We start from the raw sequence: 56,478 nt of genomic DNA on the forward strand, positions 1-56,478 counted from the left end.
CGTTGTCGAAGCCGGTGAACTTGCCGTCCTTGAGGTACACGTTCGGCGGGGCGTCGGTCAGCGTGCCGGCGCGCAGCACACCCGCCTGGGCCAGGCCGTACGGGTTGGCGGTGGCGTCGGACGAGCTGTCGTCGCCGCAGGCGGTGAGGGCGGTGGCGGCCAGGATCGTGGCCGCGCCCAGGGCGACGGCACGGGTCAGGGCAGGAAGAAATCGCACTGGTGTCTCCGAAGGGTGGTGTCTCGGCGCGCACGGACGTGCGCCACCGACGGCGCGCCCGATGGGCGGACCGGTGGGAAAGGAGCTCGGGAAGGGGGTGCTAGAGCGCGGTGCCGCGACGACAGGCGGCGCTGCACATTCGCATCATGTCCACGTGCCGTCGCCGGGTCAGTGCGGGCGAGGGTCGACCGGTGCGGGAGTCCGCGACGTCGGTCGGTGGGGTGGTGCTGAGGATGCTCATGGTTCTCCCGGGTCTGTGCTGACCTGGGTGCCAGGCCACGCTTGCACCGACGTCGTGCCGGTGCCTGGTCTTCACCCGGGGCACCCCACCGCGGAGGAGGGTTGCCGGCCAGCGAGCCGGGGCTTCGCGCTGGCACTCATGACCTGCGCCGAGGCTAGCAGCAGGAACCTGTGGATCGTCCAGTCGTTATGACCACGCTCACCGTGCGCGACGGGCCGTCGGCTCGCGGGTCAGCCGGCGTGCACGTGCGGTCGACGGTGCGGGTCGGGCTCCTGGCGGCGCAGGATCTCCCGGGTCACCGAGGCGATCGCACCCTGTCCGAACGCCAGGTAGCGCAGGAAGTTGCGAGTCGGACCGCCCTCGGACCACTCGAAGTAGATGTGGGGGCGCCGACGGCTGCGGTCGCGGATCTCCAGCAGCAGGGCGGCGAGCGCGGTGGGCACCGACGAACTGGCCAGGCTGAGCACCGAGAAGCGGCCGTCGACCACCCCGCCGCGGACCAGCAGCTCCGTCTCGAAGTCGGACGGGTCGGTGACGGTGACCTCGACGAAGATGACGTCGCTGTCGTCCGGAAAGTCGTTGTCCGCCATGGTCTGCGCCAGCTTGGCGCGGTACTCCGCCTCGTCGCGCCGGTCGGGTTCGTGCGCGATCAGGCGGATCCGCCGTCCGGCGCGCTCGTCGATCATCCCGGCGGCCGTCCGGTCCAGCTCGACGTGGTCGACGCGCAGCTCGTAGGCCCGCATCACCCGGGACAGCACCGACACCAGGATGATCCCGCCGATGAAACAGGCCGCGATCTTGACGCCGTCCGGGCGCTCCACCACGTTCGCCAGTGTGGTGTAGACGAAGATCACCGCGATGACTCCGAACGCGATGGTGCGGCCGCGCTGACGCTGCCGGAGCGCCGCGAGGGTCACCGCCGTCGCGGCCGAGGTGATCAACACCAGGACCCCGGTGGCGTACGCGCCGCCCTGCGCGTCCACGCTGGCCTCGAAGACGATCGTGATCAGGAACGCCACTGCCGTGAAGACCAGCACCAGCGGCCGGACGGCTCGCGCCCAGGTCGGCGCCATGCCGTAGCGGGGCAGGTAGCGCGGCACGAGGTTGAGCAGGCCAGCCATCGCCGATGCCCCGGCGAACCAGAGGATGCCGATGGTGGACAGGTCGTAGATGGTGCCGAACACCTCGCCGAGGTGGGCGTGCGCCAGGTAGGCCAACGCGCGCCCGTTCGCCGGCCCTCCCGGCTGGAAGGCCTCCGGCGGAATGAGCACGGTGGTCGTCACGCTACTCGTGATCAGGAAGACGCTCATGATCACCGCTGCGGTGGTGAGCAGCCGGCGGGCGCCGCGGATCCGGCCCAGCGGTCGTGCCTCCGAGTCCTGCGGGTCACCCCGTACGCTCGGCATGACCGCCACCCCGGTCTCGAAGCCGGACAGACCCAACGCCAGCTTCGGAAAGACGAGCAGCGACAGCCCGACCACCAGCCACGGGTCGCCGTGCCCGGTGGTCAGCATGGTGGTCCAGTCGCCGACAGCGCTCGGATGCGTCGCCACCCGCCACAGCGCGTCGGCCACCACCACCGCGTTCAGCGTCAGATAGACCGCGACCAGGACGACGGCGATCCCGATGGCCTCGGTGAATCCCTTGAGGAACACCGCGGCCAGCAGCGACACCAGCAGCAGCGTGACGAGCACCTCGTGACCCTTGAGCCCGCTTGGCCAGAACGGGTTCTCGTCAATGTGCGCCGTCGCGTCGGCGGCCGAGAGGGTGATGGTGATGATGAAGTCGGTGGCCGCGAAACCGAGCAGCACCAGCACCAGCAACTTGCCCGGCCAGTAGCTCAGCAGGCGTACCAGCATCGCGATGGAGCCCTCGCCGTGCGGGCTCTCCACCGCCACCCGCCGGTAGACCGGCAACGCCCCCAGCAAAGTCACCAGCACCAGCACCAGTGTCGCCACCGGCGAGAGCGCCCCGGCGGCCAGCGCCGCGATGCCCGGCTGGTAACCCAGTGTGGAGAAGTAGTCGACCCCGGTCAGGCACATCACCTTCCACCACGGGTGGTGCCGGTGTTCCGGCGGGCGCCCGTGCGGCCCCGGGTGCTGCACGGCCTGGTCCGAGCCGGCGTTGAGCAGCCACCCCCGCAACCGGCCGGCGCGTCTGTCGACAGTCACCGGCGCGTCCCCCGTCATCCCGCCCACGATCACCGTGAGTATCCGCCCGACGGGCCGCCCCCGTCCGCCGGTGCGCGGAACCCAGCCGACGCCACGGCGGGTTTCAGGGCCCAGGACAGGGGGAAGCAGCGCCCCGGGCTGGACGGGACGGCACCGGGGGAGGGGACAGGGCATGGTCGGCGGCCGTCGCTTCCGCCCGGGTGGTGGCTTCGGCCGCCAACTCGACGAGTACGAGACGAGGGTCGGTGTGCCCCCGTCCACGGAGCCGCCCGCCGCGTCCCACGGCGGCCTGGTCGACAGCGCCGTCTACATCCGGGGCCACCGGTTCGCCTCACCGTCCGGCCTCGCCGAGACGTACCGCTGCCTCCAGGAGCAGGACGGCGCGATGGCCTGGATCGGGTTGTACCGGCCCGACATCGAGCAGATCACCTCGCTGGCCCGGGAGTTTCGGCTGCACGACCTGGCGGTCGAGGACGCGATCAACGCCCACCAGCGGCCCAAGCTGGAGCGGTACGGGCACACCCTGTTCGTGGTGCTGCGCGCCGCCCGCTACGACGACCTGCGGGAGGAGGTCGAGTTCTCCGAGCTGCACCTGTTCATCGGCCCGGGCTTCGTGGTCACCGTCCGACACGGTGAGGCGCCCGACCTGGCCGCGGTGCGGCGGCGGCTGGAGACCGAGGCGCAGATGCTCGCCCGGGGGCCCGAGGCGGTCCTGTACGCGATCCTCGACCAGGTCGTCGACGGGTACGCGCCAGTGGTGGCCGGACTGGAGAACGACATCGACGAGATCGAGACCGAGGTGTTCGGCGGCGACCCGAACGCCAGCCGCCGCATCTACGGGCTCAGCCGCGAGGTCATCCAGTTCCAGCGGGCCGCCCGCCCCCTGCTCAGCGTGCTCGACGCGCTGGCCGACGGCGTCGGCAGCGCCAGCGCCGACGAGGAGCTGCGCCGCTACCTGCGCGACGTGACCGACCACCTGACCCAGGTGGTGGAGCGGGTGGACGGTTTCCGGCACCTGTTGCAGAACATCCTCACCGTCAACGCCACCCTCGTCTCGCAGCAGCAGAACGAGGAGATGCGCAGCCTCACCGCTGCGAGCTACAGCCAGAACGAGGAGCTGAAGAAGGTTTCCTCCTGGGCGGCGATCCTCTTTGCTCCCACGCTCATCGGCACCGTGTACGGCATGAACTTCGTCCACATGCCGGAGCTGAACTGGCGCTTCGGCTACCTCTTCGCGCTCCTGTTGATGCTGCTGGTCTGCGGCACCCTCTACGTGATCTTCAAGCGGCGCGGCTGGCTCTGAGCCGTGCGGCCGGGATTCACTCGATGCCGCGAAGAATGTGTCGTTCGTCCTCGACGTCGTCGTCGCCGGCACTGATCCGGCCGAGCAGTACGGCGGCCGCCCAGATCGTCAGTGGCGTGGCCGCCCCGGTCATTCCGCCGCCGGTCCGGTCGTCCCGGGTCTGGCTCCGCTCCGTGCGCGGTGGCCTGCGCTGAGCCTGCATGGGCCCTGCCTCTCCTCGTCGAAGCCGCCGTGGGTGGCGCGGGGTGACCCCGCGCCACACCGGCCGGGCGAACCGCCTGCGAGCAGCTCACCACCGGTACGACAGCCACTCGAACCTTCCCACGCCCGGCCGCATCCGCACCGCTTGTTTTCGGGTTTCCGACTGTCGCCCGCCAAACCGGACATTACGCCTCGACGGTCGAGGCGCGGTCAAGGCAGCGGGTGGGCGATGCCGCGGGCGTGGTCGGTGAGCGCCGCGCCGACCACTGTCGCGGCCAGCGGCAACACCTCCAGACAGCGGCGCACCGCCGCGGCCATCAGCGTGTTCGGCACCCGCATGGACAGCGTGCAGTGCGGCACCCACCGCCCCGGCTGGTAGTGCTCGGCGAGGGGGATGCCGGCGGCGGCGAGCCGGTCGTGCACCAGCCGGTGGTGCGCCAGCAACTCCGCGGTGGGCGCCGGGCCGAGCCAGAGCACCCGACCGACGAACTGGCCGGCGTGCTGGAAGTCGAGCCGCAGCGGGGCGGCCACCACCGTCCCCTGTAACGCCTCGGCGACCTGCTCCCTGTCGAAACGGGGCGCCACCATGAGCGAGACGTGCGGACGGTGGCGCTGCTCCAGCAGCGAGCGCATGCTCTGCACGCCCTCGGCCTCCAGCGCGTCCCAGAGCACCCGGATCCGGCGGGTGGCGTCCGGGTCCAGGTACAACTCCACCGCGGCGACCATTTGATCACCGTAGCGGCCGAGGTTTGCGCGCCCGGGTCCGGCGGTACCTGTTCGGAAACCGACCAGGAAGGCGTACCCGTGGATGTGAGTGACCTGCTGACCGAGGCGTACGACCGGCTGCCCGACCTCGTCCACGCGGCCGTCGACGGCCTCAGCCCCGAACAACTGCGCCAGCAGCCCGGGCTGGGCGCCAACTCGGTCGGCTGGCTGGTCTGGCACCTCACCCGGGTGCAGGACCACCACGTCGCCGACCTGCTCGACGCCGAGCAGATCTGGGTGAGCGGCGACTGGGCCAGTCGGTTCGGGCTCGCCGCCGACCCCGACGACACCGGCTACGGGCACTCACCCGCTCAGGTCGCGGCGGTGCGACCGGAGAGCGCGCAGGCGCTGATCGACTACTACCAGGCGGTCGCGGCGCGTACCGGAAGCTTCCTGGCCGGCCTGGTCCCGGCGGACCTGGACCGCGTGGTCGACCAGGCGTGGGACCCGCCGGTCACCCTCGGCGTCCGGTTGGTCAGCGTCGCCGACGACGACCTGCAACACGTGGGCCAGGCCGCCTACGTGCGCGGCCTGATCGAGGCCGGCTGACCGGCCTGTTACCAACTGGGGACCAAGGTTGGCTGGATCAGCGCTAATGGGTGCTATTTTATGGGGGGCGGCCCCGTTTAGCTGAGGGATGGAGGTGCTGGTGACCGAAGCCATCACCAGGCGGCCGTTGCGCGCCGACGCCCGGCGCAACTATCTGCGCATTTTGACTGCCGCCGAGAGCGTCTTCGCAGAGCAGGGCGCGGAAGCCTCCCTCGAGGAGATTGCCCGGCGGGCCGGCGTCGGCTCAGCGACACTGCACCGGCGCTTCTCCTCACGTCGCGCACTGCTTCTCGCGGTTTTTGCGGACGGGATCGAGGCACTGTGCGAGCGGGCGCAAGCTTTGGCCGAGGAAGCCGAACCGGGGCCGGCGCTCACCACGTGGCTACGCGCCCTCGCCGCCTACACCGCGACCCATCGTGGACTGGCTGTGTCACTCCTGCCGGCCGGTGCCGGGCTTGAACCGTCAGAACCGGACAACACGTGCCACTCGATGCTGAACGCAGCCGGCGGCCAACTGTTGGCAAGGGCGCAAGACGCCGGGGCCGTGCGGCCGGAAGTCTCCCTCGCCGACCTGCTCACCCTCGTTAACGCCATCGCCTTCGCTACCGAAGGCGCCGGCGACCCAGGCGATGTGGACCGCCTACTCGTCTTGGCGCTCAACGGGATCCAACCCAGGCCGTAGAGCACGATCCGGCCGACGCCGGGGTCTTTCCCTGCGGGCTGGACGCGTGGGCCGATCGACAGGCAGCCGCATCCGATCCGGGGTGGTGTCGCCGCTGCGTGTGCGCCTGGACCCAGGCAGGGGCTGGGCGAGGCGGTTCCACGCTCACTCATCCTCTGCTGCCGCACGTTCTGTCAATGGGACACCCGAGCTGCTACCCGCAGGCTCGCAGGACACCTGTTGCCCGTCGCTCTCGGTGCGGTTGCGGTGGGTGGCGGGCCCGGGAGCGTGATCGAAGCGACGGCTCTCGACCGGTCCCCGCGGCGATCGTGCGCGGCAGTCCGTCCTGGCCGCTCACTTGACAAGTGGGGTGGCACCCCATATAAATGACAGTAAGCGGGGTGCCACCCCGGATTGCAGTCGAAGGGGAATCGTGATGAGCGACGTGATCGTGAACGAGCGGCGAGTGGTGCTCGTCACCGGAGCCAGCACCGGCTTCGGTCGACTGATGGTCGAGGCGCTGGCTCGGCGCGGCCACCACGTCTTTGCCGCGCTGCGCGACCTGAGCGGGCGCAATGCGCAGGCTGCGGCTGAGCTCGCGACCCTGGCCTCGACGGAGGCGCTTGACCTGCAGGTCGTCGAGCTGGACGTCACCGACCAGTCGTCCGCCGATCGGGCGATCGAGGTGGTAATGGCCAGCAAGGGCCGGATCGACGTCGTGGTGAACAACGCCGGGATGATCTTCCCGGGACCGGTCGAGGCCTTCACCGCGGAGGAGGCGCACCGACAGTTCGACGTCAATGTGCTCGGCGCGCTGCGTGTGAACCGAGCCGCTCTGCCGCACCTGCGTCGGCAGGGTCGCGGAGCACTGATCCAGATCGGTTCCCTGTCGGGCCGGGTCACGCTTCCGTTCGGTGGCTTGTACGCGGCGAGCAAGGCTGCGCTCGGGAGCCTCACTGAGGCGTGGCACCACGAGCTGGCGCCGTTCGGGGTCGAGTCGGTGATCGTTGACGCCGCGTCGTACCCGACGAACATCGGGGTCAACGCCGCCCTGCCGACGGACATGGCGAGGATGGCGGCCTATGGGGACAGCTTCAGCGGCTACGTCACGGCGATCGGTGAGCGGGCCGCGAAGCTCGGCGGCGATCCGCGTGTCGTGTCAGATGCCGTCGTCGACCTCGTCGAGGCCGCCGAAGGCCATCGGCGGCTCTGGACGATCGTGGCGCCCGCCGATCAGTACGAGGCAGTCGACCGACTTGCTCGGCGGAAGGCGGAAGCCGCCCGAACCGTCGCTGTCGAGATGGGCGTGGACTCTTTCATGGCGAGCGATGAGTAGCGAGCCCTCTGACCGAGCTTGCCGGCGGCAGCGGTCGCCGATCCCGTCGAATGGCGCCTCCACGGGCAGCCCCACCGCGCTAGCAGGGGATGAGGAGACGGACGGCATGGGCAGGATTGTGCGGGTCGAGGTGTGGACGGACGTGCAATGCGTGTGGTGCTACGTCGGCGATGCTCGCTGGAGGCGGGCGATATCGATGTTCGGCGGAACGGTCGACGTCGTGCACCGCTCGTTCGAGTTGCAGCCGGGGTTCCCGGTGGATTTCGACGCGCAGGAATATCTCCAGGCGCAACGCGGCCTGAATGCGGCAGAACAGGCGCGGGTCTTCGAATCAATGACACGGGTCGCGGCCGAGGAAGGGCTGGCCTACGCGCCGGAGCGGATCCGGCCGACCAACTCGCATCTGGCGATGGAGGTGTTGCACCACGCGGAAACGGTGGGGCGGGGCGACGAGGTTCGCGATCGGCTGTATGCGGCGTACTTCGTCGAAGGCCGGCACATCGGCACGACCGAGTCATTGCTCGAGCTGGCCACGGAAGCGGGGCTCGACCCGGACCGGGTGCGCGCCGAGCTGGACGCGGGCACCTACCGCGCGGCCGTGAACGAGGATTCGGCTGCCGCGCGCGTTCTCGGGGTGCAGGGCGTTCCGTTTGCCGTGATCGACAACGTGTACCCGATCTCGGGTGCGCAGCGTACCGAGGCACTCGTCGAAGCGTTGCAGCGGGCGAGCGCAGCCCCGTCACCCCGTCCGGGTGAGCCCTCCTCACCCCGACGCGGGTGATCCTGCGGGAAACCGTGGGGAGGGGACCCGATGGGCGCGACGGCGGAGCAGTACCTGCGACAGCTGGACACCGGTCGGCGGCCCGACCTGCCGGAGACCACAGCGGGGACGCTGCGGCTGGATGTCCGCGACGACGGCAGCACCGATCACTGGTACCTGACCATCGCCGACCAACAGGTCCGGGTGACCCGCTCGGCCGACGACGCCGAGCTGGTGGTGCGGGCCGACCGGGCGGTCTTCGACCGGATGGCCCGCGGTGAACTGCACCCGGGCGCGGGCCTGTTGCGCAACGAGCTGACAGTGCACGGCAACATGCAACTGCTGATGCTGCTGCGGCGGATCTTCTCCGGGCCGGACGGCGCCCGTCACCCGCATGAGCTGGGCCGGGCCGCGCTGGCTGGCCGGGCCGCGACTACCGCTGGGAATGAGCGGTCGTGAAGCAGGAACTGGTGCACGTCATCGCCGGCAACCTCTTCGCGATCAGCGACGCCCAGGGCGACATCGAGGCCGACCCGCAGGCCCCGCTCGGACTCTTCGCGTACGACACCCGGTTCCTGTCGCACTGGGTGCTCAGGATCGACGGCGAACGGATCAACGCGCTCTCCCGCGACGACCTCACCTACTTCGAGACCCGGTTCTTCCTGGTCCCCGGTGCGGCGAGCCACTACGTCGACGCGGACGTGTCGATCATCCGGCACCGCTCGGTGCACGACTGCCTCCACGAGAACATCACTGTGCTCAACCACTCGTCGCAGCCCGCCGAGTTCACCGTCCGGGTGGAGATGGCCAGCGACTTCACCGACATCATCGAGGTCGGGCAGCTCCGGCAGCGGGCCGTCGAGATCAGCGCCGACCCGGCGAGCCAGCGGCTCGTGCTGCGCTACCAGCGGGACCGGTTCGTCCGCGAGACCACGGTGCGCAGCACCGTCCCCGCAGAGGTCGACGAGCAGGGGATGACGTTCCGGATCCGGATCGAACCCGACGGGAAGTGGGAGACCGACCTGCACGTCAGCGCGACAATGGGCGGCGAGGACGGCCGGGATCTCCGCGCCGACCTACAGTCGCACCAGCAGACCGAACGCAGGGGGATGCGCGAGGACCTGGCGCAGTGGCTGAACCGGGCGCCGCAGCTGGTGGCCGAACGCAGGGGCCTGGAGGAGCTCTACCGGGGCAGCCTCGCGGACCTGGCGGCACTGCGCTACAAGCCGCTGTCGTACCGCGAGCGGGTGCCGATCGGTGGTCTGCCGTGGTCGATGGGGTTGTGTGGACGGGACGCCATCATCACCTGCCTCCAGACGATGGCCTTCACCCCCGAACTTGCTCCGGCGACGCTACGGATGCTGGCGCTCATGCAGGGCGGCCAGCTCGACGACGCGCTGGACGAGGAGCCCGGCAAGATCCTGGCCCAGCTCCGGTACGGCGAAACGGGGGCATTCAGCGACCGGGCGAGCGCGCTGTACTACGGCGCGGCGGACACCACCCCGCTCTTCGTCGTGCTGCTCGACGAGTACGAGCGCTGGTCCGGTGACGCCGACCTGGTCCGCGAGCTGCGCCACCCGGCCCGGATGGCGCTGGACTGGATCGACGAGTACGGCGACCTGACCGGGGACGGCTACCTGCGCTACCAGCGCCGCAACGAGCGCGACGGCACGATCAACCAGTGCTGGAAGGACTCCCCGGACGCCATCGTCGACTCCCGCGGTCGGCAACCCGCCTTCCCCCGCGCCACCTGTGAGTTGCAGGGCTACGCGTACGACGCGAAGCGGCGCGGCGCCCGGCTGGCCCGGGAGTTCTGGGGTGACCCCGCGTACGCCGACCGGTTGGAACGGGAGGCGGCAGCGCTGAAGGAGCGCTTCAACAGGGACTTCTGGCTGCCGCACCGGGAGTACTACGCGTTGGCGCTCGACCCGTACGGCGAACCGGTCGACGCGTTGGCCTCCAACATCGGGCACCTGCTCTGGAGCGGGATCGTCGCGGACGACCGCGCGGAAGCGGTCGCCGAGCACCTGGTCGGGCCGCGACTGTTCAGCGGGTGGGGGGTGCGCACGCTGGCCACCGGGCAGCGCACGTACAACCCGGTGGGCGCACACCTGGGCGCGGTGTGGCCGTCGGACAACGCACTGATCGCCGCCGGGTTGCGCCGCTACCGCCTCGACGCGCAGGCGGCCCGGATCGCTGACGGTATCTTCGACATGGCGCAGACGCTCGGCGGCGCGCCGCCGGAGATGATCGCCGGCTACGAGCGCAGCCTGACGACCTACCCCGTCCAGTTGGCGACGAGCTGCCGCCCGCAGGCGTGGTCGTCGGGAGCGTTGCTGATGCTGCTCGGCACCATGCTGGGCCTGCGACCCACCGGCGACAACCTGCTGGTGAACCCGGCGGTGCCGGAGGGGTTCGGGCGGCTGGAACTGCTGGACATCCCGGGCCGTTGGGGTCACTCCGACGCCTACGCGCGAGACCGGACCACCGAACGCCGGCACCGCCTGCGGTGAGGCGGTGGAACAGCGCTCGGCCCGGCGACGGTGGGCGTCGGGGTCAGCCCATGGTCTTGGCGCCGTCGATCGACTCCCGCAGGATGTCGGCGTGCCCGGCGTGCTGGGCCGTCTCGGCGATCAGGTGCAGCAGCACCCGGCGGACCGTCCAACTCGCCCCCGACTCGAACCAGGGCGCCTGCGGCAGCGGGTGCGCCGCGTCCAGGTCGAGGGTGGCGGTCAACTCGTCGGTCCGGGCGGCCACCTGCTGGAAGCGCTCGACCAGCCCGGCGAGGGTCTCGCCCGGCAGCATCTGGAACTGACCGACCCAGTCGATGTCCTCGCGGCCCATCGCCTCCGCACCGTCGACGGCGAAGAGCATCCACCGGTGCTCGACGCCGGCCACGTGCTTGATCAGGCCACCGAGGCAGAGGCCACTGACTGTGGGGCGGCTGGCCGCCTGCTCGTCGGTGAGCCCGTCGACCGTCTGCAAGAGGAAACCGCGGTGCCTGCGGAGCGCCTGCAGGAGATCGGCGCGCTCGCCGGTGAGCTGCTCAGTGCTGGTCATGCCGCCACCCTTCGTTGATGTCCACCCGGTGTCACCGTAGGGCGAGGCACCGACACTTTCCGGGCACGACACCTCCTCGACCCAAGACCCGCCAGCGGTTGCCGATCCGCGCCGGTGGCGGTCCACTGAATGACATGGGTGTGATTAAGGTCGGCACATCGTCCTGGGCGGACCAGTCCCTGCTGCGCTCCGGGTGGTACCCACGCTCGGCCAGCACGCCGGCCCGTCGACTGGGCTTCTACGCCAGCCGGTTCCCGATGGTCGAGGTGGACACGTCCTACTACGCCATCCCGGTGCCCGAGACGACCCAGGGCTGGGTGGACGCCACACCTGACGACTTCACCTTCGACATCAAGGCGTTCAGCCTCTTCACCGGTCACCCGACACCGGTCGCCGTGCTGCCCCGGGACCTGCGACCGGCCAGCGGCCCGACCCGGATCCGCCGCCGTGACCTGCCGGAGCCGGCGTACGACGAGCTGTGGGCCCGGTTCCGTGCTGCCCTCGACCCGATCGCGGCGGCCGGCAAGCTCGGTGTGGTGATGTTGCAGTTCCCGCCGTGGCTGGTGCGCAGCCCCGCGGCCGAACGCCGGATCGTCGAGCTGGCGCAGCGCTGCCGGCCGTGGCGGGTCGCTGTGGAGCTGCGGCACGCCTCCTGGTTGGACGACGACGCCGCGGCGGACACCCTGGACCTGCTACGCGCCCACGACCTGTCAGTGGTCTGCGTCGACATGCCACAGGGGCACCCGTCGTCGGTGCCGCCGATCCTGACCGTGACGGCGGAGCCGGCGATCGTCCGGTTCCACGGTCACAGCGACGCCTGGGGTGAGGGCGACAAGCAGGAGAAGTTCCGGTACGCGTACGCCGAGGACGAGCTGCGGCAGTGGGCCGGGCTGCTGGCCGAGTTCGCCGATCTCTCCGACGAGCTGCACGTGCTGTTCAACAACTGCTGCGCCGGGCAGGCCCAGCGCGACGCGACCCGGCTGGCGCAACTGCTCGCCGAGACGATGGTCGTCGAGCAGGCCGTCCCGGCGACCGGCTGACCGTCGCACGGGCCGCCCGGCCGGGCGCCGGCCCGGTCAGGACCGCCGTCCCCGGCTGCGCAGGGCGTCCTGGGTCGACTCGCCGATGTCGGCGTCGTCGGGGAAGCTCCGGCCGCTGGGGGCGGGATCGGGTGGGGCACCCGGTCCGGCCATCGTCGTACGGGTCGGCTCGACCGAGCCGAAGCCGTGTCGTCCCGCCGGGTCGGACCGGCCCGCCGGGGCACCCGCGCGTCGCTCTCCGCGCCGTCCCTCGGGCACCGCGGTCTCCTCGCTGCCCTCGTCCATCGGTGAGTCGTCGCCAGTGCCCCAGGGCGCGTCGGCGTCGAAACCGTCGCCGGTGCCCCACGGCTTTGTCGCTTCCGGCTCCAGCCGGTCGTTGTCACCGCTGCGTCCCTTGTGTGCCGTCATGGCCACCCCGCTCGTCGGTCCGCCGTTAGCGGCGGACGATGTGCCCTCCTCGGGCCGGGACTGCCCGCCCGAGCGCGGCGCACGACATGTCGCCGGCACGCCGCCCGCGCGCGGGCTCCGTCGTCGCTCCGGTGCCCGCGCAGGGCCGGCCAGCGCCCCGCCGTCGAGGTGGCGGCGGGACGCCGGTCGGCCTGACGTTCAGCGTCCGGCCATCGCCATCGGCCGCTTGCCGTTGCTCATTCCCGCCATCTTGATCATGCTCTTCATTCCGCCGCCTCGGCCGAGCATCCCGCGGAACACCTGGCCGGGCTTCTGCTGCTCACCCATGTACGCGGTGACCACCACCAGGGTCCCGGTCAGCGCCGGAATGGCCCACTGGAGCAGCTTCATCTGCCGCTGCGACGAGGCCACGCTGGACGGCGTCTGATGGTTCGGCTCGGTGGCCCCGCTTACCGACGGACCGCCGGCCTTCTCCAGCCGCATGCCGATCAACCGGCTGTAGCCGGTGACCGCCAGCGCGCCGATGGTCAACGCGGTCTTGATGGCGCTGGCCCGGCCCACGCCGGACTGGGCCGCCACCCGTGGGCTCTCGGTCACCAACTCGCCGACGGCGCCGGCCAGGTGGGCGCCGATCGCGGCCGCGTTGACCGGTGTCCACTTGGACCATCCGGCCGAGGCGACCGGGAGTCGCTGGGTCGAGTCGCTGATTTTCGCAGCTGCGCCGTTGACGCCGAAGGCACCCATGAGGGAGCCGCCAAACCAGGCCGCCAGGCCCAGATCGTGCATCGAGCGCAGTGCGGTATGCCGTTCGGACATGTGATCCCCTTCCGCCGTGTCGGGCGGTGCGGCTTACCCGCCGGTCGGGCAGCTAACCCCGCCCCGGGCGGGCCGATCCGCGCCGTGGCGGGCCGCTACCGGACATCCGTGGCGTCGGCGGGTCGACCTGCCCCGAGCAGGAGTCGTTGGCCCGGTGGCGGGTAGATCCCGAGCGACGCCGACGAGAGGGGAACGCGATGTCGCAGCCGGACGAGAGCCGGGAGAAGACCCCCAAAACAGACGCGGTGCTCATGCACCCCGACAACGACCCACACCGGAACACCTCCGAGGTCGCGCCCCGCAAGGAGCACGCCGAGATCCAGGTGGAGCGGGACGGTGAACTGGTGCCACTGGACCAGGACGAGTGAGCTGACCGGCCGGTACGGCTCAGCGGGGCGGCAGGTCGCCGACGAAACCGGCGATCCGCCGCGCCAGCGGAACGCTGGCGCGGACCCAGGTGAAGTGGTCCAACGTCGTACCGGCCTGCGCCACTGTGTACCGCTCCCGGGTCACCGGCGCGTCGGCGAGCTTCGCGCAGAGGTGGTCCATGGTCTCGTGCGGGGTGAACTGGTCGTCGTCCACACTGACGGCCAGCACCGGGGTCCGCACCGCGCGGACCGCGGCCTCGGTGTCCGTACCGTCGAGCCGGGGGAATCGGCCGGTCCGTGCGGTGTGGGCCCAGTCGCGGATCACGCCGCGCGCCTGCCGACCGCCGAAGCCCCAGCCTGGCCAGACCCCGAGCAGCGCCGCAGTGGCGGCGATCCCCTGGGTGTAGGGCAGTACGCCGAGGCCGCGCCGGCCCGGGTAGCTCCGCCAGTACGGGATGCCGACCGCTACCAGCGCCAACCCGTCCACCTCGTCGCCTCCGTGCAGGGCGAGGTGCAGCAGCGCGGCCTGCCCGCCGAGCGAGTGCCCGAGGAGCAGTCGGGTGCGTCCGTCCAGTCGCGGCTTGAGGGCGGCCAGGACGGCGCCGACGTCGTCGGCCAGGTCGGCGTAACCGTGCCGGTCCGCCCGACTCGGCGCGGGCGTGCTCGCCCCGGTGCCGCGCAGGTCGGCCACGACCACTGCCAGCCCGGCGGCGCGCAGCGCGGCGGCGAAGGGCCGGTAGTACCGGGCCCGGACCCCCATCGCGGGCCAGATCACGACCACCGGCGCGCCCGGCGCTCCGGCCGGCTCCGGATAGACCTGCACACCCAGCCGGCCACCGTCGACCTCGACGAACTCCTGCGCGTACTCCGGATCCCCGTTCACCGGCCCAGCCTACGACCAGACGTTACCGGCGGGTAGCAGCAGGCTGTCGGGTCGACGACGGCGCTGTGCGGACGTGCCGCACGCTCGACGGACGCGACGAAGGGCCCCGCCGGATGGCGGAGCCCTTCGAAGGACGCTGCGGTCAGGAGACCGAGATCGCCCCGTTGCTGGCCCGCACGCAGGCCACCGCACGGGCGCTGGTGGAGGCCGCGCCGCTCAGGCACTGGCCGAGCACCTGGTGCCCGGTGGCGTTCGGGTGCCACGACTCCTGGCAGGTCTGGAAGTAGGTGACGCAGGTGTTGGCGATCCGCTGAATGGCGATCTTGTCCTTGCCGGCGAGGCTGGTGACGAAGGTGCCGCTCGCGCCGTCCTGAAGCCGGATCGGAGTGGCCAGCGCGCCGCTCGGGCTGCTGGTCTGCTCGCAGAGCCGGGCACCGTTGAAGGCCTGCTGCACGTTCAGGTACACCAGGTCGTCGGCGGGGAACTCGGCGGCCAGAGTGTCCCGGGTGGACTTCACGATGCTGCCCAGACCCTGGGAGAAGCGGTGCCCCGGCGCCAGGCTGGCCCGGTGGATCGGGCAACCGGCCGCGTACCGCTCGGCACCGAGGTCACGGAACTTGTCCCGGGTGTCGTCCCGGCTGTCCTCCTCGTGGAACTGCTGGTTCAGGTCCAGCGGCAGCGGGTTCGTGTAGTCCTGGAACACCACCCGGTGCTGCCCGTCCGCGTCCACCTGGTCGAGGGTGGTCAGGATCTGGCGTACGGCCGCTGTGGTCTCCGCGGTCGCGGCGCTGAGCTGCGCGGCGGTGGCCAGGTCGGCGTCGCTGCACGGCTTCTGCTCCACCGGCCCGTTCAGGTACGCCCAGAACTCCCACCAGCCGGTCCAGGCGTCGGCGATGAACCGGTTGGCGCACTTCTCCGCGACGCTGCCGAAGGTGAACGAGCTGTTGTTGGAGCCGAGGCCCACCAGCACCAGGTCGATGTCCTGGGTCTGCGCGACGGCGCGCAGCTGACTCAGCTGCGAGGCGACGGTACGACCGTTGGTCCGCGCCTGGGAGGCGTTGGCGATGTCGTGCGGCTGACCACCGGAGCAGGCCAGGTTGATCCGGTTCTGGATGCCCGGCAGGTTGGCCTGGTTGAGCGAGGCGTTCGCCGAGCGGTGGCAGAAGAACGCGTTGTTGTTCGCCGCGGTCCAACCGGGGAAGCCCTGGCTGACTCCGTTGACGTCGACGACAGGGGTGTACGCCCCGGCGCCCTCGCCACTGATGAAGCTGTCCCCGAGTGCCACCGCGGCGGTGGGCAACGCGGCGGACGCGGGTGCGGGCAGCGCGAAGGCGGTCGACAACGCGGCCATGGCGATCGTTAGTCCCGCGGCGAGCGCGGTACGCCGGAACCTGGGCATGGGGCCCCCAACCATCGAAAGATGAAAGATTCTCTGAGAGCGAGATCAGATCACCCCGGCGCGACGGGCGTCAATGGCCCGTAACAGATTCGTTCGACGAAAGACACGCGCCCGTAGGCAGGACGGGCTACCGCGTCGAGATTGGACCCGCGCTCCAGGTCGTCGACCCCGCCGACCCGCGCCCCTCGGCGCGCGGAGTCAGCTACCGGTCGGGCGGCCGCGCCGGTTCAACAGGGCCGCGCCCGCGGCGTTCAGACCGACACCCCAGATCAGGAGTACGCACAGCCACTGCACCCACCGCAGCGGTGTCATCTCTCCCGAGAGGAGGTTGCGCACGCTGCCGAACGGGGTGAGCCACGGCTGCGCCGGACGGAGCGCGTCCACGGCGCCCAGCAACGCGAACAGCCCCAGCGGCAGAATGATCGTGGCCAGGAACGCCACCACCACCGAGCGCGACAACAGGCCCAGCCCGGTGCCCACCAGGCCGGCGACGATGTGCACCAGCACACTGCCCAGCGCGACCGTCCCAGCGAACCGCCACGGCTCGCCGGCGACGTCGGCCGGGGTGAGGGCCAGCGTCGCGGCGCAGATCAGCACACCGACCACGCCGACGACCACCGCCGGCAGCCCCACCGCGAGCACGGTCGGCAGGACCGGAAGGCGGACAGGCGCCCGGCGCAGGTCGCGTACCAGCAGGATGCCGAAAAGAGGCGTCACGACCGACGTCAGGCCCTGGACCGTGCTCGAGAGCTCGGCGAAGGTCCGGTCGGCGGGATCCGCCGCCGCGACCAGCGCCACGGCGGCCAGCAGCCCCGCCACCAGGGTGCCCACCAGCAACCACCGCCGGGCCGGCGTACCGAGGGAGCGCCGCAGCGCGTCGCGAATCGTCCCGTCCACCTCGACCGCCTCCTGATCCCCTCGACCCGGACCGGCGCGCACCCCGCGCTCAACCGGCCGCGATCACGGGTGAGCGTACCGGTGGCGGTGTCTCTGCGTGGTCCCACGATCACCCGCAGCCTGTTCGTTGGCTCACGTCCGGCGGGCCGCGCGCGGCGGGTCGCGTAGGTCCTCCGGTAGTTGTCCTAGCCTCGGGCTAGGCTCGCTGCGGCGCGCCACGCCGGCTGATGTCGCCGGTGACCGGCAGCACACCGCCGAGACCGGGGAGTACGACCAGTTGACCGCAGAGCCTGACACCCTGTACGGGGCCGATGACCTCACCCACCTTGAGGGGCTGGACGCTGTCCGCAAGCGGCCCGGCATGTACATCGGTTCCACCGACAGCCGTGGCGTGGGTCACCTCGTCAACGAGATCCTCGACAACTCCACCGACGAGGGTGTCGCCGGTCACGCCAGCCACGTCGAGGTGATCCTGCACGCCGACGGCTCAGTGCAGGTCGACGACGACGGCCGGGGCATTCCCACCGACGTGCACGCCAAGTCCGGCATCTCCGGCGTCGAGCTGGTGCTGACCCGGCTGCACGCCGGCGGCAAGTTCGGCGGCTCCGGCTACAAGACCTCCGGCGGTCTGCACGGCGTCGGCGCGTCGGCGGTCAACGCGCTGTCCCACCGCTTCGACGTGACCGTCCGCCGGGCCGGCAAGATCCACGCGATGTCCTTCCGGCACGGCGTCCCCGGCATCTTCGACGGCGACGGGCCGGACGCCCCCTTCACCGCCGGCCCCGGACTCCAGGTCACCGGCGCCATGAAGCGCGGCCAACGCACCGGCACCTCGATCCGCTGGTGGCACGACGCCCGCTACTTCGAGACCGGGGCGGCGCTCGACGTCGACGCCGTCCGGATGAAGCTGCGCAACACCGCGTTCCTGGTCCCCGGCGTGACCTACCTGCTCCGCGACCTGACCGGTGAGACGCCCGCCGAGGAGCGGTTCCACTACCCCAACGGGCTCAGCGACATGGTGGAGTTCCTCGCCCCGGCCGGCGACCGGCCGGTCTCCGGCACCCTGCTGGTCAACGGCGAGGGCACCTACCGGGAGAACGCCGCCGACGCCAACGGCGTCATGCAGTCCAACGTGCAGCGGCGCGCCGAGGTCGAGGTGGCGTTCCGGTGGGGCACCGGTTACGAGCGCACCGTCGAGTGCTTCACCAACACCATCCGCAACGCGCACGGCGGCACCCACCGCAAGGGCTTCGAGCGAGCCCTCGTCCGCGCGCTCGCCGACGCGATCCGCAACACCCGCGGTCTGCTCAAGGCCAAGGAGGAGCCGCCCACACTGGACGACGTCCTGGAGGGGATGACAGCTGTGGTGCACGTGCGGATCCCCGAGCCGCAGTTCACCTCGCAGACCAAGGACGAGCTCTCCACCACCGGCATCACCAAGGTTCTCCAGTCCCTGGTCGACGCGCACATCAAGGCCTGGCTGGAGGATCGGCGCACCAAGGCCGAGGCGCGCACCGTCCTGCAGAAGATCGTCGACGCCGCCCGGGTGCGACTCACCCAGAAGCAACAGAAGGACGCCGCCCGGCGCAAGACCGCCCTGGAGGGCGCGTCCATGCCGCCGAAGCTGGTCGACTGCCGGGCCACCGGAATCGACCGCAGCGAGCTGTTCATCGTCGAGGGCGACAGCGCCCTGGGGACGAGCCGGATGGCCCGTTCCTCGGAATACCAGGCGTTGCTGCCGATCCGCGGCAAGATCCTCAACGTGCAGAAGGCCAACCTCCAGCAGGTTCTGGACAATGCCGAGTGCGCGGCCATCGTGCAGGTCCTCGGCGCCGGCTCGGGGCGCACCTTCGACCTCACCGCGCTGCGCTACGGCCGCGTGCTGATCATGGCCGACGCCGACGTGGACGGCGCCCACATCCGTACGCTGCTGATCACGCTGTTCGCCCGGTACATGCGGCCGCTGATCGAGGCTGGTCGGCTCTACGCCGCGATGCCGCCCCTGCACAAGATCACCACCAAGGGGCGCAGCCCGCAGACCGTCTACACCTACACCCAGGCCGAGATGGAGACGACGGTCCGCAAGCTGGAGAAGTCCGGCAAGCAGATCGTCACGCCCATCCCACGGTTCAAGGGTCTCGGTGAGATGGACGCCGACGAGTTGTGGGACACCACGATGAACCCGGCCACCCGCGCCGTCCGCCGGATCACCCTCGACGACGTCGACGCCGCCGAACGCATCCTCGAACTGCTGATGGGCGAGAAGGTCGAGCCGCGTCGCAACTGGCTCATCGACTCCGCCGACCGCGTCGACAGGGATGCGATCGACGCATGAGCGCCCGTTCCGTTCCAGTGGAGAGCTGAGTCATGGCACGCCGTAAGGAAAACAAGGTCGACCTCTCCTCGTTCGACCAGGCCGGCGCGCGGGTCTTCGACAACCCGCTGGTCACTGAGGTCTCCGACTCCTACCTGGAGTACGCGTTCTCGGTCATCCACTCCCGCGCCCTGCCCGATGCTCGCGACGGCCTCAAGCCCGTGCACCGGCGCATCCTCTGGTCGATGTACGAGCAGGGCTACCGCCCCGAGCGTGGGCACGTGAAGTCTGCCCGAATTGTCGGGGATACAATGGGAAAGTACCATCCGCACGGCGATACGGCGATCTATGACGCCATGGTCCGCCTCGCGCAGGACTTCTCCCTCAACGTGCCGCTCATCGATGGGCATGGAAATTTTGGGTCCCCAGACGACGGCCCGGCCGCCTCGCGTTACACCGAAGCGCGAATGTCCCGTGAGGCCATGCTGCTCGTCGGTGAGCTGGGCGAGGACACCGTCGATGTCGAGCCCAACTACGACGGGTCGCTGACCCAGCCGACGGTGCTGCCGGCGGCCTTCCCCAACCTGCTGGTCAACGGCGCGTCCGGGATCGCGGTCGGGATGGCCACCAACATGATCCCGCACAACCTGGCGGAGGTCGTCTCCGCGGCCCGTTGGCTGATCAACCACCCGGACGCCACTCTGGACAAACTCATGGAGTTCGTTCCCGGCCCCGACCTGCCCACCGGTGGGGTGCTGCTCGGCCTGGACGAGGTGCGCCGGGCGTACGAGACCGGGCGTGGTGTGGTGCGGATGCGCGGCAAGGTGGAGATCGGCCCGATCGAGGGCAGCCGGGGCCGTCAGGCGATCACAGTGGTCGAGCTGCCCTACGGCGTCGGTGCGGAGAAGGTCATCGCCGCGATCACCAACGAGGTCACCAAGACCAAGCGGCTGACCGGCATCGCCGACGTCAAGGACCTCACCGACCGGGAGAGCGGCACTCGGCTCGTCGTCGAGTGCAAGGTCGGGGTCAACCCGCAGGCGCTGCTCGCCGACCTCTACCGGCTGACCCCGCTGGAGCAGTCGTTTGGCGTCAACAACCTGGTCCTGGTCGACGGGCAGCCGCGCACGCTGGGCCTCAAGGCGCTGCTGGAGGTCTTCCTGGCCCACCGGTACGAGGTGGTCACCCGGCGCACCTCGTACCGTCGGCGCAAGCGTCAGGAGCGGCTGCACCTGGTCGACGGTCTGCTGATCGCGCTGCTGGACATCGACGAGGTGGTCCGGCTGATCCGGGGCAGCGACGACGCGCAGGCCGCGAAGGACGGGCTGATGAGCCGGTTCGGTCTCTCCGACATCCAGGCCACGTACATCCTGGACACTCCGTTGCGCCGGTTGACCAAGTTCGACCGGATCGAGCTGGAGGCCGAGCAGGAGCGGCTGCGCGCCGAGATCGCCGAGCTGAGCAAGATCCTCGACGACGAGCGGGTGCTCAAGAAGGTGGTCTCCGACGAGCTGGCCGCCGTGGTCAAGCAGTTCAGCACCGAACGTCGTACGACGCTTGTCGACGGTGACCTGAAGGAGGTGCTGGCCGCGTCCGCGCCGGCCGGTCCGCTGGAGGTCGCCGACGACCCGTGCCAGGTGATCCTCTCCGCGACCGGGCTGGTCGCCCGGACCGCGGCCGAGTCGGAGGAGAGCTCCGAGGGGCGCCGACGCAACGGCCGGGTCAAGCACGACACGGTACGCGCCATCGCGCACTCCACCGCCCGTGGTCGTGTGCTGCTGTTGACCAGCGCCGGCCGGGCGTTCAAGGTCGACGTCCTGCCGCTGCCGGTGCTGCCCGAGCAGGCGGGCACGGTGTCACTCCGGGGCGGTATGTCCGCGGCCGAGCTGGTGCCGTTGGCGGCGGGGGAGACCGTCGTCGGCCTGGCCCCGCTCGGCGGGCAGGCGGAGGGCTCACCGGGGCTGGCGTTGGGCACCCGGCAGGGCGCGGTGAAGATCTGCTCGCCGGAGTGGCCCGTGCGCTCCGACGAGTTCGAGGTGATCGGTCTGCGCGACGGTGACGAGGTGGTCGGGGCGACCTGGCTGACCGACGGCACCGAGACGCTGACCTTCGTCACCTCGGAGGCGTCGCTGTTGCGCTTCCCCGCCGGGTTGGTCCGGCCGCAGGGCCTCAAGGGCGGCGGTATGGCCGGCATCAACCTGCCGGCCGGGGCGCGCGTCGCGTTCTTCGGTGCTGTGCGCACCGACGACCCGGGGCATGGCGAGCCGATGGTGGTCACCTCCACCGGCGCGACGGTCAAGGTGACGCCGTTCAAGGCGTACCCGGCGAAGGGCCGGGCGACCGGCGGCGTGCGCGCGCACCGCTTCCTCAAGGGTGAGACGGACGTGGCCGTCGCCTGGGTGGGCCCGCGACCGGTCGGTGCGACCGCCACCGGCGACCCTGTGGAGCTGCCCACGGCGGACCCGCGCCGCGACGGCAGCGGCTTCGCGGTGATGCTCGGCCCAACGGTGGTGGGCCACCTGATCGAGCGCGACTGACCCATCCCGCGTTGTCGCGCCCGGCGCGCGCGGCCCGAAGATCGTGCTCGAACCAGGTTCGAGCACGATCTTGGGCAGTGGGGGCGTCCGTCAGCGCGGTATGGTGGGGTCCTCTGTTGTCGGTGAGGGTCTGGGTGCGCCGCTAAGCACCCCTCAACATGATGTCAACTCTGTCCGGCGGAGTCGCCGGCGCGGCGTGAGCGCCGCCATCCGGGTCCGGCCCAGGCGTGAGCTGCGCGCCGCCCGCCGTCCCCGGCCACACCGCTGCTGGGGTCACCTGATCGCCGCGCCACTCTGGCCAATGCACGGCGCGAATTTGGGCACCCTGTTACGTACGTGCGACGCGGTCGGCGCCTGCCTGGCCGTCCCCCCGTTCCGTTGGGTGGACGAGGCAGTGGCCCGGGGCAACACGCTGCGCCGGCCGGGCTGTGTCCACCGAGTCGGCAGTCCGCTGAGCTGGCTGGCCGCCGAACGGGCCGCCGGCACCCGGGTCCTCGGGGTGGAACTGGCCGACGAGGCCGTCCGGCTCGGTGATCTGCCCGCCGCGCGGGGCCGCACCGTGGTGCTGCTGGGGCACGAGGCGACCGGCATCCCGCCCGAGGCGCTCGACCAACTGGACGCGGCGGTGGAGATCCCCATGGTCGGCCACGGCCACAGCCTGAACGTCGCGGTAGCCGGCTCCCTGGTCCTCTACAAGTTAGCCGGCCTCCTCTAGCCCGGCGCTCGCGCCGATCTTGCATTTCCTGACCCGACAATGCATGGCGAAAGTGGCATATAGGCGTCCGAAGGTGCAAGATCGGCGCGGTGAGGGGCGGGGCGGGTTTGGGTTAGGCGACGTTGTGGGGGCGGAACTGGACGCTTACCCGAGGGCCCACGGGGCGGGTGGTCTTGGGGATGGCGTGTTCCCAGGTGCGTTGGCAGGAGCCGCCCATCACGATCAGGTCGCCGTGGCCCACCGGGAAGCGCAGGCTCTCGCCGCCGCCGCGTGGACGCAGCAGCAGCGGTCGAGGTGATCCGAAGGAAACGATCGCGACGATCGTGTCGGTGTGCGCCGAGCGGCCGATGGTGTCGCCGTGCCAGGCCACGCTGTCGCGCCCGGACCGGTAGAGGCACATGCCGGCGGTGACGAAGGGTTCGCCCAGCTCGGGCGCGTAGTAGGCGGTCAGGGCGGCCCGCGCGGCGGTGAGGACGGGGTGGGGGAGCTGCCGCGCGCCGTCGTACCAGCTGAGCAGGCGGGGCACGTCGACCTCGGCGTCATACATGGTGCGCCGTTCGGCACGCCAGGGCACCTCGGTGAGCAGGGTGTCGAGGACGGTGTCGGAGCCGCGCACCCAGCCGGGGAGGTGGTCGACCCAGGCACCCCGGCTGAGCTGGTGCCGGCGGATCTGGCCGGGCAGCGGCCCCAGGGTCGGCCCGGCGTCGGCCAGGTCGAGCATCGACGGCTGGTAGGCGGCCTGCGTCATAGGGCCACCCTAGCAGCACTTTCGTACACCCGTGCTAGCGGCGAACGGTGCCGGCCCGCTGCCACTCGGCAAGATCGTGCTCGATCCAGGTTGCAGTGGCCTGCCGCGCGGTGCGAGGGGACTGTTTCCAGGATCGAGCGTGACCGTGGCCTGCTGTGGTCAGCCGGGGACGGCGGCGGCGCGTACGGCGTCGAACACCGCGTCCACCACCCGGGCCCGGCCCTGCCCGTCGACTGTGGACCAGGCGCGCGCGGCGAGCGTCGCGCGCCGTTGCGGCGAACTGAGCAGCCCGTGCAGGGTTCGCGCCGCCGCCGCGCGGGCGGCCCGTCCGGCGACGCCGCCGGCGGTCAGCTCGGGCAGTTCGCCGAGGCCGGCGGCCAGGCCGTGCCGCACCACCCGGGTGTACGACTCACGTTGGTTGTCGACGACGCAGACCAGTGCGCTGGGTGCGCCGAGGCAGCAGAGTTCCCAGGTGGACGTGCCGGCGGCGCTGACCACCAGATCCGCCTCGGCGATCAGTGCCGGCAGCGAGGTGGTGGGCGGAACCGGTCGGATGATCTGCCCCCGGCCGGGGGTGACGTCCTCGACTTCCGCCTCGATCTCGGGTCGTCCGACGATGACCGTGAGGTCCATCGGGTGACCGGTGGCCACCAGCACCCGGGTCAGGACCGGGGCCGCGCCGACCGCGTCGGTGCCGCCGAAGAAGGCCAGCACCCGGGGGCGGCTGACCGCCGTGGCGGGCGGGGCGACCGGCGGCCGGGCGCTGGTCACGGTGTCGCGCAGCAGGGCGTACCCGCTCCCGGCGAGCAGCCGGCCGGGCAGTTCCGCCCCGGCATCCGGCCCCGGCAGCGCCGCTGGGGACCCCAGCCCGGGCAGTTCCGCCGCGGCATCCGGCCCGGCCAGCTCCGCTCCGAAGTTCTGGTCGAGGTAGAGGTCCGCGACCTGGCCTCGGCTGTCGCCGTCGATGATGGCGAGGGTGTAGACGCCGGCGGCGCGCAGGGCGCCGGCCCCGGCCGGGTCCAACTCGTAGGAGTCGAGGACCATGACGTCCAGGTCGTGTCGGCGGGCTGCCTCGACCAGTTCGGCCGCCGAGTCCGGGCCGGGCAGCAGCGGGATGCCCCGCGCGGCCAGCTCCGCGGTGGCCCAGTCGAGCCGTTCGACGGTGCCGAACACTGTGACGTCGGCGCCCCGGGCGAGGAACTCCTCGGCGAGCGCCAGGCAGCGGACGAGGTGGCCGACGCCGCGCCGTGGCCCGGCGTCGCAGCGCAACCCGACCCTCAGGGTGCTCAGGACTCCTCCAGGTGCTTCTGTCGTACGTCGGCGTTGAGCGCGCGCAGCCGGGGCTGACCGTCGAGCCAGTCGGCGAGCTTGGCCAGCGGCACGCTGACGTCACCGAAGTGGTCGATGATCGCGCTGACCAGCGCCCAGTCCTGCTCGGTGTCGAGGGTGAGCCGCAGCGCGGAGCGGTCCGGGGTGAGCGTCACCCCGAGCACCCGGAACAGTTCCGGATGGGTGTACGCGTACGAGGTGACGTGTACCCGGTGGTGGTCGGTGGCGAGCCGGCCCAGGGTGCGCAGCGTCTCCGCTCGGATGATCTCGACGTCCAGCCCTCGGGGCAGGGTCCGGGCGATCGACGTGCTGGCGTAGTCCAGCCCGGGGACGGCCCGGTACACCGACGCGACCAGGGTGATGATCTCCGGGTCGAGCAGGGGGCAGTCGGCGGTGAACCGCATGACGGCGTCCCCGGGGTGCGCCGCGAGGGCGCCCACAAATCGGTCCAGCACGTCGTCGACCGGCCCACGGTGGCACGGCACGTCGAGCCGCGCGCACTCGGTGGCCACCGCGTCGTCGACCGCGTCGGTGCTGGTGGCAACCACCAGGTCGGCCAGGACGCCGCTGTCCCGGGCGGCGCGTACGACCCGGCCCAGCACGGACCGTCCGGCGAGCGGGCGGAGCACCTTGCCGGGCAGCCGGGACGAACCCATGCGCGCCTGCACGATTCCGACGATCCGTGGCCCGGCGGCGTCCGTGGCGATTTCGGCGGTCACTGCTGCTCCTCCTGCTTGGGGGAGAGCACCGCGGTGGCCCGGCGTTTGGCGGCGCGGGCACCCCGCTTGGCCAGCCGGGCCGGGGTGATGGCGAGCCGGCCCACCCGGTAGCTGAGCGATCCGCTGAGCAGGCTGATCGTCGTCTCGGCCCGGCGTAGGGCCCGTTCCCGCGAGGTGAGCAACTCCTCGGTCCACGCGGTCAGCGCGGTCAACCGGGTGAGTTCCTCGCGCTGGCGCAGCCACGCCTCGCGGAGCTGCTGGTAGCTGTGCCCGCCGACCGGCGGGTCGGTCGGCGCGACGGCGTGCAGCTCCGTGGCGAGGCCGACCCTTCCGCCGGCGTCCAGCCCGTGCAGCGCGGCGGCGATGGCCGCCTCGACCTCCACCGCCTCGCTGACTGTCGCGCGGTCGAGGTCGTGGCCAGCGAGTCCGCCGAGCACCACGGTCAAGCCCGCGACGTCGAGAGTGGACGACCACGGGTGGGCGTACCCGCCGGTGAGCAGGCCCGCGGCGAAGCGCCACAGCCCGCGAGCGAGGACCACGTCGCCGGGCAGCGCGGCGGTGGCCCGCCAACTGGGGTCGAGCACCGCGTACCGCTCGCCGTCGACCACCACGTTGTCGGTGCCGGCCAGGGCCGCCGCGCCGGCGATACGGCCGTCGGTGTCGGCCTGGTCGGTGAGCCAACCCGCGTATCCGCGCAGCAGCGCGCGCAGGGTGGCCAGGTCGCGGCGCAGGGCCGCGTCGAGCAGCAGGGTACGCAGCAGCCGGCCGGACGGAACCGGGCCGGACAGCGCGTCCGCGTCTCGGTACGCGGCCTCGCGGCTGGCGAACGGCGCGACGGCCGACGTCGTCGTGTCGGTGGCCGGGATGAGCCCCCAGCGCCAACCGGAGGGGCCGTGCAGCACCTCCAACACGCCGATCCCGGGGCGACCGGTCTGCACGAGGGCCACCGGCAGGTCCCGGTCGACTGTCGGTGTGGTCGGGTCCGTGGGGTCGGCGGGCCGGTGGGCGAGGGTCAGCCAGCCCGGTGCGAGGTCGGCGGCGCGCCCGGCGTGCAGCGCGTCCACCGCGAGCCGGGCCGGGTCCTGGAGCACTGTGGCGCTGGTGAAACCCCCGGCGCAGGCGCCGTGCAGCACCGCGTCGAACAGGCCGGAGCCCGCGTCCCGGTCGAGGTGGTCGGCATCCAGCAGCGCCGTCGGGGTGCTGACATCGGGGTACGCGGCCCAGCACGCGGCCGGCCACAGCCCCGCCGCGGTGAGGCGCTCGCGCAGCTGGTCCCGGTTGGCGGGGTGGGCCCGGTCCAGGACGCCGCCGATCACCCAGGCGGAGTCGTCGCGGCGGGCGTACCAGGGGGTGGTGTCGACCAGCCGGTGCAGGCCCAGCGGGTTGTCCAGGCGCAGCAGCAACGCGCCACCCGGTCGCACCGCGGCGACGAGTCGTGCCAGCACACCGTCCCAGCCGAGCCGGGTGCCCTCCACCGACTCCACCGGGTCCAGCCCGGCGGCCGCGATCACCACGTCGTACGTCTCGTCCTCGGGCAGCCCGGCCGGGCCACCCACCACCACGCGGGCGGCCCGGTGCGCCAGCGCCACCGCGTCCGGGTGGCTGCGCAGCAGGCAGGTGACCTCGGCGTGGGTGAGCTGGTCGAGCAGCGCTGGGTCGTGTGGACCGGCCACCAGGACCCGGGCGCCGGGCGGCACCAACCGGGCGGCCAGCGCGGCGAGCGGTCCACCGTTGGCCAGCCGTTCCTGCGGCAGGTCCGACCAGGCCAGCATCTCGCCGCCCGGCAGGGTGATCCGGTCGGCGGGTGCCGTCTCAGTCGTCACTGTCTTCCTCTTCCTCCTGGAGGTTCGCCCAACCGAGCAGCTCGCGGAGCTCGGCCGGCGTGCAGCGGTGGTCGGTGCCCAGCTCGGCGCGGGCGATCTCGACAGCGGTGGACAGGTCGACAGCGGTGCCGTGCAGCTGCGGCCACTGGCGTCGGATCCGAGCGGTGCCGCCGAAGGTCGGGTCCTCGTTGGACAGGATCATCGGGTCGCCGTAGACCGCCGGCTCGCACCCCGCCGCGATGCCGTAGAAGATCGCGCTGGTCAGCCGGTTGGATGCTACCCGGCGGTGACGGCGCAGCTCGGTGAGCTGTCGGTCGAGGAACTCCGGATCGGTGTCCTTCCACCAGTGCCCGCGGTAGCCGTGACAGATCACCCGGAACCCGGCGCGCTCGTAGAGCCGGCGCACGTTGCGCATCCGGTACTCGTGCCAGTAGAGGCAGACAGTGACCGGGCCGGGTTCGGTGTGCTGGATGAGAGCGATCAGTTTGCGGTGGTCGCCCTTGACGTGTTGGCCCTCCCAGCCGTGGAACGGGTACCAGATGGTGCCCTCCCGCTCCTCGGCCGGTGGTTCCTCGGGCCGCATGGCCAGCAGGTAGCTGAACGGCGCGCCGATGACGACCACGTTGCGTCGCCCCACCGACCAGGCCCGGCGGCGGGTCTGCTCCGACCAGAGCAGGCTGGGGGTGCGGTCGGCGTACGGGTGGCCGGGGGCCAGGCCGTCGCCGATGTTCCAGCCGTGCTGCACGTACCCGTTGATCCGGGGTGGGTGCCGGTCGCCGAGGCCGGCGTACCGGGCCAGCACGTGTGCGTGGCCGTAGAAGTGGTTGGCGTGGTGCATCAGGTTCCCATCAGGCGGCGGGACGCACCGAGCCGACCCGCAGCGCGGCGGTCAGCGCGTCGATGACGCGGTCCTGGTCGGCGTCACTGAGCCCCGGGTAGAGCGGCAGCGACAGCTGCTGGGAGTAGAACGACTCGGCCACCGGGCAGGATCCGCGCCGGTAACCCAGGTCGGCGAAGGCCGGGTGCCAGTGCACCGGGATGTAGTTGACCTGGACGCCGATGCCGGCAGCTCGCATCCGGTCGTACACCTCGCGGCGACGCCCGTCGAGCACCCGGATCGGGTAGAGGTGCCAGGCCGGGTCGGCCCACGACCTGCGGTTCGGCAGCAGTACGCCGTCCAGGTCGGCCAGCGCCTCGTCGTATCGGGCGACCAGGGCGCTGCGGCGGGCGGTGAACTCGCCGAGTCGACGCAGTTGGCTGCGGCCCAGGGCGCAGAGCACGTCCGGCAGCCGGTAGTTCAGCCCGAACTCGTGCACCTCCTGGTGCCAGCCACCCTCGTCCGGGAAACGCAGGTCGTCGCGTTCGCGGACCACGCCGACGCCACGGAACCGGCGGGCCCGCTTCAGGATCTCCGGGTCCAGCGCCGCGACGGCGCCGCCCTCGGCGGTGGTCAGGTTCTTCGTGGGGAAGAACGAGAACGTGGTCAGGTCGGCGAGCGAACCGACCGGCCGACCGTGGTAGGTCCCGCCGATCGAGTGTGCCGCGTCGGCGAGCAGCAGCGCGTCGCTGCCCTCGACGGACTTGCGCAGCGCGTCGTAGTCGGCGGGGTGCCCGGCGTAGTCGACAGCGGCGACGACCTTCGTCCGCGAGGTGACCGCGGCGGCGGCCGCCGCCGGGTCGAGGCAGAACGTCTCGTCGTCGACGTCGGCGAACACGATCTTCGCGCCGAGGGCGACCGCGCTGCTGGCGGTCGCCACGAACGTCATCGGCGGGACGACCACCTCGTCACCCGGACCCACCCCGGCCGCCGCGTACGCCACGTGCAGCGCCGCGGTGCCGTTGGAGACGGCGGCGACACCGACCCCGCCGGTCCACCGGGCGAGGTCGGCCTCGAAGGCGTCGACCTGCGGACCGGTGGTGAGCCAGTCGCCGCGCAGCACGGCGGCGACGGCGGCGACGTCGTCCTCGCTGATCGACTGCCGGCCGTACGGGAGCATCCCCGTCATCCGTTGATGCCGAGCATGTCGCGCAACTGCTCGACGGTGAGCCACTCGTCGTTGGTGTCCGACTGGTAGGCGAAGCCGTCCGGCACCGGGTCGCAGTCGACCGGGGCCTGGTAGCCCCAGGTGGCGATGGTCGGCTGGACGATGAACCGGCCGTCGGCGCGCAGCGTCCGCCGGCTGTCGTCGGGCGCGATCATCTCCTCGTGCAGCTTCTCGCCCGGCCGGATCCCGATCTCGTGGGTGGTGGCGTCCGGGGCCACGGCCTCGACCAGGTCGAGGATGCGCATGCTCGGGATACGCGGCACGAACAGCTCGCCGCCCTGCATCTGGTCGAACGAGTCCATGACGAACTGCACGGCCTGGTCCAGGGTGATCCAGAAGCGGGTCATCCGCTTGTCGGTGATCGGCAGGCTCTTGCCCTCGGCGGCCAGCCGGCGGAACAGCGGGACGACCGAGCCGCGGCTGCCCACCACGTTGCCGTAGCGCACCACCGAGAACCGGGTGGGGTGCTGGGCAGCGTAGTGGTTGGCCGAGACGAACAACTTGTCGCCGACCAGCTTCGTCGCGCCGTACAGGTTGATCGGGCTGGACGCCTTGTCGGTCGAGAGCGCGATGACCTTCTTGACGCCGGCCTCGATCGCCGCGTCAACGACGTGCTGCGAGCCGGTGATGTTGGTGGCGATGTACTCCGAGGGGTTGTACTCCGCGGTGTCCACCTGCTTCAACGCGGCGGCGTGCACCACGTGGTCGACGCCGTGCATGGCCCGGGTGAGGCGGTGCCGGTCCCGGATGTCGCCGATGAACCAGCGCAGCCGCGGGTCGTCGCCGAGTTGCTGGCGCAGCTCGTACTGCTTGAGCTCGTCACGGGAGAACACCACCACGCGGGCGGGGTCGGCCTCGTTGAGGATGTGCCGGAGGAACGTCCTGCCGAAGGAACCAGTTCCCCCGGTGATCAGAATGGACGATCCATTCAACTCACTCAATGTGGTGCTCCCGTGTTCGTGGATGAACGAGCGGCCCTCGGCCGGCCGACCGGGGTGACACGCTAGCCATGGCGGGTTAACTCCTCGGCGCTCGCGGGTGAACCACAACCTCTGCTCCCGTGAATGCCGAACACCGCGTAGGCGAACACTTCAGACCGCCCTGGATGTGGGCTGACCTGGCCGGATCGGGCCGTTACAGTGACCGCGCGAACGACCCGTCGGCCCGGCGCGCAGCCGGGTCCACCGTTCACCCGACATCCACCCCGGCTCGGTGCGAGCGGGCCACCCCAGGCGTCACCGACGTCGGCCGGTGGGCCGTCGGATCAGCGCGGGCCCGGTCCGGCCGGCAATTCTGGAGGCGTTCATGGCACCCGATAGTGACGTGATCGAACGGCCGGTGGTGGTGGCCGAGACGCCGAACGGCCCGCCCGCCCGGCGTTGGCTCGTGCCGCTGCTGCTGGTCGTCGGTTGGGTGCTCAGCGTGGCCTGGCGGATGTGGTGGTCCCGGCACGTCGTGCTGCCGATCGCGCATACCGACGAGGACAGCTACCTGAACACCGCCCGCGCGCTGGCCGGCGGCCCGGGGGGCTTCAGCAGCGAGAACGACCTGCTGCGCCGGGTCGGCTACCCGATGCTGATCTCGCCGGCGTTCCTCGGGGACCGGGACTTCACCGACAGCTACCGGATCGTCCAGCTGATCAACGCGATGGTGAACTCGACGCTGCTGCCGCTGGCGTACCTGTTCGGTCGCCGTCTGTTCCAGCTGCGCCGCTCGTACGCGTTGCTCGGCGCGGTCGCGGCGGCGACCCTGCCGGCCACTGCCTTCTACGCGGGCGTCGCCATGATCGACGCGGTGATGGCGCCGCTCGTGGTCGCCTGGCTGCTCGCCGTGCACCGCTGGATCACCCGGCCCGGCCCGCTCGCCGCCGCCACCGTGGGGCTGCTGGTCGGCGGGTTCCACCTGCTGCACTCCCGCGGCCTGGTGATCGTGGCCGTGCACGCCGGGCTGGTCCTGCTGCTGTTCGTCCGCCGCCGGATCAGCCCGCCCGCGGTGCTCGCGGCGCTGCTGCCGGTGCTCGCCATGGCGCTCGTCAACGAGGCCGCCATCCGCTACCTCGGCGGCAAGGTCTACCTGCTCGGCAGCACCCCCGGCGGCAGCATGCTCGAGGCGATCGCCTCGGCCCAGGGCGTGGCCCGGGTGAGTGCCGCGGTCACCACCCAGCTCTGGTACCTCGTGGTGATCACGTTCGGAATGGCGGGGGTGGCCTGGGCCGGCGCCGTGCGCGAGCTGTGGCGCCCACGGCACGGAGACGCCGCCCGCTGGACGTTGGGCGTGGCGCTGGTGGTGACCGTCGGAGTGGCCGGCGGCGCGTCGGTGATCCTGTCCGGCATCACCGGCAAGCCGCTGGACGCGATCTACGGCCGCTACGTGCAGATGCTGGCGCCGTTCTGGCTGCTGGTCGGGCTGGGAGTGTTGTTCACCGCCGGGTGGCGGGTGGTGCTGCGCCGGGCGGCGGTCGCGGTGGCGCTGCTGGTCGGTGGCGGCGCGGTGGTCGCCGCCCGACTCGCGTACGTGGCCAGCCAGGGCCACCATCTGCGCTACGGCGGTTTCAGCGCGCCGGACCTGGTGGCGTTGACAGGGGGCTGGCGGGAGCTGCGACCGGTGGTCGGGTCGCTGGTCGGCATCGCCGGCTGCGTGCTGCTCGTCGCCACGGTCCGGGTGCCCCGCCTGCGGCTACCGATCCTCGGCGCCCTCGTGGTGGTCAACCTCGTCACGATGCAGGTGATCGACCAGCGGATCGTGCAACCGACCGCCGCGAGCACCGCGCCGACGCCCCGGGTGGCCGACGTCGGCGTACGCCCCGGCGAGCGGGTGTGGGCGTCGACCGGCGTGCACTACGTCCTCCGGTTCAACCTCAGCCACCAGGTGACCTGGACCGACGTCCGGTGGTTCGGCGACAAGCAGCCGCCGGCCGTGGCGCAGGTCGTGTTCGCCCGCTGGGCGCCCGGGCAGGCCGACGACTGGGACGGCACGGCGTACGGCTTCGTCCGACTCGGCGGCAACCCGGAGCAGCACTGGGCCGCCTGGCGGCGCGCCTGATCCACCGCGGCCCGGTGGACACCGCTATTCGTGAACGGCGGATGTCCACCAGGAGCACTGTTGGTTAATGGTTCCCGGCCATTGCGGAAAAGGGTCCGACAATCAGCGCTGGCGGCGGTCCGCCCGAGCCAGGGAAATCGGGATGACGGTGATTTCCCGGCCGTCGGACAGCTCCTGTCGCGGGGTGCCTTCGACGAATCGGAAACGTCGGTTCATCTGTCGTACGACGGTATTGTGGCCGAGTACCTCGCCGTCGAGTCGGTCCAGGTGCAGCCCGTCGAAGGCGTACTCGACGGCCTCCCGCATGACCCCCAGCCAGGCCGGCAGTGTCTCGCCCCGCTCGTCCAGCCCGTCGGCGTCGAGATAGAAGCCCCACGCGCCGGTGCGGGGGCCGTCCAAACGCAGGTCGAAGAAGGTGACCACCCCGCAGGGTCGGTCGTCGCGGACGTACACCAGCACCCGCCGGGACGGGTCGTCGCGGACCGCCGACCACCACCGGGCGTGCTCCTCGACGGTGATCTCGTGACTGGTCTTGCTGACCTGTCGATTGGTTTCCTGATTACGCCAGGACAACATCAGATGAACGTCGTCCGTCGTCGCTTCGCGCAGCACGTGCGTCTCGCTTTCCTAGCCGTTCACGTCGGGTTCCGGCACCTTACCCGGGCCTACCGGGAAATCAGATATGCATTCGTTGGGTTGTAGACTGCGGCGCATGAACGAATTGAGTCGCGCGCAGATCCGCGACCTCATGGCTCAGGTGCTGAAGAACCAGGACAAGGAGCTGCCCGCGGACGACGCGGCGCAGTTGCGGGAGATCGGCTTCCGGTCGCTCGACTTCTCCGAGCTGGCCCTGCGGGTGGAGGACGAGACGGGGGAGGAGCTCAACTTCGACGCCCCCGGGCTGCGTCGCATCGCCACCGTCGGGGACGTCCTCGACTTCCTCGTCGAGCTTCAACACCAGTGACCGTCGCGACGTCGCGCCACCCCACCCCCGCTGACCCGGAGCCGGCCGGTGTCGACAACCGGCTCGTCGTCGGTGGCGCCGCGCTGACCTGGCGTTCGCTGCCGACGCCCACCCTGCCCGACCCGGCGGCGGTGCTCGCCCACTCGGCAGTGCACGCGCTCACCGCGGCCCGGCAGCACGCCGTACGCGGCACCGAGCTGCTGCTCAGCACCGAGAGTCGGGTCGACACGGTGATGCGCGCCGAGCTGCTGGAAGCCGGGTTCACCGTCAGCGTCCTCGACGACGACGGCGTGCAGCCGAGCGCACCGGCCCGGCCGCGAGCCGCCGAGCCGGGCCGGCTCTGGCTGCTGACCTCGGGCTCCACCGGCCGTCCGAAGCGGGTTGGGCACACCCTCGACACGTTGACCACGGTGCGGGCCGACCAACCCGACCGGACCTGGCTCTGCCCGTACGCCCCGGGCACGTACGCCTGGTGGCAGGTCGTCACCCTGTCGCTGACCCAGCCCGGGCAGCACCTGGTGGTGGTCGAGCCCGACGAGTTGGACGACTGGCCCACTGTCGCGGCCGCCCACGGGGTGGACGCGGCCTCCGGCACCCCGACCTTCTGGCGCCGCACCCTCTACCGCGACGCCGAAGCGCTGGCCCGGGTGCCGCTGCGCCAGATCACCCTCGGCGGCGAGCCGGTGGACCAGGCGATCCTGGACCAGCTGCGGGAGGTCTTCCCGACGGCCCGGATCTCCTGGATCTACGCGTCCTCCGAGGTGGGGGCGTCCATTGTGGTCCACGACGGGCGGGCCGGTTTCCCGGTCGACTGGCTGGACCGGGAAACCCCGGGCCGGCCGACGCTCTCCGCCCGCGACGACGAGCTGGTGGTCACCTCCCCGTACCACGGGGCCGGTCTCGCCGGCCCGATCCGTACCGGGGATCGGGTGCAGGTGCTCGACGGCCGGGTGCTGATCACCGGCCGGCTGGACTCCGACGAGATCAACGTCGGTGGCAGCAAGGTTTCCGCCGGTGTGGTTCGCGGTGTGCTCGCCGGTCATCCGGCGGTGGCCTGGGCCCGGGTGACCGGCCGCCGCGCCCCGGTGCTCGGGCGGATGGTGGTCGCCGAGGTGGTCCTCGCCGCCGACCCGTCCGCCGCCGACACCGGTGTGCCGGACGAGGCCACGCTGGTCCGCTGGTGCGCCGACCGGCTTCCCGAGCACGCGGTGCCGCGCCGCATTCGCGTCCTGACCGACATTCCCGTCAAGGAGACCCTGAAGAGCGATGTCTGAGCCCGCCGACACCCAGCTCGTCCCGCCCAGCTCCGTGGTCCTCGTCTCCGGCGGTTCCCGTGGCCTGGGCCTGGCCATCGTCACCGACCTGCTCGACGCGGGCGTACGCGTGGCCGCGTTCGCCCGCACCATCACCCCGGAGTTGGAGAAGCTCGCCGCCGAGCACCCCGACCGGGTGCACGTCGGCTCGGTGGACGTCACCGACCTGCGCGCCGCGCAGAGCTTCGTCCGCGAGGTGGAGCAGCGCCTCGGCCCGATCGACGGCATCGTCAACAACGCCGCCATGGGACAGGACTCCCTGCACGCGCACACCGCCACCGACGACATCGCCCGGATCATCGAGACCAACCTGACGGCCCCGCTCCAGCTGACCCGGCTGGTGATCCGCCGGATGCTCGCCAAGGGGCTGCGCGGGCGGATCGTCAACATCACCTCGATCTGCGGGCAGCGCGGTTTCCCCGGCCTCGTCGCGTACTCGGCCACCAAGGGCGGCATGGACGCCGCCACCCGCTCGCTCGCCCGCGAACTGGGCGGCCGGATGCTGGTCAACTCGGTCGCGCCCGGCTTCTTCGCCTCGGAGATGTCCGCAGTACTCGGCCCGACCCAGCTCGACCAGATCGTGCGCCGCACCCCGACCGGTCACCTGACCGAGCCGGTGGAGGTGACCCCGGTCGTGCGGATGCTGCTGCGGGAGCACACCAACATCAACGGCCAGGTCATAGTGGTGGACGGTGCCGCCGCCATCTGACCTGCTGCCGGGTTCCCTCCCGGTGCGACCAGCGCGGCGGGCCGGCCCCACCGGGCGGGCCCCGTCGTCGGGAGTGGGCGACGCCGCTGTGCCGCGTCCGGTGCCGGGGCTGCTCGCCGCCGCCGAGCGGCATCTGCGCATCGGGTCGCCGGCCGCGATGGCCGACGCGGTGACCCGCAGTCACCTCGACGATGGACGGTGCGTCGGCTGGTACGGCCCGCCGGCGCCCGGCTGGCGGGTGGCCATCGACGCGGAGCGCGCCGACGCCCCGGTGCCCCCGGCGCTGGCCCGCCGGTTCGGCGCGGGTGACTTCTGGGCCCGGTGGACCCGGGCAGAGTGCTTCTGCAAGCTGGCCGACGTGCCGATCGCGACCTGGTGGCGGAGTCACGGCCTGGGTACGCCGGCCGACGGCTCGACGCTCTGGCGAACCCTGCGCACGGCTGACCTGGTGGTCACCGTCGGCTTCGCCCCCAACGGTCGAGGTTCCGCTGCCAACGGCCGACCCCGGTAGACCCAACCCCCACCAACCCCCACCCCGCCGCACCCGTCGATCATGGAGTTGTGGTGCCTAACAAAGCAGGCACCGGGGGTCCAAACGCCCACCACAAGTCCATGATCGACACGGGCAGTCGGGCGGGGCGGGGCGCGGCGGGGCGGGGCGGGGCGGGGCGGTTAGATCAGGTTCCAGCTCAGGGGGGTGCCGCGGGGGACGTCGGTGGCGAAGGTGCGGCCCAGGACCCGATCGATCTCCACGGGCGCCAGGCCGCCGGCCGGCCGGATCGAGCGGACGTTGCGCGCGGTCACCGGGTCACCGGCCCGGACGTCCTCGACCACGAAGAGCGACCGGCGGAACCGCAGCCCCTCCCGCTCGGCGGGGGTCGGTCCGATCGCGGTGCCACCCAGCGCCTCGTACGCGCGGCCCGACTCGGCGACCAGGGCCGTGAGCTCCGCCGGGTTCAGCGAGAAGTCCGAGTCCACACCGCCGTCGGCCCGGTCCAGCGTCACGTGCTTCTCGATGAAGCAGGCACCGAGCGCCACCGAGGCGACCGCCACCCCGATGCCAGGCGTGTGGTCGGAGAGCCCGACCGGCACGTCGAACGCGCCGGCCAGCACCGGCAACCGGCGCAGGTTGCTGTCGGCCGGCGGCGCCGGGTAGGACGCGGTGCAGGCCAGCAGGACGATGCCCGCCGCGCCGCCGTCCCGGGCGGTGCGCACGGCGGCGTCGATCTCGGCGACCGTCGCCATTCCGGTGGAGATCACCATCGGCTTGCCGGTGCTGGCCACCAGTCGGATCAGCGGCAGGTCGACCAGCTCCGACGAGGCGATCTTGTACGCTGGCGCGTCCAGCGACTCCAGCAGCTCCACGGCGGTCGCGTCGAACGGCGACGAGAAGACCGTCAGGCCACGCTCGCGGGCCCGCTCGAAGATCGGGGCGTGCCACTCGTACGGGGTGTGCGCGCGTTCGTAGAGGCGGTACAGGTTCTCCCCGCCCCACAGCTCGTGCCCGCTGGAGATCCGGAACGCCGGGGTGTCGACGTCGATGGTGATGGTGTCCGGCCGGTACGTCTGGAGCTTGAGCGCGTGCGCCCCGCTCGCGGCCACCGCGTCGACGATGGCCAGCGCCCGGTTCAGATCGCCGTTGTGGTTGCCGGACATCTCGGCGACCACTAACGGTCGCTCCCCGGCACCGACCGCGTGCGGTCCGATCTTGATTGTCGCCGTCATTCCGACCTCTGCTCAGGTACGTCCGCACCGGGGTGCGGTGGTGCTGTCGTCGTCCACCCGGCGGGCGGACGACCTGGGACATCAGGGCGCCGGGAGCCGCCCCGGCTCTCGGCGTGCTCGGCGGTGGGGTCGATCACGGCAGCCGGCCGACGGCCAGCGCGTCGCGCCGCTCCGGCGCGAGCTCACCGTCGCGCGTCGGCCCGGCGCTCGCCGCTCGCCCCGGCTCCTCGTCGGCGGCGAGCGAACCGCCGTCGGCGCCGCCCACCGGGCCGGGACGACGCAGGCGGCCAGCGACCCGGTGGGCCTGGCGCAGCGCCGAGTACGCCAACCAGTCACCCCGCCCGACGAGGCGGTGCTTGAGCCCGGTCACGCCCGGGGGCAGCGGGTAGCCGCCGGTGGGCAGGTACCGACGGTAGTGCGCGGCGGCCCGGTGGAAGAAGTCGCGCCGCAGGTGTGGGTGCAGCCGGCCGTCGTTGCCCACCACCACCAGGTAGTGGCTGATCATCAGCTCGAACAGTTCGGCCTGCAACCGCTCGTCCGGGTGCTTCCGGGCGACCCAGTCCAACAGCCGCTCGTACTGGGCGAAGGCGTCGAAGTGCCGGCCGCTGCGGGTGGAGGTGATCGCGCCCTGGCGGCCCTGCCGGTACAGGTAGCAGACCCGGTCCAGCACGGAGATCTTCTCGGCCCCGATCAGCAGAGGGTGGCTGAACGGGATGTCCTCGTACCAGCCGGGGAAGAACCGCAGCTCCAGCTCGTCCATGAAGTCCCGGCGGACCACCTTGTTCCAGGCGGTGTGCTGCACCCGCAGCAGGTGCGGCTGGTCGGCCAGCCGGGTCACGCCGGTGATGCCGCGCAGCAGCGGGCTGCTCGCGTCGACCTCCCGCCGGCCGTCCTCGTGCACCCGCAGGTGGTCGAGCATCAGCACGTCGGGCTGGTGCTGGCGCAGCCGGTCCAACACCGCCGCGATCGTGCCCGGCGGCAACCAGTCGTCGCTGTCGACGAACCAGACGTACCGGCCGGTGGCCACGTCGAGCCCGGCGTTGCGGGCCAGCCCCAGACCCACGTTGCTGCTCAGGTGCACGACCCGCACGCCGTCGCGGCTGACCGCGTACGAGCGGAGCATGTCGCCGCAGCCGTCCGGGGAGGCGTCGTCGACGGCGATCAGCTCGACCGCGTCCGACTCGCCCGCCGGGATGTCGGCCCGGATCGACTCGAGGCACTGGTACAGGTATGCCTCGACGCCGTACACGGGCACGACGATGCTCAGCAGCGGTGCGTGCGTCGGCTCATTGACCACGTCCGCCACCTTCAACGACCCGGGTGGCCGGCCCCGGAACCTGACGTTGCCGCCGATGGTGGACTCTCTGAACTCCCGCCCAGCGGAAGGTTAACGCCGGGCCGGTGGACGGTCTCCCGGCCGGGGAAACGCGGGCTGGTGGGGCGGGTGGGATGCGTCCGGTTCACCCGGGAGTGACCCGGTAGGGTGCCTCGGTGCGGCCCTGCCGGGTCGTCGTGGGCGTCGCCGTCGCGCCGTCCGACGCCGCGCCGAGGAGGCTACGACAGTGCTGGTGACCCTGCCGAGCGCCGGGATCCCGGCATGACGAGCGTCGCCGCGATGTCGGCCGCCCGACCCGCACCCGCCCCGCCCCGGCTGCCCTCGCTGACCGGGCTGCGGTGGATCGCCGCTCTGCTGGTCTTCGGCTTTCACGCCGGCACCATGCGGATCATCGCCGAGCCGGACTACAAGGCAGTGGTTGACGAGCTGTTCACCCTGGGCCTCTCCGGGGTGCAGTTCTTCTTCATCCTCAGCGGGTTCGTGCTGGTCTGGTCGGCCCGCGAGGGGGACTCCCGGCGTACCTTCTGGCGGCGACGGATTGCCAAGATCTACCCGAACCACCTGGTGCTGTTCGCGGCGACGCTGGGCGTCGCCTGGTATTTCGCCGACCCGGTCCTGCCGGCGGCGGCGTTGGAGAACCTGCTGCTGTTGCAGGCGTGGGATCCCCGGCCGGGCTGGTTCTACAGCATCAACACGGTCAGCTGGTCGCTGTCCTGCGAGTTCTTCTTCTACCTCTGTCTGCCGCTGGCGCTGCCGCTGCTGCGCCGGGCCCGACCGAAGGTGCTCTGGGCGCTGATCGTCGCGCTGCCGCTGCTGATCCTCGCGCTCTGGCCGGCGCAGGAGTTGGTGCCGGAGGTGAGCCGCTGGTGGTTCACCCAGATCTTCCCGCCGGTACGGTCGCTGGAGTTCTGGTTGGGCGCGGTGGCTGCCGAGTTGATGCGCCGCCGGCTCTGGCGTGGTCCCAACCTGGCCGTGGCCACCGGGATCTTCCTGGTCACCTGGGTGGTGGCCGCGCAGTGGATCCGCGCCGAGCTGTGGACCACGCTGCTCGCTGTCGCGTACCTGTTGGTGATCACCGCTGCCGCGGACGCGGACGTGCGGGGTCGGCGCTCGCCGTGGCGGTCCCGGCCGCTGGTCTGGCTCGGTGAGGTCTCGTTCGCGTTCTACCTGGTGCACGTGCTGGTGATGACGAGCGTGCTGCGCTGGAGCGGAACCTGGGGGATCGGCTTCGCGGGCTGGCGTGGCCCGGCCGTGGTGTTCGGCTTCCTGGCGGCGACCCTGATCCTCGCCGGGCTGTTGCACCGCTTCGTCGAAACCCCGATGATGCGCCGGCTCGCGCCGCGCCGTGCGGCCCGTCCGGCGCCCGTTCCCCGACAACGCGCGGCCGGCGACGATGGCGCGCGAGACCTCGGAAGCAGCGCCCGCGGTGAGGTCGACGGACCTGCCGGCGCTGTCGGTCAGACCGGCGCTCGATCAACGTACGTCGACCTGAGCTGACAGCGTCCACCCTGGTCAAAGGGGTCGGCGCGGCGTAGTTCGACACGCCCGTGGTCGGTGCGCCAGGCTCGGCGCGACGGTAGCGTGGGGACGTGCTTCCGGTCGCGTTCACCTGTCCGCTGTGGTGGGTGGCGCGCTGGGCGACTCGGGTGCTGACCAGCCTCGCCGTCGTCGCGGCCCTGGCGCTCGGCGCAGGCCCGGCCACGGCCGCCTCGTCAACGCCCGGCCCGGTGCCAACGTCGAGTGCGGTGTCGGCCTCGGTCGCCGCCGGGTCGCTGGCGGCCTCCTGCTGGCTCGCCGGAGCACCCGGTGCGGCCCGCCCGGCCCCGGCGATACCTCCGGAGGTCACCGAGGAGCCGGTCCCGACCTGGTCGGTCGACATGCCGGTGGCGCTCCCCGGCGATCAGGGCACCATCGCGTCCGGCGTGCTGTCGGTCCGCGCTGCCGAATCTGACCGGCTGCCCCTCGTCGACGGTCCGAGCGGTCGGGCTTCCCGGGCCCCACCCGGGCGCTGAGCCACCGGGACGACCGTCCCGTCACCGCGCCCTGTCGACCCACAGCTCCCGGACCCGCCGACCCGTGGCCCACAGTGGCCCGTTGGCCGGCGCGGCTCCCCATCGCACTGCTCTCTCCCCGAGGTGCCGACCATGGAGACCGTCGTCTTCTACCAGTTCGTAACCGAGGTGCCGCAGGCCGCCGCCATCTGGTCGACGCTGTTCCTGCTGACCCTGGGCCTGCTCACCGTGCTGGCCGCCCGCCCCGAACGGGACCGGCCCACTGACGACCCGCTCCCGGCCGGGCCCACTCCTCGGGAGCTGGCCGCCGCCGAGGCCGTCGACCTGCGCCGCTACGCCGAGGAGGTGGCCGTCGCCGCGGCCGGCGCGGCCACCACCGCCAAGCGGTGGCGCGCCGCCTGGCTGACCGCTCAGGAGCAGCTGGAGCGGGCCTGGATCGGGTACGACGAGGCGGACACCGCCACGCGCCGCTTCGCGGGCGTCGGGACACTGCCCACCCCACAGACCCCGCACACCCCCGCCGAGTACGCCGCCCGGGAACGCTATCTGCACCGAGCGGCGATGGCGGCGTACTGGCGGGGCGACCTGACCATGGCACAGCTCGGCGACGTGTTCGGGCACCGGCGCGGCTGGGATCCCCGGCGACACCCGGTCGAGCAGGAGGTGCTGATCAGCCGGGTGATCCGGGATGCGCGGCTGGCCGACTACCAGGTGGCCGCCGACCGTGAGCGGGCCGCCTGGCGCGACGCGGAGTTGGCCGCCGAGTCGGCTCGTGCCCTCGCCGAGGAGGCGTACGCGGCGGCGGCCCGGCTCCGCCCCGCCCCGGTGCCCGCGCGTCGGACGGTGGCCGGGGCGTTGCGTCCCGCCGTCGTGGCACTGTGGCGCCCGGCCCGGGTGGGTTGAGCCCAATCCGTGATGTGAGGCCGGTCACCCCATTGCGAAATCGGACGTGCGGCGCGATCGGCGGCATTGTTCCCGCGATTGTGGTCGCGTTCTTTGCGGCCTGTCCGGTTGTCGCCCGTAGGCGTCACCGCAACCGGTTGTCCCATCGAGTCACATCATCGGCAATACGCGCAGAAATTGTCGCGCCAATTGGGGTTTACGCAGGTGAACCTGGCTTGGCAGGGCGCTGAGACGCCAGTAGTGTCGTCTCGTCCGGTGCGGTAACCGATCGCAAGACGCGACGCCGCATCGACCCGCTTAATCGTGATCAACGAGCCGGGGACCCATCAGTAAGTCTGGGGTGAATCCGCGAGCCACGGCCCGCGGTAGGGCGATCTTCCCGCCCGAATCCGTCAGCTAACCCGGTAGGCGGTGTCGGAAGGAGTCCCGTCCTCGTGCAGCACCTTTCCACCCCTCGGTTGTTCCCTCGCCTCCACGGCGCGGCGGTGCACCCGCTCATTCGTCCAGTGACGGTGAGCTGACCCCCGGGTCATCGCCTTTCCCGCCCGGCCGCGCCGGGCGTTCCCCTGAGCGGTTCACCATCCGCGGACCACGGTCCGCGCGCTGGCGCCTGCCCGGATGCCGGTCCGGCCCCGGTGTGCCGCTCTCCCCCCGACCCGTGGAGGACCCCGTGAAGCACACCCTGAAGCGTCAGCTCCGCCGCCTCGCCACCGAGCGCCCGTACCAGATCGTCGCCGCGTCCGCCGCGGCCCTCGCGATCGCCACCACCACCGGCGCCCTGCTCACCACTGCCGACGACGCCCCGGCCGGCCAGCGCACCGCGACCACTGTCGCCGAGATGCGCAGCGACGTCGCCGCCTCCCGCGGCGATGTCCGGGACGCGTCCCCCTCGGCCAGCGCCGCGCCGACCACCGCCGCCCCGGCCACCAGCGCCGCGTCCCCCGCGGCCAAGGCCAGCAGCAACCCTGACCTGACCCGCAAGCCGCAGCCGCCGAAGCCGCCCGCGACCAAGGTGCTCGACTACGACTACGAGGCGCAGAACACCTACTACAACTGCGGTCCGGCGGCCACCCGCAACGCGCTCAGCGCCGCTGGCATCGACCGCACCCAGGAGGAGCTCGGCGCCGAGCTGGGCACCACCGAGATGGGCACCAACTCGGCCGAGGACACCACCCGGGTGCTCAACGCCGAGGTGAAGGGCTCCCCGTACCGGACCCGGATGTTCCTCGGCGCGCCCAGCCCGGCTCAGATGGACCGGCTCCAGGCCGACGTGGTGAAGGCCATCACCGACGGGCGGGGCGTGGTGGCCAACGTCGTCGGGGACGCCACCGACACCGACGGCAGCTGGCACTCCTACGGTGGCGGGCACTACATCGCCGTCGTGGGCTACAAGGACAACGGTCGCACCGTGCGGATCGCCGACTCGGCGAACCCGGCCGACCCGTCGTACTGGATCACCACGATCGACCTGGCCAACTGGATCGCCAGCCGGGGCTACTCCGCCTGACCCGGGCACACTGACCGCCGCGGGCGCCGTCCTCCACAAGGGGCCGGCGCCCGCGGCGTTTGTCCGCGCGGTCCGCCGTAACCGTCATCGACGGCTCTCGTACCAGGCCGTGAACCATGGGAGACTGCGGCCGTGGTGGAGAAAACGGGTGGTCACGCCGGCCGCAGGCCGGTCCTGCTGCTGCTGCACGGCATGGGGGCGACCGGGGACGTGTGGTTGCCCTGGGCGCCGTACCTCGAGCAGCACTGGCCCGGGCGGTGGCTGGCACCGGACCTCGCCGGCCACGGCTGGGCGTCGCCGCTGCCGTCGTACTCCTTCGTGGGCTTCGCCCAGCAGATCGCGCAGGCACTCGCTCCCGACGACCGGCTGGTGGTGCTCGGGCACTCGCTGGGTGGGGTGGTCGGCCTGGCGCTGGCCGCCCGCGAGGCCGGGACGCCGGTGGACGCTGTGGTCGGGCTGGGCATCAAGGCGCTCTGGTCACCCGCTGAGCTGACCCGCGCCGCCGAGGTCGCCGCCCGCCCGGTGAGCTGGTTCGCCAGCCGCACCGAAGCGGCGCGCCGCTACCTGCGGGTCGCCGGGCTGGCCGGCTTGGTCTCGCCCGACCACCCGGTGGTGGACGCCGGGCTGCGCCAGGTCGACGGCCGGTGGCGCCTCGCCATGGACCCGGCCGCCTTCGCCGTCGGCGAGCCCGACCTGGCCGCGCTGCTGGCGGCGACCGACGTGCCGGTGGTGCTGGCGCGCGGCGAGAACGACCCGATGGTCACCGACGAACAGCTCAAGGAGTACGGCGTACCGGTCGCCACCCTCCCCGGCCTCGGGCATAACGCGCACGTGGAGGACCCGGCCGCAGTGCTGGCGTTGCTCGACCCGTATCGCTGAGCGGCTACGCCGGTGTGGACGCGGTCAGTGTCTCGGCCGGTGCCAGCTCCCGGCGGGCGGCGGTCAGGAACGCCTCGGCGTACGACTCGGCCGGGAAGTCACCCAGGTAGCGGCGGCGGGTGGCCCAGCGGGCCTCGGCCAGCGGGTCGGTGTCCAGCAGCGCGGTCAGCACCTCGTCCACGTTGGACATGTCCCGGCGCAGCACGTAACCCGACCCGGCCAGCGGGAACCGCTCCACGAACCGGTCGCCCTCGTCGCCCATGTCGGCGACCGCGTACGGCTTGCCGGAGTAGAGGAAATCCGAGATCACGCCGGACACGTCGGAAACCAGCGCGTCGGCGGAGTTGACGCACTCGGTCAGGCTCAGCTCCCGAGCCGCCGCGCCGACCACGTGCTGGCGGCCGGTGCGGGCCCGGTCGGCGACGAGCAGCTCGGTCAGGCGGCCCAGTTGGCGGGCCGATGCCGGGTTCTGCGCGGTGTACGGATGGGCCCGCAGGATCACCGTCGCGCCGCGCTCCAACAGTCGGCGCAACAGTTTGTCGGCCACCGGCAGCGAGCAGTAGTCGGCGTCGGCGTGGTGCCCGGTCCAGGTCGGCGTGTAGAGCACCGTCGGGTGCGCCAACCCTCGCGCGGGCTCCGGGCGTACCTCGATCGACTCGACCTGCGGGCGACCCACCACCACGAACTTGTCCGCCGGGATCTGCACTCCGGCGCGGGCGTACCTGTCGATCGCCGCCTGCCCGGCCACGAAGATCCGGTCGAAGATCCCCGACACCGGGTTGGCGCTCGGCGCCTTGTCGCTGTCGCCGTGGTGCAGCTGGATGTGGGTGAGCTGGGTGAAGCGGACGCAGTGGCTGTTCTTCGCACCGTGGTTGACGTAGAACGCCGCCCGCAGGCTCGGCACCAACGCCTCGTCCATGGCCGCCAGGGTGGGGCAGTAGACCACCGGTACGTCGGTGGCCGCCGCGATCGGAGCCAGGAACTCCGGCTCACGCAGCACGACCAGGAACGGTCGGCCGATCCGTTCCAGGTACGGCAGCCACATGGTGACCTGGTATTCCGAGCCGGGAGGCGCGGAGAAGTAGAGCAGGAACTCCGGCTGGTGCCGGCGCAGCGCGGCGGCCACCGACCCGCCACCGGCTCGCGGCCGGAACCGCCGCCGGGCCAGCTCCAGCGCGACCGCCCCGGCGCCCGCGCCGACCAGCAGGCTGGCGGCCAGCGCCACACCGGCCGGCAGGGCGAGCGCGGCGGCGAGCGCCAGGGCGGCGAGCAGCCCGAGCAGAGCCGTGCCGAGCCGGTCGGTGATCAGCGGCGTCCAGGCGCGTACCCGCAGATTTGCCGCCCGGATCTCCAGACTGCCGGCGGTGCGCAGGGGCCCCACCAGCAGCACCAGCCCCAGCAGGACCAGCCCGGTGGCGACCAGCGCGAGGTTGAGCCCGCCGTCCAACCGCCGGGAGTAACCGACCAGGATCGCCGCGGCGATCAACGCGGTCTCCGCCACCAGGTCGGCGCTGGGCCGGATCCGCTGTTCGGCGGCCGAGGCGGCCAGCGCGGCGACGGCCAACGCCAGCCCCCAGCCGGTGGCGCCGGTCAGCGCCAGCACGACAAAGGCCAGCACGGCCAACCCGGTGGTCAGGCACCGGGCGGCCAGCTTTCGGACCAGGTCGCCGCGCATGTCGCTCCGTTCGTGGTTCCGCAGCCGCCGGGGTCAGTTGGCGGACGTCGCGCCGGCTGGCGTCTCGAACCGACCGGACCCGGACTGGGCCGGCACGCTCGGCGTGGGCCCGTCGCCGGGTGCCCGGCGTACGTCGATCACCTGGCCGGTCAGGTCGGAGATCAGCACGTCCAGCGACGACTGGGCGACGGCCTCAGCGGCGAGCAGGGTGTGCTCCGGCTCCTCGCCGAAGGCCCGCGTCCGCATCGGGGTGGCGGTGCGCTCCGGATTGATGCAGTTGACGCGAACACCCACGTCTGCCCACTCGTCGGCGAGCGCCTGGGTGAGGTTGACCAGGGCGGCCTTGGTGGCCGAGTAGAGCGCGTAGCGGGCCCGGCCCCGGGTGTAGGAGCTGGAGGTGTAGAGCAGCAGCTGGCCCTTGGTCTGCTGGAGGTACGGCAGGGCCTGGCGGGCGATGGTCACCGGGCCGACGAAGTTGACCTGGAGCAGCCGGTCCATGGTTTCCTCGTCCATCTCGGCGAGGGCGCCCTTCTCCAGGATGCCGGCGGTGACCACCACGTGGTCGATCCGGCCGGTGGCCTCGAAGGCGGTCGTCAGCGCGGCCTCGACGTCCTCGGCCCGCTCCACGTGGGTGCCGGTGCTGGAACGGCTGAACGGAAAGACCTGGGCGCCGTAGCGCCGGGCCAGCTCGGTCAACTCGTGGCCGATGCCGTAGCTGCCGCCGAACACCACGATGGTCCGGCCGGTCAGCTCCTCGCTGTAGCTGCGGTGGTCGGTCAGCCGGGGCGCCTGCGCCGCGGCGAGCTGGAAGAGCTTGTCCGCCAGGTGCACGTCGACCGGGTGGGTGACCTTGATGTTCTCGTCCGAACCGTCGATCACCTTGATCGGGGTGCCGGGCAGGTAGCGCAGCACCACGCCGCAGTCGTCGGTGGCGGCGAAGTCCCTGTCGTCCTCGGCGATCTGGTACGCCGCCCGGATCGTGGGGGAGCGGAACGCCTGCGGGGTCTGGCCACGGCGCAGCCGGGAGCGTACCGGGATGTCGGTGATGCAGTCGTTCTCGTCGACCTGGATGATCGTGTCCGCGGAGGGGATGGCCACGTCCACGGCGTCGTAGCTCCAGAGCGCGTTGACGCACTCACGCACGATCCGGCCGCTGAGCAGCGGGCGCACCGCGTCGTGGAAGAGGATGTTGCAGTCTTCCGGGCCGACCGCGTCCAGCGCGATCCGGGTGGTCGCGTTGCGGGTGTCACCGCCCTCGATCACCTTGGTGACCTTGCGCAGGCCGGCCTTCTCGACGATCTGCTGGGCGTCCTCGACGTGGCCGGTGGCCATCAGCACGATGATCTCGTCGATCTCCGGTGCCGCCTCGAAGACCGCCAGGGTGTGCTCGATGATCGGCTTACCGGCGATCTTCAGCAGTTGCTTCGGGATGCCGAGGCCCAGCCGGGTCCCGGTGCCGCCGGCCAGAACCACCGCCACTGTCCGCGAGGGCCGCCACGGCGTCGGGGTCTCCGCTTCGGCGTCCGGGCCAGTGGTCTGGTCCTGCGTCATTGCCGGATCCTCACTCTCAGGGATGCGTTAACGGAAGGTTCCGCCCGAGCGGCGACGGAATGAACCTTAACGCGCGGACCGCGTCGCCCCAACGCGGGCGACGCGGTCCTCGGGTGTCATGTCGATGCCGGACGTTCGCCGGAACCCTACTTGCTGTTCGCGTACGCCTCGTACGCCCGGATGACCTCGTCGGTGGGGCCATCCATCCGGATGACGCCCGACTCCAGCCAGATCGTCCGTTCGCAGGTGTCCCGTACCGAGGAGAGCTGGTGGCTGACCAGGAACACCGTTCCCGCACCCTCCCGCAGCTCCCGCACGCGCTGCTCGCTGCGCTTGCGGAAGCCCTTGTCGCCGGTGGCGAGCGCCTCGTCGATCAGCAGCACGTCGTGCTTCTTGGCGGCGGCGATGGAGAACCGCAGCCGGGCCGCCATGCCCGACGAGTACGTGCGCATCGGCAGGCTGGCGAAGTCGCCCCGCTCGTTGATCCCGGAGAAGTCGATGATCCCCGCGGCCTGCTTGGCCACGTCGTCGGGGTGCATGCCCATGGCCAGGCAGCCGAGGGTGACGTTGCGCTCCCCGGAGAGGTCGTTGAGCAGGGCGGCGTTGACGCCCAGCAGGGACGGCTGCCCCTGGGTGTGGATGGCGCCCCGGTTCACCGGCAGAAGGCCGGCGATGGCCCGCAGGATGGTGGACTTGCCGGAGCCGTTGCTGCCGATCAGCCCGATCGCCTCGCCCCGGTACGCGGTGAAGGAGATGCCCTTGACCGCGTGCACCTCCCGGACGTTCGGCGCGTGGGTGCGCTTCACGAGCCGGCGCAGCGCGGCCACCGGCGTGGTGCCACCGGCGGCGCCCTGGTGCACCCGGTAGATGATGTGCGCGTCGTCCACGACCACTGTCGGGATGCGCTCCTGGTTTCGGGTCATCGTCGCGCTCGCCTCAACGGGGGCGTCGAAGTGATCAACCACGGCCGTACTCCTGTTCGCCGCGCCAGAAGTAGATGAAGCCGCCGATGCCGGCGACCAGCGCCCAACCGGCGCCGACCAGCCAGAGCTGGGTCAGCGACTCGTTGAGCAGCGGTGCCTCCTCGAGTAGCGCGTACCGCGCCAGCTCGATGTAGACCAGCAGCGGGTTGTACTGCACAAGCGTCGTCGCCCAGCCGGGCAGCCGGTCGAAGAGGGTGACGCTGTAGAGGACGCCGGAGCCGTACATCCAGGTCCGCATGATGAACGGCATGACCTGCTTCAGGTCGCTCGACTTGGCGCCGAGGCGGGCCACCAGCAGCACCACGCCGGCGTTGAACACCGCTTGCAGCAGCAGCGCCGGCACCAACAGCAGCCACTCCCAGGTGAGCGGCTCGCCGGTGGCCAGCACGATGCCGACCAGCACCACCATCGAGGCCAGCAACTGCTGGAACTGGGTGATCGTGGTGGACAGCGGCAGGCTGGCCCGGGGGAAGTGCAGCGCCCGGATCAGCCCGAGGTTGCTGCTGATCGACTGGGTGCCGGCCAAGACGGCGCTCTGGGTGAAGTTGAAGATGAACAACCCGGTGGTCAGGTAGGCGATGAAGTTCGGGATGCTGTTCTGTGCCAGCACCACCCCGAAGATCAGGTAGTAGACCGCCGCGTTGGTCAGCGGGGTGAGCACCTGCCACAGCTGACCCAGCTTGGCGTTGCTGTACGAGGCGACGAGCTTGGCATTGGCGTACGCGGCGATGAAGTGCCGGTAGGCCCAGAGTCGGCGGCTGTACTCGACGAGGCTGGGTCGCTCACCGGCGACCCGTAGCCCGTGCCGAGCGGCCAGCTGCGCCTGGGTCAGGCCCGTGTCGGGGTCGACCAGCGCGGTGGTGGCCATGGAAATGGCGCTCCGATCTTTCGTGCAGACGGGGGTTGCTCGCGACGATCGAATCCTAGTGGGAAATTTGCGCGGGGCGCCGCCTCGTCGCTGCGAGGACAGTAGTCCGAAACACGTCGGGACGCAACCGTACCGTCGTTGCGCTACGCTGTCCGGCGTGACCTGCGATAAGAGCCCTCGATGACCACCGAAAAGAGGCGGGCGCCGGCTGGCGCGGCGGTGCTGCGCGACGAGATCACCACGGCGATCCGCCGGGCGCTGATGCAGGAGCTCGCCGCCGTCGGCTACGGCCGGCTCTCCATCGAGGCGGTGGCCCGGCGGGCCGGCGTCAGCAAGACGGCGATCTACCGCCGGTGGAGCTCGAAGCTCGACCTGGTGCTGGAGATCGTCGCCGCCGCGGCACACGGCAAGCTCCCCGCTCTGGACACCGGCACGCTGCGCGGTGATCTCGCGCTGCTGTTCCAGGCGGTGGCGCACGCGCTGCGCCACCCACTGGCGTCGCAGATCATTCCGGACCTGCTGGCCGAGGCCGCCCGCAACCCCAGCATCGACGCGACCCTGCGTCAGGTGCTGCACGCCCGGCAGCAGGAGATCGGCGGTCGCCTGGTCACCCGTGCGATGCAGCGTGGCGAGCTGCCCGCCGACACCGAGCTGGACGCCGCCATCGACCTCATCGTCGGGCCGCTCTACTGGCGGCTCGCCATCGCCCGGCTCCCACTCACCGACGGCTACCTCGACAACCTGGTCGAATCCGTGGCCGCCGGGCTCGGCGCCGACAGCGCGCTGCCCCGTCCCCGGGCGGCTCCGATATCGGGCTGACCAGCCCTCGACACTCGGTCGCCAGCAGCAGCGGCCCCCCTGCCCGACTCCGCTACGCTGCCCCCTTGACACCCGGCCGTCACCGTGCCGACGCCCCTCATCCGCCTGACGAGTAAGGACGCCCGTGGCCAACGTCGACAGCATCGCCGTAGCGCCCGCCGAACCGGACCCGACGCCGCGGACCGGGCCGGCATCCCGACCCGCCGGCGCTCGCGCGGGGCTGTCCCGGGTACGCGCGCTGGTGGCCGTCGCCCCGGCGGTGCTCACCGACGGCGCCGTGATCGCGTTCGCGCTCTTCACAGTGCTCTACCACCTGGCCTTCCTGGGGGACCTGCGTCCGTCGGTGACCTTCCGGATCTGGCTGCTGGCCTGTGTGGTGCTCGCGGTCGTGGCCGTGCTGCGCGCCCGCCGCCGCGCCCCGGCCGACAGCACCCCGACCGACAGCGCCCCGGCCGCTCAGGATGAACCCGTCGTCGCACGCGCCGCCGCCGACCGCCGCCTGCTGATCGGGGTTCTGGTCGCCGCCGTGGTGGCCGCAGTCTCCGCCGGGGTGGCCGGCACCGGCACCAGCCTCTCCTGGTGGATCCCGGCGGTGGCCGGCCTGCTCGCTGCCGTCGGCGGCCTCCTGCTGGTACGCCAGGCCTGGGTGAGCGGCCCGGCGCCCACCCCGGCGGCCCCGGCGCCCACCACTGTGCAGTCGGCGTACGCGCTGGTCGTCTCGGCCCTGGTCGGCATCTCCTCGTTCTTCATGGCCCGCAACACCCCGGACGACGTCTACTACGTCGGCAAGTCGGTGTGGATCGCCGAGCGCGACCTGATCCCGCTCAACGACTTCCTGTTCTCCGAGAACGTGCTGCCGTCCATGGGCTCGCAACCGCCCATCCCGTCGATCGAGGTCTTCGACGGCGCGTTCGCCAATGTCGTCGGCATCCACGCCAGCTCGGCCCTCTGGTACGTGCTGCTGCCGATCATGGCGGTGATCGCGGCGCTGGCGCTGTGGCGGCTGACGCACCGGTGGGCCCCGCGCCGTCCGCTGCTCGCCTTCACAGTGGCGATCGCGTACCTCTACCTCGTCGCCGGTGACGATGCCGCGCTGGGCACGTTCCACCTGCTGCGGCTGCACGAGGGCAAGGGGATGTTCGTCTCGGCGGTCATCCCGCTGATGTGGCTCTACCTGACCGAGTGGTTCGACAACCGGTCGCGGCGCAGCCTGCTGCTCATCGTGGCCCTCTCGATCACCGCGATCGGGCTCACCAACACCGCGGCGATCATCCTGCCGATGCTGGTCGGCGCCGCCGGCTTCGCCATGCTGCTGGTCGGCCGTTGGAAGGCGGCCATCGTCGCGGCGGTCGCCGCCCTCGCGTACCCGATCGGCTCGCTGGTGGTCTCCCGGCTGCTGCTCGGCGGGATGACCGCGACCGGGGCGGACGACGCCTTCTTCGACGCGGCGTACACCTACAAGCGGACCCTGTTGTTCGGTGTGGTCGGGGTGATCAGCGGTCTCGCGCTGTGGTGCGGCGCGCTGCTCGCCCGTCGGCGTACGCCCGCGCTGCTCGCGGCCGGCGCCGCCCTGGCGTTGAGCGTGTTGTTCGTGCCCGGCGTGCTGGAGCTGCTGAGCGCGTTGAGCGGCATCTCGGTGGTGCTCTGGCGCGTGCCGTGGCTGCTCGCCCTGCCGACGCTGATCGGTCTGCTCTGCACCGTGCGCGTGCCGGCACCGACCCCGGCGTTGCGCCGGGCGGCGTCCGGGGGGATCGCGGTGCTGCTGGTCGCCTCGTTCGCGCTGTTCGCCACCCCGATGTGGTCGTCGAAGAGCTGGGTCGAGGTGCACGACCGCCCCACCTGGAAGCTTCCGCAGCAGCGTCAGTCGATCGCGTTCTGGATCAAGGGCCTGGACCGCCCGGAGGGCCTGCTGCTCGCCCCGAAAACGATCATGCGGACCACGCCGATCATCACCAGCGAGGTCCGGGTCGTCCTGCCCCGCGACTTCTACCTCGTCGAGTACGACCTCAGCTCCCAGTTCGCCAAGGACCGACTGCTGCTCTCCGACTTCGCCGACGGCACCTCCAGCCCGACGCCGGCCGAGCTGACGCCGGTACTGGACCGCCTGGACGTGGGCACCATCTGCGTCTACAACGGCAACCGGTACGCCCGCGACACCGCGCCGCAGCTGGGCTACCGGGAGTTCGCCACGCGCCCGGCGCCCGGCGCGATGACCTGCTTCCGGCGGGTCGGCTGAGCGCTTCACCCGCACCGAGCGCCCGACCCCGAGGTGGGTCGGGTGCACCCCGGTGTGGAACTTTGCCCGAAATGGTGCCGGATACCCGAGCGACACCGAGCTGTCCCCTCGCGTTAAGGTCGCAGTCACACGCAGCCGGCCGCGACTGAGCCGCTGCGCGACGGGGGAGTGACGTCGGTCCATCACGGGCATCGCCCGCAACGAAACCTCGTAGGGAGCGAACTCTTTGTTCGGCACGTTCACAGGACGCCTCGGAGTGGCCGCCCAGAGTGCGCTACTGGTACTGGCCTACCTGGTCATGCTCCTCGGCGGCGTATTCGGTTGGGTCGGCCTGTTCGCCGTCGCCGGCCTTGCCGCCATCATCGGCGAGTTCGCCGTCGCCCGCTGGTCACCTCCGTCGCAGCTGCTGTTGGAGAAGGTGGGCCTGCACTGGTCGTACCGACAGCTCACCCGGGACCTCGCCGCCGTGTTGCTGGTCGCCGCCGAGGTGCGGCTCACCGGCGGCGAGCTGACCCTGCTGCTCGTGCTGCCGGCCGCGGTGTGGGTCGTGTCGGTCTTCGCCGGTGCGTTCTCCACCATGATCGAGCGTCGTAACCCGCTCTCCGCCATGGTGCGCAACATCGAGCTGGGTCCGCTGTCCAGCGCCCCGCAGCCGCCCGCCTGGGCGGCGGCGGTCGCCGGTGACCGGATGCCCCTGCTCAACCTGCTGCTGGTGCCGGCCGGCGTGGCCGCGGCGGTGCAGCACGATCCGACGCCGTTCTTCGTGGCCGGCGCTGTGGCGGTCCTGGCGACCGCTCTGGTGGGCGCCATCATCGCGCTGACCTGGCTGCGGGGCCGGGGCGCGGGGCAGGGTCCGCTGCTGCCGGCGGTCCAGCGTTGGCTGGACAACTACCGGCCGGAGGTGGCGCTCTACTTCGCCGGCCCGGCCAAGGACGTCTACCAGGCGAACATGTGGCTCGCCCCGGCCGAGGCGCTCCAGCAGCGCGCTGTGGTGCTGTTGCGCAGCCGGGACGCGTTCCTCGAGCTGGCCGACACCCGGCTGCCGGTGATCTGCGTACCGGCCGGGGTCGACTTCATGAACCTCGACCTCGGCGGCATCCGCGCGGCGCTCTACTCAGCGAACGTCGGCGCGAACATCCACATGCTCCGCGAGCCGGGTACGAAGCACGTCTTCGTCGGGCACGGCGACAGCGACAAGCAGGCCAGCGTCAACCCCTACAGCAAGGTGTACGACGAAGTCTGGGTCGCGGGCCTGGCCGGCCGGGAACGCTACGCGCGGGCCGGGGTGGGGGTGCTCGACTCGGACATCGTCGAGATCGGCCGACCGCAGCTCGCCGGTGTGCACACCTTCGGCGCCGAGTCGGTGGACCGGCCGTTCACAGTGCTCTACGCGCCCACCTGGGAGGGCTGGCTCGACGACGACCCGTACCACACCTCGCTGGTGCTGATGGGTGAGCGGATCGTGAAGGGGCTGCTCGCCACGAATCCTCGGGTCCGCCTGATCTACAAGCCGCACCCGCTCACCGGGTCGCGGTCCAGGGCGGCGAAGGTCGTGCACGACCGGGTCGTCACGGCGATCCGCGCTGCCGGCGGCAACCCGGACGCCTCCTCGCTGGACGGCACCGCGCACCTGGTGGTCACCGGCCGCACGCCGGCGCTGTTCGACTGCTTCAACCAGACCGACCTGCTGATCAGCGACGTGTCCAGTGTGGTGTCCGACTTCGTGCAGAGCCAGCGGCCGTACGTGGTGGCCAACCCGGCCGGCCTGTCGGAGGACGAGTTCCGCCGGGAGTACCCGACGGCTCGGGCCGCGTACCTGCTCTCCAAGGACTGCGGCGAGCTGGAGAAGATCGTGTCGGTCACCAGGGCCGGTGACGACCCGATGACCGAGGCCCGCCGGGAGCTGAAGACCTACCTGCTCGGCCCCGCCGAGGCGAACCCGATGGACCGGTTCCAGCAGGAGATCGACCGGCTCTGCCACTGAGCCCCGTCCCTACGGCATCGCGCCCGGCCCGACACTGTCGGGTCGGGCGCGTCCGTGTCAGCCAGCAGAGCCGCCACCGGGTCGGCCCGGCGGAGCGTCCACCGGGTCAGCCCAGCAGGGCGGCCACCGCGTCGGCGGCCGGAAGGTCCGCCGGCAACGCCCGCGCCGCCACCACCGCCGCGACCGGCAGCGGGCCGTACACGTGCGGGAAGAGCTGCCCGCCGCGCGACGGCTCCCACCGCAGCGCGTCGCCCAGTCGCTCCTCCTCGACGCTGAGCAGTGTCAACCCGGGCGCCCCGGTGAAGTACCGCCGCGCCGTCTCGACCACCTGGTCGGCGCCGGAGAGGTGGATGAACCCGTCCTGCCGGTCCACCGCGGAGCCGGTGAAGGCACCGGCGGCGAGGGCGTCGTCCCATTCCGCGCTCGACAGCAGTTTGTAGATCACCACAGCAGCGTACGGGGCCGTGGTCGGCGCGCCTGCCCGGTTTTCGCCGGTACCGCAGCGCCCGTCGCCTCCCGCCGGGCATGCTCAGGTCAAGGGCCGCGGAGGGATGGACGATGCAGAGTTACGACGATGACTGGACCGACAGCCAGCGCGCGCTGTACGACGAGTGCTACCAGGCCGGTGGCGAGTGGGCCGATGACCCGGACACGTCGTCCGACGACGTGCAGCACGTGATCAACCTGGCCGAGGCGGACGACGACGCCTTCCAGGACGCCGAGATCGACTATCCGGCCCTGGTCGACGCGGTCACCCAGGCCAGCGGGGTCAGCGTCACCAGTGTGCCGGCCAGCCACGAGGACCCGGGCTTCCGCGGGTTCACCGACGGCGTCCGGGACGCCGTCGCCGACGACACCTTCGGCCTGTAGCGGCCGGTAGCCCGCCCAGCGCGAGCGGGTGGCCTCCCGGTCCGCGCGCTCTTCTGCCACCATTCGCAGAACAGCGCTGCGACGGACGGGGGCACGGGTGCGGATCCTGTTGGTGGAGGACGACCGCCGGGTGGCCGCTGCGCTGTCCTCCGCCCTCACCCGCCGCGGGTACGAGGTCGAGCACGCCGCCACCGTCGCCGCCGCGCTCTCCGCCGCCCCCTGTGACCTGGTGCTGCTCGACCTGACCCTGCCCGACGGCGACGGCACCGACCTGTGCCGGGAGTTGCGTCGGCGCAGCAGTCAGCTCGGCATCATCGCGGTGACCGCCCGGGGTGAGGAACGGGACCGGGTGCTGGGTCTGCGCCTGGGCGCGGACGACTACGTGGTCAAGCCGTTCTCGATGGTGGAGCTGCAGGCCCGGATCGAGGCGGTGCTGCGCCGCGCCGCGAACGCCGCGCCCGAACGGCACCTCATCGAGGCCGGGCCGGTCCGCATCGACGTGGCCGCGCGGACGGTGACCGTCGACGGCCGTGCCGTCACGTTGACCCGCAAGGAGTTCGACGTGCTGCTCTCGCTGGCCCGCCAGCCCGGGGTGGCGGTGCCCCGCGACCGGATCCTGCTCGACGCCTGGGGCACCACCTGGGCCGACCGGCACACCGTCGAGGTGCACGTCGGGTCGCTGCGCGGCAAGCTCGGCGACGCCCGCCTGGTCGAGACCGTGCGCGGCGTCGGCTACCGGCTGCGCGACGCGTGAGGAGCTGACGTGCGCCGTCGCCTGGTGATCAGCTATCTGCTGCTGATGGTCCTCGTCCTCATCGCGTTGGAGACCCCGCTTGCCGCCACCATGGCCAGCCGGGAGACCGAACGGGTCCGCGCCGACCGGCTCGCCGACGCCACCCGTTTCGCCTCGCTGGCCGGCCCGGCGTTGCGCGACGGCGGGCCCGGCCCGATCGAGTCGGAGCTGACCAGCTACGACGACCTGTACGCGATCAGCGCCGCGATCGTCGACCGGGACCGGAACATCCCGGTCTCGTCGCCGAGGTGGCAGGCCAGCCCGGGGACCGCGACGGTGCTGGACGTCGCGCTGTCCGGGCAGCAGACCAGCGCCCCCGAGTCGGTCTGGCCCTGGACGACCGACCCGGTGGTGGTGGCGGTACCGATCAACGACGGAGGTGAGGTGCTCGGCGCGGTGGTGATCGTGACCCCGGCCGGCCCGATCCGTCGAGCCGTCGTCGCGTGGTGGCTGCTGCTCGCCTTGGCCGGTCTGCTCGCCGTGCTGGCCTGCGTGCTCACCGCGTTCGGGCTGGCCGGTTGGGTGCTGCGCCCGGTCACCGAACTGGACGCCGTCACCCACGAGATCGCCGAGGGCGACCGGGGCGCCCGGGTGCAGCACCGGTTGGGACCGCCGGAGCTGCGCCGCCTCGCGGCCAGCTTCAACCACATGGCCGACGTGGTCTCCGACGTGATGGACCGGCAGCGTGCCTTCGTCGCGCACGCCAGTCACCAACTGCGCAACCCGCTCACCGCGCTGCGGCTGAGGGTGGAGGAGTTGGGGCCCAGCCTCACCGACCCGGACGGTAGGTCCGAGCACCGGCTGGCGCTGGAGGAAACCGACCGGCTCGCGCTGGTGCTCGACGCTCTGCTCACCCTCGCCCGGGCCGAACGGGAGGAGAACGAGCGCGTCACAGTGGACGCCGCCGCGGTGGCCGCCTCCCGGGTGGCCGCGTGGGCGCCGCTGGCCCGGCACCGGTCGGTCGCGTTGCGGCTGGCCACGAGCGACGCCCCGGCGTACGCCCA

At 71.7% G+C, this 56,478-nt stretch carries 54 protein-coding genes and 2 riboswitches (2 of these 56 running past the window's edge); of the genes, 28 read left to right on the forward strand and 26 right to left on the reverse strand.

Annotated features, from left to right (window positions below; translation table 11 throughout):
- From ACLJOK_RS26015 to ACLJOK_RS26025, 3 genes are all read right to left on the reverse strand, one after another.
- Positions 1-217 carry the 5' portion of an ABC transporter substrate-binding protein gene (locus ACLJOK_RS26015; RefSeq protein WP_410821203.1) on the reverse strand. The gene continues 692 nt to the left of window position 1, outside the view, so the window shows 217 of its 909 coding nt (coding positions 1-217); it begins with the start codon at positions 215-217; the stop codon falls past the left edge of the window.
- A 100-nt stretch (positions 218-317) separates the two neighbouring features.
- A complete protein-coding gene (locus ACLJOK_RS26020) occupies positions 318-458 on the reverse strand; it encodes a hypothetical protein (protein ID WP_410821204.1) in 141 nt (46 codons plus the stop codon).
- A gap of 32 nt (positions 459-490) precedes the next feature.
- Positions 491-602: riboswitch (SAM riboswitch) on the reverse strand.
- Between the two features lie 86 nt (positions 603-688).
- On the reverse strand, positions 689-2,647 hold the full coding sequence (locus tag ACLJOK_RS26025; RefSeq protein WP_410821205.1) for an amino acid transporter: 1,959 nt from the start codon (positions 2,645-2,647) through the stop codon (positions 689-691).
- Positions 2,648-2,801: 154 nt separating this feature from the next.
- On the opposite strand from ACLJOK_RS26025, the gene corA reads away from it, so the two are divergent.
- Entirely contained in the window at positions 2,802-3,932 is a 1,131-nt protein-coding gene (gene corA, locus ACLJOK_RS26030) for a magnesium/cobalt transporter CorA (protein ID WP_410821206.1), read from the forward strand.
- A gap of 16 nt (positions 3,933-3,948) precedes the next feature.
- On the opposite strand, the gene ACLJOK_RS26035 is transcribed toward corA, so the two are convergent.
- Both ACLJOK_RS26035 and ACLJOK_RS26040 read right to left on the reverse strand, forming a co-directional pair.
- Positions 3,949-4,134 carry a hypothetical protein gene (locus tag ACLJOK_RS26035; protein WP_238677098.1) on the reverse strand — a complete coding sequence of 62 codons (186 nt, stop codon included), beginning with the start codon at positions 4,132-4,134 and terminating at the stop codon, positions 3,949-3,951.
- 209 nt (positions 4,135-4,343) lie between these two features.
- Positions 4,344-4,859: a 2'-5' RNA ligase family protein gene (locus tag ACLJOK_RS26040; protein ID WP_410821207.1), complete on the reverse strand. Its 516-nt coding sequence runs from the start codon at positions 4,857-4,859 to the stop codon at positions 4,344-4,346.
- A 78-nt stretch (positions 4,860-4,937) separates the two neighbouring features.
- Between ACLJOK_RS26040 and ACLJOK_RS26045 the strand changes: the two genes are divergently transcribed.
- From ACLJOK_RS26045 to ACLJOK_RS26070, 6 genes are all read left to right on the forward strand, one after another.
- Positions 4,938-5,447, forward strand: a complete 510-nt coding sequence (locus ACLJOK_RS26045; protein WP_410821208.1) for a mycothiol transferase — start codon at positions 4,938-4,940, stop codon at positions 5,445-5,447.
- Positions 5,448-5,547: 100 nt separating this feature from the next.
- The gene (locus ACLJOK_RS26050; RefSeq protein WP_410821209.1) at positions 5,548-6,129 is read left to right on the forward strand and encodes a TetR/AcrR family transcriptional regulator; all 582 of its coding nucleotides are present in this window, start codon (positions 5,548-5,550) and stop codon (positions 6,127-6,129) included.
- Positions 6,130-6,574: 445 nt separating this feature from the next.
- A complete protein-coding gene (locus tag ACLJOK_RS26055) occupies positions 6,575-7,444 on the forward strand; it encodes an SDR family oxidoreductase (protein WP_410821210.1) in 870 nt (289 codons plus the stop codon).
- A gap of 106 nt (positions 7,445-7,550) precedes the next feature.
- The gene (locus tag ACLJOK_RS26060) at positions 7,551-8,225 is read left to right on the forward strand and encodes a DsbA family protein (protein ID WP_410821211.1); all 675 of its coding nucleotides are present in this window, start codon (positions 7,551-7,553) and stop codon (positions 8,223-8,225) included.
- 30 nt (positions 8,226-8,255) lie between these two features.
- Entirely contained in the window at positions 8,256-8,663 is a 408-nt protein-coding gene (locus ACLJOK_RS26065) for an SCP2 sterol-binding domain-containing protein (protein WP_410821212.1), read from the forward strand.
- Positions 8,660-10,717: a glycogen debranching N-terminal domain-containing protein gene (locus ACLJOK_RS26070; protein WP_410821213.1), complete on the forward strand. Its 2,058-nt coding sequence runs from the start codon at positions 8,660-8,662 to the stop codon at positions 10,715-10,717. The genes ACLJOK_RS26065 and ACLJOK_RS26070 overlap by 4 nt, the downstream gene beginning before the upstream one ends.
- A gap of 43 nt (positions 10,718-10,760) precedes the next feature.
- Here the strand turns inward: ACLJOK_RS26070 and ACLJOK_RS26075 are convergent, their stop codons facing one another.
- The gene (locus tag ACLJOK_RS26075) at positions 10,761-11,264 is read right to left on the reverse strand and encodes a DinB family protein (RefSeq protein WP_410821214.1); all 504 of its coding nucleotides are present in this window, start codon (positions 11,262-11,264) and stop codon (positions 10,761-10,763) included.
- A gap of 134 nt (positions 11,265-11,398) precedes the next feature.
- Between ACLJOK_RS26075 and ACLJOK_RS26080 the strand changes: the two genes are divergently transcribed.
- A complete protein-coding gene (locus tag ACLJOK_RS26080) occupies positions 11,399-12,304 on the forward strand; it encodes a DUF72 domain-containing protein (RefSeq protein WP_410821215.1) in 906 nt (301 codons plus the stop codon).
- A gap of 36 nt (positions 12,305-12,340) precedes the next feature.
- Here ACLJOK_RS26080 and ACLJOK_RS26085 read toward each other — a convergent pair whose 3' ends face one another.
- Both ACLJOK_RS26085 and ACLJOK_RS26090 read right to left on the reverse strand, forming a co-directional pair.
- Positions 12,341-12,712: a hypothetical protein gene (locus tag ACLJOK_RS26085; RefSeq protein ID WP_238669319.1), complete on the reverse strand. Its 372-nt coding sequence runs from the start codon at positions 12,710-12,712 to the stop codon at positions 12,341-12,343.
- Between the two features lie 198 nt (positions 12,713-12,910).
- Positions 12,911-13,528 (reverse strand): hypothetical protein, encoded by a 618-nt coding sequence (locus tag ACLJOK_RS26090; protein ID WP_410821216.1) that lies wholly within the window; start codon positions 13,526-13,528, stop codon positions 12,911-12,913.
- 197 nt (positions 13,529-13,725) lie between these two features.
- Here ACLJOK_RS26090 and ACLJOK_RS26095 point away from each other — a divergent pair, with 197 nt between their 5' ends.
- Positions 13,726-13,896 carry a hypothetical protein gene (locus ACLJOK_RS26095; protein WP_238659120.1) on the forward strand — a complete coding sequence of 57 codons (171 nt, stop codon included), beginning with the start codon at positions 13,726-13,728 and terminating at the stop codon, positions 13,894-13,896.
- Positions 13,897-13,915: 19 nt separating this feature from the next.
- Here ACLJOK_RS26095 and ACLJOK_RS26100 read toward each other — a convergent pair whose 3' ends face one another.
- From ACLJOK_RS26100 to ACLJOK_RS26110, 3 genes are all read right to left on the reverse strand, one after another.
- Positions 13,916-14,779: an alpha/beta fold hydrolase gene (locus tag ACLJOK_RS26100; RefSeq protein WP_410821217.1), complete on the reverse strand. Its 864-nt coding sequence runs from the start codon at positions 14,777-14,779 to the stop codon at positions 13,916-13,918.
- A gap of 142 nt (positions 14,780-14,921) precedes the next feature.
- Positions 14,922-16,178 (reverse strand): hypothetical protein, encoded by a 1,257-nt coding sequence (locus tag ACLJOK_RS26105; protein ID WP_410821218.1) that lies wholly within the window; start codon positions 16,176-16,178, stop codon positions 14,922-14,924.
- Positions 16,179-16,376: 198 nt separating this feature from the next.
- Positions 16,377-17,075, reverse strand: a complete 699-nt coding sequence (locus ACLJOK_RS26110) for a hypothetical protein (protein WP_410821219.1) — start codon at positions 17,073-17,075, stop codon at positions 16,377-16,379.
- Between the two features lie 277 nt (positions 17,076-17,352).
- Here ACLJOK_RS26110 and ACLJOK_RS26115 point away from each other — a divergent pair, with 277 nt between their 5' ends.
- From ACLJOK_RS26115 to ACLJOK_RS26125, 3 genes are all read left to right on the forward strand, one after another.
- Positions 17,353-19,410: a type IIA DNA topoisomerase subunit B gene (locus tag ACLJOK_RS26115; RefSeq protein WP_410821220.1), complete on the forward strand. Its 2,058-nt coding sequence runs from the start codon at positions 17,353-17,355 to the stop codon at positions 19,408-19,410.
- Between the two features lie 32 nt (positions 19,411-19,442).
- On the forward strand, positions 19,443-21,926 hold the full coding sequence (locus tag ACLJOK_RS26120; RefSeq protein ID WP_410821221.1) for a DNA topoisomerase (ATP-hydrolyzing) subunit A: 2,484 nt from the start codon (positions 19,443-19,445) through the stop codon (positions 21,924-21,926).
- A gap of 196 nt (positions 21,927-22,122) precedes the next feature.
- Complete coding sequence (locus ACLJOK_RS26125) at positions 22,123-22,641, forward strand: TrmH family RNA methyltransferase (protein ID WP_410821222.1); 519 nt, start codon at positions 22,123-22,125, stop codon at positions 22,639-22,641.
- A 112-nt stretch (positions 22,642-22,753) separates the two neighbouring features.
- On the opposite strand, the gene ACLJOK_RS26130 is transcribed toward ACLJOK_RS26125, so the two are convergent.
- The 7 genes from ACLJOK_RS26130 to pseB all read right to left on the reverse strand — a co-directional run bounded on the left by ACLJOK_RS26130 (position 22,754) and on the right by pseB (position 30,246).
- Positions 22,754-23,389, reverse strand: a complete 636-nt coding sequence (locus tag ACLJOK_RS26130) for an alpha-ketoglutarate-dependent dioxygenase AlkB (RefSeq protein WP_410821223.1) — start codon at positions 23,387-23,389, stop codon at positions 22,754-22,756.
- Positions 23,390-23,548: 159 nt separating this feature from the next.
- Positions 23,549-24,679: a PseG/SpsG family protein gene (locus tag ACLJOK_RS26135; RefSeq protein ID WP_410821593.1), complete on the reverse strand. Its 1,131-nt coding sequence runs from the start codon at positions 24,677-24,679 to the stop codon at positions 23,549-23,551.
- Positions 24,676-25,437 (reverse strand): cytidylyltransferase domain-containing protein, encoded by a 762-nt coding sequence (locus ACLJOK_RS26140; protein ID WP_410821224.1) that lies wholly within the window; start codon positions 25,435-25,437, stop codon positions 24,676-24,678. Before ACLJOK_RS26140 ends, ACLJOK_RS26135 begins: the two co-directional genes overlap by 4 nt.
- Positions 25,434-27,260 carry a class I SAM-dependent methyltransferase gene (locus tag ACLJOK_RS26145; RefSeq protein WP_410821225.1) on the reverse strand — a complete coding sequence of 609 codons (1,827 nt, stop codon included), beginning with the start codon at positions 27,258-27,260 and terminating at the stop codon, positions 25,434-25,436. The genes ACLJOK_RS26140 and ACLJOK_RS26145 overlap by 4 nt, the downstream gene beginning before the upstream one ends.
- Entirely contained in the window at positions 27,250-28,098 is an 849-nt protein-coding gene (locus ACLJOK_RS26150; RefSeq protein WP_410821226.1) for a hypothetical protein, read from the reverse strand. The genes ACLJOK_RS26145 and ACLJOK_RS26150 overlap by 11 nt, the downstream gene beginning before the upstream one ends.
- Before the next feature lie 10 nt (positions 28,099-28,108).
- Positions 28,109-29,266 carry a DegT/DnrJ/EryC1/StrS family aminotransferase gene (locus ACLJOK_RS26155; RefSeq protein WP_410821227.1) on the reverse strand — a complete coding sequence of 386 codons (1,158 nt, stop codon included), beginning with the start codon at positions 29,264-29,266 and terminating at the stop codon, positions 28,109-28,111.
- Positions 29,263-30,246, reverse strand: a complete 984-nt coding sequence (pseB, locus tag ACLJOK_RS26160; protein WP_210816822.1) for a UDP-N-acetylglucosamine 4,6-dehydratase (inverting) — start codon at positions 30,244-30,246, stop codon at positions 29,263-29,265. The genes ACLJOK_RS26155 and pseB overlap by 4 nt, the downstream gene beginning before the upstream one ends.
- A 364-nt stretch (positions 30,247-30,610) precedes the next feature.
- Between pseB and ACLJOK_RS26165 the strand changes: the two genes are divergently transcribed.
- Complete coding sequence (locus ACLJOK_RS26165) at positions 30,611-32,347, forward strand: ArnT family glycosyltransferase (RefSeq protein WP_410821228.1); 1,737 nt, start codon at positions 30,611-30,613, stop codon at positions 32,345-32,347.
- A gap of 102 nt (positions 32,348-32,449) precedes the next feature.
- Here ACLJOK_RS26165 and ACLJOK_RS26170 read toward each other — a convergent pair whose 3' ends face one another.
- Positions 32,450-32,959: a GNAT family N-acetyltransferase gene (locus ACLJOK_RS26170; protein ID WP_410821229.1), complete on the reverse strand. Its 510-nt coding sequence runs from the start codon at positions 32,957-32,959 to the stop codon at positions 32,450-32,452.
- A 100-nt stretch (positions 32,960-33,059) separates the two neighbouring features.
- Here ACLJOK_RS26170 and ACLJOK_RS26175 point away from each other — a divergent pair, with 100 nt between their 5' ends.
- From ACLJOK_RS26175 to ACLJOK_RS26190, 4 genes are read left to right on the forward strand one after another with little or no spacing between them, the layout of a single operon-like run.
- On the forward strand, positions 33,060-33,311 hold the full coding sequence (locus ACLJOK_RS26175; protein ID WP_091401397.1) for an acyl carrier protein: 252 nt from the start codon (positions 33,060-33,062) through the stop codon (positions 33,309-33,311).
- Positions 33,308-34,585 carry an AMP-binding protein gene (locus tag ACLJOK_RS26180; RefSeq protein WP_410821230.1) on the forward strand — a complete coding sequence of 426 codons (1,278 nt, stop codon included), beginning with the start codon at positions 33,308-33,310 and terminating at the stop codon, positions 34,583-34,585. Before ACLJOK_RS26175 ends, ACLJOK_RS26180 begins: the two co-directional genes overlap by 4 nt.
- The gene (locus tag ACLJOK_RS26185; protein WP_328650048.1) at positions 34,578-35,333 is read left to right on the forward strand and encodes an SDR family NAD(P)-dependent oxidoreductase; all 756 of its coding nucleotides are present in this window, start codon (positions 34,578-34,580) and stop codon (positions 35,331-35,333) included. The genes ACLJOK_RS26180 and ACLJOK_RS26185 overlap by 8 nt, the downstream gene beginning before the upstream one ends.
- A complete protein-coding gene (locus ACLJOK_RS26190) occupies positions 35,317-35,844 on the forward strand; it encodes a hypothetical protein (RefSeq protein WP_410821231.1) in 528 nt (175 codons plus the stop codon). The genes ACLJOK_RS26185 and ACLJOK_RS26190 overlap by 17 nt, the downstream gene beginning before the upstream one ends.
- A gap of 161 nt (positions 35,845-36,005) precedes the next feature.
- On the opposite strand, the gene pseI is transcribed toward ACLJOK_RS26190, so the two are convergent.
- Together pseI and ACLJOK_RS26200 are read right to left on the reverse strand one after the other, a co-directional pair.
- On the reverse strand, positions 36,006-37,058 hold the full coding sequence (gene pseI / locus ACLJOK_RS26195; RefSeq protein ID WP_410821232.1) for a pseudaminic acid synthase: 1,053 nt from the start codon (positions 37,056-37,058) through the stop codon (positions 36,006-36,008).
- 133 nt (positions 37,059-37,191) lie between these two features.
- Complete coding sequence (locus tag ACLJOK_RS26200) at positions 37,192-38,355, reverse strand: glycosyltransferase family 2 protein (protein WP_410821233.1); 1,164 nt, start codon at positions 38,353-38,355, stop codon at positions 37,192-37,194.
- Between the two features lie 300 nt (positions 38,356-38,655).
- On the opposite strand from ACLJOK_RS26200, the gene ACLJOK_RS26205 reads away from it, so the two are divergent.
- The 5 genes from ACLJOK_RS26205 to ACLJOK_RS26225 all read left to right on the forward strand — a co-directional run bounded on the left by ACLJOK_RS26205 (position 38,656) and on the right by ACLJOK_RS26225 (position 43,695).
- Positions 38,656-39,891 carry an acyltransferase family protein gene (locus tag ACLJOK_RS26205; RefSeq protein ID WP_410821234.1) on the forward strand — a complete coding sequence of 412 codons (1,236 nt, stop codon included), beginning with the start codon at positions 38,656-38,658 and terminating at the stop codon, positions 39,889-39,891.
- A 92-nt stretch (positions 39,892-39,983) separates the two neighbouring features.
- Positions 39,984-40,406, forward strand: a complete 423-nt coding sequence (locus tag ACLJOK_RS26210) for a hypothetical protein (RefSeq protein ID WP_410821235.1) — start codon at positions 39,984-39,986, stop codon at positions 40,404-40,406.
- 132 nt (positions 40,407-40,538) lie between these two features.
- The gene (locus ACLJOK_RS26215; RefSeq protein ID WP_410821236.1) at positions 40,539-41,309 is read left to right on the forward strand and encodes a hypothetical protein; all 771 of its coding nucleotides are present in this window, start codon (positions 40,539-40,541) and stop codon (positions 41,307-41,309) included.
- A gap of 284 nt (positions 41,310-41,593) precedes the next feature.
- A riboswitch (cyclic di-AMP (ydaO/yuaA leader) is annotated at positions 41,594-41,735 on the forward strand.
- A 232-nt stretch (positions 41,736-41,967) separates the two neighbouring features.
- Positions 41,968-42,816, forward strand: coding sequence for a C39 family peptidase (locus ACLJOK_RS26220; protein WP_410821237.1), 849 nt, complete (start codon positions 41,968-41,970; stop codon positions 42,814-42,816).
- A 132-nt stretch (positions 42,817-42,948) separates the two neighbouring features.
- Positions 42,949-43,695, forward strand: coding sequence for an alpha/beta hydrolase (locus tag ACLJOK_RS26225; RefSeq protein WP_410821238.1), 747 nt, complete (start codon positions 42,949-42,951; stop codon positions 43,693-43,695).
- A gap of 4 nt (positions 43,696-43,699) precedes the next feature.
- Here the strand turns inward: ACLJOK_RS26225 and ACLJOK_RS26230 are convergent, their stop codons facing one another.
- The 4 genes from ACLJOK_RS26230 to ACLJOK_RS26245 form a co-directional block, all read right to left on the reverse strand.
- Complete coding sequence (locus ACLJOK_RS26230) at positions 43,700-45,370, reverse strand: CDP-glycerol glycerophosphotransferase family protein (protein ID WP_410821239.1); 1,671 nt, start codon at positions 45,368-45,370, stop codon at positions 43,700-43,702.
- Positions 45,371-45,403: 33 nt separating this feature from the next.
- The gene (locus ACLJOK_RS26235; RefSeq protein ID WP_410821240.1) at positions 45,404-46,921 is read right to left on the reverse strand and encodes a D-ribitol-5-phosphate cytidylyltransferase; all 1,518 of its coding nucleotides are present in this window, start codon (positions 46,919-46,921) and stop codon (positions 45,404-45,406) included.
- A gap of 146 nt (positions 46,922-47,067) precedes the next feature.
- A complete protein-coding gene (locus tag ACLJOK_RS26240) occupies positions 47,068-47,844 on the reverse strand; it encodes an ABC transporter ATP-binding protein (RefSeq protein ID WP_354942344.1) in 777 nt (258 codons plus the stop codon).
- A 34-nt stretch (positions 47,845-47,878) separates the two neighbouring features.
- Positions 47,879-48,772 carry an ABC transporter permease gene (locus ACLJOK_RS26245; protein ID WP_410821241.1) on the reverse strand — a complete coding sequence of 298 codons (894 nt, stop codon included), beginning with the start codon at positions 48,770-48,772 and terminating at the stop codon, positions 47,879-47,881.
- Between the two features lie 180 nt (positions 48,773-48,952).
- Here ACLJOK_RS26245 and ACLJOK_RS26250 point away from each other — a divergent pair, with 180 nt between their 5' ends.
- The 3 genes from ACLJOK_RS26250 to ACLJOK_RS26260 all read left to right on the forward strand — a co-directional run bounded on the left by ACLJOK_RS26250 (position 48,953) and on the right by ACLJOK_RS26260 (position 53,811).
- Complete coding sequence (locus ACLJOK_RS26250; RefSeq protein ID WP_410821242.1) at positions 48,953-49,591, forward strand: TetR/AcrR family transcriptional regulator; 639 nt, start codon at positions 48,953-48,955, stop codon at positions 49,589-49,591.
- Positions 49,592-49,715: 124 nt separating this feature from the next.
- On the forward strand, positions 49,716-51,827 hold the full coding sequence (locus tag ACLJOK_RS26255) for a DUF6077 domain-containing protein (protein WP_410821243.1): 2,112 nt from the start codon (positions 49,716-49,718) through the stop codon (positions 51,825-51,827).
- 226 nt (positions 51,828-52,053) lie between these two features.
- Positions 52,054-53,811, forward strand: a complete 1,758-nt coding sequence (locus ACLJOK_RS26260) for a CDP-glycerol glycerophosphotransferase family protein (protein WP_410821244.1) — start codon at positions 52,054-52,056, stop codon at positions 53,809-53,811.
- A 106-nt stretch (positions 53,812-53,917) separates the two neighbouring features.
- Here the strand turns inward: ACLJOK_RS26260 and ACLJOK_RS26265 are convergent, their stop codons facing one another.
- The gene (locus ACLJOK_RS26265) at positions 53,918-54,256 is read right to left on the reverse strand and encodes a DUF952 domain-containing protein (RefSeq protein ID WP_410821245.1); all 339 of its coding nucleotides are present in this window, start codon (positions 54,254-54,256) and stop codon (positions 53,918-53,920) included.
- Between the two features lie 113 nt (positions 54,257-54,369).
- Between ACLJOK_RS26265 and ACLJOK_RS26270 the strand changes: the two genes are divergently transcribed.
- The 3 genes from ACLJOK_RS26270 to ACLJOK_RS26280 form a co-directional block, all read left to right on the forward strand.
- On the forward strand, positions 54,370-54,681 hold the full coding sequence (locus ACLJOK_RS26270; protein ID WP_091401431.1) for a hypothetical protein: 312 nt from the start codon (positions 54,370-54,372) through the stop codon (positions 54,679-54,681).
- Between the two features lie 97 nt (positions 54,682-54,778).
- Positions 54,779-55,435, forward strand: a complete 657-nt coding sequence (locus ACLJOK_RS26275; RefSeq protein WP_091401433.1) for a response regulator transcription factor — start codon at positions 54,779-54,781, stop codon at positions 55,433-55,435.
- Between the two features lie 9 nt (positions 55,436-55,444).
- A protein-coding gene (locus tag ACLJOK_RS26280) for a sensor histidine kinase (protein WP_410821246.1) crosses the window boundary here: on the forward strand, positions 55,445-56,478 show its 5' portion. Its footprint extends 397 nt past the window's final position; only the first 1,034 of its 1,431 coding nucleotides appear in the window; the start codon lies at positions 55,445-55,447; the stop codon falls past the right edge of the window.

Origin of the sequence: Micromonospora sp. 050-3, from assembly GCF_046549335.1 — a bacterium.
GTDB classification, from domain to species: domain Bacteria; phylum Actinomycetota; class Actinomycetes; order Mycobacteriales; family Micromonosporaceae; genus Micromonospora; species Micromonospora trifolii.

Coding starts and splice junctions, on each gene's coding strand:
- ACLJOK_RS26185 (WP_328650048.1), top strand. CDS start 34,578: ATGTCTGAGCCCGCCGACACCCAGCTCGTCCCGCCCAGCTCCGTGGTC.
- ACLJOK_RS26130 (WP_410821223.1), bottom strand. CDS start 23,389: ATGACGCAGGCCGCCTACCAGCCGTCGATGCTCGACCTGGCCGACGCC.
- ACLJOK_RS26025 (WP_410821205.1), bottom strand. CDS start 2,647: ATGACGGGGGACGCGCCGGTGACTGTCGACAGACGCGCCGGCCGGTTG.
- ACLJOK_RS26245 (WP_410821241.1), bottom strand. CDS start 48,772: ATGGCCACCACCGCGCTGGTCGACCCCGACACGGGCCTGACCCAGGCG.
- ACLJOK_RS26035 (WP_238677098.1), bottom strand. CDS start 4,134: ATGCAGGCTCAGCGCAGGCCACCGCGCACGGAGCGGAGCCAGACCCGG.
- ACLJOK_RS26040 (WP_410821207.1), bottom strand. CDS start 4,859: ATGGTCGCCGCGGTGGAGTTGTACCTGGACCCGGACGCCACCCGCCGG.
- ACLJOK_RS26215 (WP_410821236.1), top strand. CDS start 40,539: ATGGAGACCGTCGTCTTCTACCAGTTCGTAACCGAGGTGCCGCAGGCC.
- ACLJOK_RS26150 (WP_410821226.1), bottom strand. CDS start 28,098: ATGCACCACGCCAACCACTTCTACGGCCACGCACACGTGCTGGCCCGG.
- ACLJOK_RS26155 (WP_410821227.1), bottom strand. CDS start 29,266: ATGACGGGGATGCTCCCGTACGGCCGGCAGTCGATCAGCGAGGACGAC.
- ACLJOK_RS26270 (WP_091401431.1), top strand. CDS start 54,370: ATGCAGAGTTACGACGATGACTGGACCGACAGCCAGCGCGCGCTGTAC.
- corA (WP_410821206.1), top strand. CDS start 2,802: ATGGTCGGCGGCCGTCGCTTCCGCCCGGGTGGTGGCTTCGGCCGCCAA.
- ACLJOK_RS26065 (WP_410821212.1), top strand. CDS start 8,256: ATGGGCGCGACGGCGGAGCAGTACCTGCGACAGCTGGACACCGGTCGG.
- ACLJOK_RS26120 (WP_410821221.1), top strand. CDS start 19,443: ATGGCACGCCGTAAGGAAAACAAGGTCGACCTCTCCTCGTTCGACCAG.
- ACLJOK_RS26250 (WP_410821242.1), top strand. CDS start 48,953: ATGACCACCGAAAAGAGGCGGGCGCCGGCTGGCGCGGCGGTGCTGCGC.
- ACLJOK_RS26090 (WP_410821216.1), bottom strand. CDS start 13,528: ATGTCCGAACGGCATACCGCACTGCGCTCGATGCACGATCTGGGCCTG.
- ACLJOK_RS26105 (WP_410821218.1), bottom strand. CDS start 16,178: ATGCCCAGGTTCCGGCGTACCGCGCTCGCCGCGGGACTAACGATCGCC.
- ACLJOK_RS26095 (WP_238659120.1), top strand. CDS start 13,726: ATGTCGCAGCCGGACGAGAGCCGGGAGAAGACCCCCAAAACAGACGCG.
- ACLJOK_RS26240 (WP_354942344.1), bottom strand. CDS start 47,844: ATGACCCGAAACCAGGAGCGCATCCCGACAGTGGTCGTGGACGACGCG.
- ACLJOK_RS26085 (WP_238669319.1), bottom strand. CDS start 12,712: ATGACGGCACACAAGGGACGCAGCGGTGACAACGACCGGCTGGAGCCG.
- ACLJOK_RS26230 (WP_410821239.1), bottom strand. CDS start 45,370: ATGCGCGGCGACCTGGTCCGAAAGCTGGCCGCCCGGTGCCTGACCACC.
- ACLJOK_RS26080 (WP_410821215.1), top strand. CDS start 11,399: ATGGGTGTGATTAAGGTCGGCACATCGTCCTGGGCGGACCAGTCCCTG.
- ACLJOK_RS26060 (WP_410821211.1), top strand. CDS start 7,551: ATGGGCAGGATTGTGCGGGTCGAGGTGTGGACGGACGTGCAATGCGTG.
- ACLJOK_RS26205 (WP_410821234.1), top strand. CDS start 38,656: ATGACGAGCGTCGCCGCGATGTCGGCCGCCCGACCCGCACCCGCCCCG.
- ACLJOK_RS26235 (WP_410821240.1), bottom strand. CDS start 46,921: ATGACGCAGGACCAGACCACTGGCCCGGACGCCGAAGCGGAGACCCCG.
- ACLJOK_RS26075 (WP_410821214.1), bottom strand. CDS start 11,264: ATGACCAGCACTGAGCAGCTCACCGGCGAGCGCGCCGATCTCCTGCAG.
- pseI (WP_410821232.1), bottom strand. CDS start 37,058: ATGACGGCGACAATCAAGATCGGACCGCACGCGGTCGGTGCCGGGGAG.
- ACLJOK_RS26175 (WP_091401397.1), top strand. CDS start 33,060: ATGAACGAATTGAGTCGCGCGCAGATCCGCGACCTCATGGCTCAGGTG.
- ACLJOK_RS26020 (WP_410821204.1), bottom strand. CDS start 458: ATGAGCATCCTCAGCACCACCCCACCGACCGACGTCGCGGACTCCCGC.
- ACLJOK_RS26165 (WP_410821228.1), top strand. CDS start 30,611: ATGGCACCCGATAGTGACGTGATCGAACGGCCGGTGGTGGTGGCCGAG.